We start from the raw sequence: 57,671 nt of genomic DNA on the forward strand, positions 1-57,671 counted from the left end.
GATGCGGCCGGGTTGCGGGCCCGCGCCGAGGCCGGGGACCTGCCGCCGATGCTGCGCGGCCTCGTCCGCACCCCCCGCCGCACCGCGGGAACCGGCACGGTCACCCCGGCCGGACCCGGCGCGCTCGCCGGACGCCTGGCCGCGCTGCCCCGGCAGGACGCGCTCCGCCTCCTCGTCGACACCGTCCGCGCCCAGGTCGCCTCCGTCCTCGCGCACGGCGGCCCCGACAGCGTCGAGCTCGAACGCCCCTTCAACCAGCTCGGCTTCGACTCCCTGACCGCCGTCGAACTGCGCAACCGCCTCAACACCGACACCGGGCTCCGCCTGCCGCCCACCCTCGTCTTCGACCACCCCACCGTCAACGCCCTGGCCTCCTACCTGGCCGAGGTCCTCACCCCCGCGCCCCCCTCGGCCGAGGACACCCTGCGCGGCGCGCTGGAACAGATCGACGACCTGCTCCTGGCCGCCAACGGCGAGGGGGACGCCGTCCGCGCCCGGCTGGTGCCGATCCTGCAGGGCGCCCTCACCAGGCTCGGAGCCGCCCCCGCGGACACCGGCGGGGTGATGGCCACGATCGACTCCGCCTCCGACGAGGAGATCTTCGCCCTCATCGACAACGAACTGTGACGACATGACCGCGACAGGAAAGGCTCCGCCGATGGGGACCGAGGACAAGCTCCGCGCCTACCTCAAGCGCGTGACCGTCGAACTGGCCCAGACCCGCCGCAACCTCGCCGAGGTGGAGGAGCGACGCGACGAGCCCATCGCCGTCATCGGCATGGCCTGCCGCTACCCCGGCGGCGCGGACACCACCGAGGACTTCTGGGAACTGCTCAGGGAGGGCCGGAACGCGGCCCGCGAGATACCGGCCACCCGCTGGGACATCGACGACTACTACGACCCCGACCCGCGCGTCCCCGGCGGCATCTACACCCGCTACGGCACCTTTCTGGAGGACGTCGCCGGCTGGGACGCCGAGTTCTTCGGCCTCTCCCCCCGCGAGGCCCTGCGCATGGACCCCCAGCAGCGCATGCTCCTGGAGCTTGCCTGGGAGGGCCTGGAGAGCGCCGGCCTGTCACCGTCACGCCTGCGGGGCAGCCGCACCGGCGTCATGGTCGGCTACATGGATACCCTCCAGTACGGCAGGCTCCAGATGGAGTGGCAGGGCCGCGACGCCCTGTCCGACCCCTACCTCGGCCAGGGCGCCATCGCCAGCGTCGCGGCCGGGCGCATCGCCTACCAGCTCGACCTGATCGGCCCCACCCTCACCGTCGACACCGCCTGCTCCTCCTCGCTCATCGCCGTCCACCTGGCCGCCGAGAGCCTGCGCAGGGGAGAGTGCGACCTCGCGCTGGCGGCCGGGGCCTCCCTGTCGCTGCACCCCACGCTCTACATCCAGGCGTGCGCCGGGCTCATGATGTGCTCCGACGGCCGGTGCAAGACCTTCGACGAGAACGCCGACGGCTACGTCATGGGCGAGGGCGGCGGCCTGGTCGTGCTCGAACCGCTGTCGAAGGCCCTGGCCAACGGCCGCCGCATCCGCGCCGTGATACGCGGCTCGGCCGTCAACCAGGACGGCCGCAGCAACGGGCTCACCGCTCCCAGCCGCAAGGCCCAGGTCGACGTGATCACCCGCGCGCTCGCCGCCGCCCGCGTCACGCCCGACGAGATCGACTACGTCGAGGCGCACGGCTCCGGCACCCACCTCGGCGACGCCATCGAGCTGTCGGCGCTGCACGACGTCTTCGGCGGACGCCCCGCGGACCACCCGCTCCGCGTCGGAGCCGTCAAGACCAACATCGGCCACACCCAGGCCGCCGCCGGGGTCGCCGGGCTGATCAAGACGGTGCTCATCCTGGAGAACGAGCTGATCCCGCCCAACCTCAACCTCACCGTCCCGGCCGCAGCCATCCCCGGCGACGGCACCGTGCGGCCCGTCACCGACCCGCTGCCCCTGCCCCACCGGGACACCCCCCGGCTCGCCGGCGTCAGCTCCTTCGGGCTGTCGGGCACCAACGCCCACCTCGTCGTCCAGGCGCCCCCGTCCCCGGAGAGCCCGGCCCGCCCGGCGGGCACGACCCCGGCCGCGCCGTACGTGCTGCCGCTGTCGGCGGGCGACGAGGCGGCGCTGCGCGAGCAGGCGGACCGCCTCGCCGGCTGGCTCCAGGAGCGGCCCGGCACCGACCTGGCCGACGTCGCCCACACGCTCCAGACCGGCCGCGCCGAGCTCGACCACCGCCGCGCCGTCGTTTGCGCCGACACGGCGGAGGCCCTGCGGCGGTTGCGCTCCACCGCCGCGGACGGCCACCGCGTCAGGCGCCGCCCCCGCGTCGCGTTCCTGCTGCCCGGCGTCGGCGACCAGTACGCCGGCCTCGGCAGGGAACTGTACGCCGCCGAACCCGTCTACGCCGAGGCCGTCGACCGGTGCGTCGAGCTCGTCCACCGGCGCTCCGGCGTGGACCTGCGCCCCCTGTTCTTCCCCGGCGACGGCACCCCCGCCGCCCCCGCCGTCACCGACCTGGCCGCCCTCCTCGGCCGGACCCCCGAGAAGTCCCGCGACGACCGCGACGCCGGTGACGCCGGCGACACCGGCGACGCACACGACCCGCTCGACCGGGCCGCCACCGCCCACCCCTTCCTGTTCACCGTCGAGTACGCGCTCGCCCGCCTCCTCGCCCACTGGGGCGTCACCCCCGACCTGCTCGTCGGCTACAGCCTCGGCGAGTACGTCGCCGCCACCCTGGCCGGGGTGTTCACCCTGGAGGACGCCCTGCACGTGGTCGTCGAGCGGGCCCACCTGATCGGCACCGTGCCCGCAGGGCGCATGGTCGCGGTCGCCGCCGCGGAGGACCGCGTCCGCGCCGTCCTCACCGCGAGCGGAGCCGACGTGGACGTCGCCGCCCGCAACGGGCCCGCGATGACCGTGCTCAGCGGCCTGCCCGCCGAGATCGACGCCGCGACCGCCGCGCTCGCGGCCGACGGCCTGGCCTGCCGCCCCCTGCGCTCCGCCCACGCCTTCCACTCCACGCTGCTGCAGCCCGCCCGGGAGAAGCTCGCCGCCGTGCTGGAGGGCGTGACCATGCGTCCCCCCGCCGTCGCCATCGTGTCCAACCTCACCGGGAGCCGCCTCACCGCCGAACAGGCCACCAGCCCCTCCTACTGGGCCGACCAGCTCGTCGGCACCGTCCGCTTCGCCGACGGCGTACGGCACTGCCTGGAGCAGGAGGTGTCCGCGTTCGTCGAGCTCGGCCCCGGCCAGACGCTCGGCGGGCTGGTCCGCCAGAACCTCACCGGAGGCGGCGGCGGAGCCGCCGTCCTGGGCACGCTCGCCCCGCACTGGAACGCGGCGGGGAACCGGGACGCCCACGGCGACCTCCTGACCACCTGCGCCACGCTGTGGGAGCTCGGCGCCGACGTCACCTGGGACCTCGCCCGGCCGGGCGGCGGCCGGGTCGTCGACCTGCCCACCTACCCCTTCCAGCGCGTCCGCTTCTGGCCCGAGCCGACCCGGAACCTGCCGGAGCCCGCCCGGGCCGGGACGGCGGAACCCGCCGACCACGTCTTCGTCCCCACCTGGCGGCGCGACCCGGCCGCCCGCGCGACCCCGCCGCCCGCCCGCCCGCTGCCCGGCCCGCTCGTCGTCTTCACCGACCCCGGCGGCACCGGGACGGCACTCGCCGACCTGGCCGCCGCGTCCGGCACCCCCGTCGTCGAGGTCGTGCCCGGCACCGGGCCGCACCGCGACGGCCGCCGCCTCACCATCGACCCGGCCGACCCCGGCCAGTACGCCGAGGCGTTCGCCGGGCTCGGTGACGGGCCCGTGCACGTGGCCCACCTGTGGAGCCTGGCCGTCCCGGGCCCCGCGGCGGGCACCCCGCCCGGGGACGACGACCTGCGCGCCGCCGTCGGGCACGGCTTCGACAGCCTCATGCTCGTCCTGCAGGCACTGGGGGAGCGGCCCGCCCGGCTGCTCACCGTGACGCGGGGGGCCGCCGACATCCTCGGCGGCGACGCCGTCGCACCCCACCAGGCACTGGCCCACGGGCTGGGCCGGGCGGCCAGGCACGAGTACCCGGGCCTGACCTGGTCCGGCGCCGACCTCGATCCCGGCGATCCCGGCGATCCCGGCGATCCCGGCGATCCCGGCGACTTCCGCGACCCCGGTGACCCCGGTGACCCCGGTGCCTCGGACGCCCCGCTCGACGGCGCGGCCCGGCAGCTCCTCACCGAACTGCTCACCGAACCCGGCGCGGGCGACACCCCCGAGTCGCCCGACCCGCTCACCGGCTGGCGGCGCGGCCGGCGCTGGGTACGCGGCTGGACCCCGGTCCCCGACACGCTCCCCGCCACCGCTCCCGCCACGACCCCCGTCACGACCCCCGGCACGGACACGGAGCGCGCCGGGCAGGACCGGCCCGTCTGGCGCCCCGACGGCGCCTACCTCATCACCGGCGGCACCCGCGGCCTCGGCATGGCCCTGGCCGCGCACCTCGTCCGCTCGGGCGTCCGCCGCCTCGCCCTCCTGGCCCGTACCGCCCCGCCCGAAGGCGACGAGGGGGTCGCGCGGCTGGAGGCCGCGGGCGCCGAGGTGCTGCTGCTGACCGCCGACGCCGGGGTGCCCGACCAGCTGCGCGCCGCCCTGAAACGGGCACGGGAGCACTTCGGCCGCCTGCACGGCGTGATCCACGCGGCCGGGCTGCCCGCCGGGGGACTGCTGCTGCGCCGCACGCCCGCCGAGGCCGCCCGGGTGCTCGCCCCCAAGGTGCACGCCATGGGCCCGCTCGCCGAGCTGGTCGGCCCCGGCACCCCCGAGAGCGAGCGGCCCGAGCTGCTCGTCCTGTACTCCTCGGCCGTCACCGCGTTCGGCGGCATCGGCGAGGGCGACTACTGCGCCGCCAACACCGTGCTCGACGCCTACGGCCAGGCCCTGGCGGGCACCGCGCCCTCCACCCGGGTCGTCACCGTCGCCTGGGGCCCCTGGCGGCACGACGTCTGGCAGTCGGAACGGCTGAAGACCGCCGGGAGCCTCGCCGACAGGGTCGCCGCCTACCGCGACCGCTACGGCTTCGCCGACGAGGCCGGATGCGCCCTCCTGGACCGGATCGTCGCCGGAGGACACGGCTGCGTCATGGCCGTCCGGCAGCCGCTCCGCGAGGTGCTCGACGCCTGGACGAACATGCTCGACCTGGACGGCCTCCTGCAGTCGGCCACGGCCGCGCCGCAGGGCGAGCGCTTCCCCAGGCCCGGCCTGCGCACCGACTACACCGCCCCCAGGACCGAGGCCGAGGCCAGGATGGCCGACCTCTGGGGCGCCTACCTCGGCATCGACCGGGTCGGCGTGCACGACCCCTTCTTCGACCTGGGAGGCAACTCCCTGACGGGCATGGCCATGGTGCTCGCCATCGAAAAGGACCTCGGCCGCCCCGTCGCGCCCGCCGTGCTGTTCGAGCACCCCACCGTGGCCGCGTTCGCAGCCGCCCTGGACGGCGACGACGACCCCGGCGCCCAGGAGGCGCTCGCCGGCAGTTCCGCACGGGGGCAGCGGCGCCGCCGCGCCCGTTCCAGCAACCGCACATGAGACCGGACACGAGGACGGTAGACGTGATGGACGACATCGAGGGCCCGGGCACCGACATCGCGATCGTCGGCATGTCCGGCCGCTTCCCGGGGGCGTCCGGCGTCGCCGAGCTCTGGTCCGCGATCCGAGCCGGAGCCTCCGGGATCACCCGCTTCACCGACGACGAGCTGCGCGCCGCGGGCGTCCCCGCCGACCTCGTCGACGACCCCGCGTACGTGAAGGCCGCACCGGTCATCGACGGCGTCGAGGAGTTCGACGCGGCCTTCTTCGGGTTCGGCCCCAAGGAGGCCCAGATCCTCGACCCGCAGCACCGGCTGTTCCTGGAGCACAGCTGGGCGGCGCTGGAGGACGCGGGCTGCGACCCCAAGCGGTTCGACGGCTCCATCGGCGTGTTCGGCGGCTGCGCCCACAGCTCCTACATGCAGAACAACCTGCTGCCCAGCGGCATCACCGCGATCATGGGGGACCTCGCCGTCGGCCTGGCCAACGACAAGGACTCCCTCACCACCCGGGTGGCGCACACGATCGGCCTGTCGGGCCCCAGCTACGGCGTGCAGAGCTACTGCTCGACCTCGCTCGTCGCGGTGTGCGCCGGCGCCTCCAGCCTGGCCGGCTACGAGTGCGACCTGGCCCTGGCCGGCGGCGTCGCGGTCAACGTGCCGCAACGGGTCGGCTACCTGTACCAGCAGGGCGGCATCGCGCCTCCCGACGGCCTGTGCCGCGCCTTCGACGCGCGCGGCCTCGGCAGCCCGCTCGGCAGCGGCGTCGGCGTCGTCGCCCTGCGGCGCCTGGAGGACGCCCTCGCCGACGGCGACCAGATCTACGCGGTCATCCGGGGCTGGGCGGTCAACAACGACGGCGGGCGCAAGGTGGGCTTCACCGCGCCCGGCGTGCAGGGCCAGGCCGCCGTCATGGCCGAGGCGCTGGCCAGCGCCGACCTCGCACCGGCCGACATCGACTACGTCGAGGCGCACGGCACCGGCACCGCGCTCGGCGACGCCGCCGAGCTGGCCGCGCTCCAGCAGGTCTACGGCGGCCAGTCGCTGCTGATCGGCTCCGTCAAGCCCAACGTCGGCCACCTGGACCGCGCCGCAGGCGTCACCAACCTGATCAAGGCCGCGCTCGCCCTGCGTCACGACGAGATCCCGCCCACGCTCAACCTGTCGGAGCCCAACCCGCAGCTCGGCACCGGGGAGGCCCGCCTCGACGTGGTCACCCGGCTGCGGAGCTGGCCGCGCGAGGCCGGCCGCATCCGCCGGGCCGGGGTGAGCGCGTTCGGCATCGGCGGCACCAACGCCCACGTGGTCCTGGAGGAGGCGCCGCTGGTGCCCAGGACCGAGGAGACGCCGCGCCCGGAACCGCTGATCTGGTCGGCGCGCACGGCCGCGGCGGCCGACGAGATGACCACCCGGCTCGCCGGCCACCTCGCCGGCGACGGGAGCGGGCACCGGCTCGCCGACGTGGCCCACACCCTTCAGGCCGGACGGCAGGGGTTCGGCCACCGCAGGCTGCTGGTCGCCTCCTCCGCCGCCGAGGCCGCCGAGGCGCTGGCCGGCGGGGACGTGCTCGGCCGCGCCGAGAGCCGCGCCGACCGGCCCGTCGCCTTCCTCATCGCGGGCACCGGCGAGCAGTACCCCGGCATGGCCGCCGAGCTGTACGGGAGCGAGCCGGTCTTCCGCGAGGCGCTCGACGACTGCCGCGCGCGGCTGCGCAGGCTCATGGGCGGCACCGACCCGCTCACCGAGATGCTCACCCCCCGGACGCCCCCCGCGGACGGCGGCCTCGGCGCGCTGCTCGGCCGCGCGCCCGGACCCGCCGCCGCGACCCCGACCGCCGTCCTGCAACCGGCCCTGTTCGCGGTCGAGTACGCGCTCGCCGTGCTCGTCCGGTCCTGGGGGATCCAGCCGTCGGTGCTGGCCGGATACAGCCTCGGCGAGTACGTGGCCGCCTGCCTGGCCGGCGTGCTCTCCCTGGAGTCGGCCCTCGCCCTGGTCGCCCACCGCGCCCGCCTCATCGGCGAGCTGCCCGCGGGCGCCATGGCCGCGGTGCCGCTGGCCGCCGAGGACGTGCTGGAGCGCATCGGACGCGCGGGCATCACCGGCGTCGGCGTCGGCGCGGTCAACGGGCCCGAGCTCACCGTGCTGTCCGGCGAGGTGCGGGGCATCGCCGCCGTCAGGGCCCTGCTGGAGGCCGACGCGGTGCCGTGCCGGCCGCTGGCCACCACCCACGCCTTCCACTCCGCCATGATGGAGCCGATCCGCGAGCGGCTGACCTCCTGGATCGCCGCCAACGTGACGCTGCACGCGCCGAGCGTCCCGTACGTGTCCAACGTCACGGGCGAGCGGGCCACCGCCGAGCAGGTCACCGACCCCGCCTACTGGGCCGAGCACATGTGCGCGCCCGTCCGGTTCCACGACGTGCTGCGCACCCTGCTGCGCCAGGAGGGCGAGCCCGCGCTCCTGGAGATCGGTCCCGGCCGGTCGCTGGGCGCGATGGCGCGCGGCCACGCCGACTGCCCGCCGGAGCGCTGGCCGCTCATCGTGCCGACCCTGCCCGGCGCGAGCGACCCCGGCCCGGCCCAGGCCGTGCTCGCCGAGGCGGCGGGACGGCTCTGGCTGACGGGCGTCCCGATCGACTGGGCCGGCTACCGCCAGGACCGCCCCGTCGCCAAGGTCGGCCTCCCGACGTACCCCTTCCAGCGCGAGCGCTTCTGGGTGAACCCGCCCGCGCCCGGTGTGCCCGCCCTCCCCGGCGAACCCGCGCTCTCCCCGAACGGACGGGACCACGGCGCGTCCTCCGGCGGGACGCTCCCGGACGGCGCGTCCTCCGGCGGCGCGTCCTCCGGCGGCGCGTCCCTGGGCGGCGCGTCCTCCCCGGGCGGGGCGGCCGACGGCGCCTCGCGCACCGCGCACGTGACGCTGATGACCCCCCGCTGGGTTCCCGGCGGGACCGGCGCCCCCGGCGGGACCGGCGCGGCCGGTGCGTCCGGTGCGGCCGGCGCGGTGGGGGAGCGGCCCGCGCGCTGCGTCGTCCTGCCCGACGCCGCCGGAGCCGGTGAGGCACTGGCCCGCGCGCTGCGCGCCGAGGGCACCGAGGTCGTCACCGTCACCGCCGGGGACGCCTTCGCCGAGACGCCGGACGGCTTCACCGTCGATCCCGCCTCGCCCGCCGACCACGCCGCCCTGGCGGGCCGGCTCGGTACCCCCGGCGGCGTCACCGTGGTCGACCTGCGCCTCCTCGACCGCCCCGGCGGCGGTGACGGTGACGGCCGGGACACCCTGCCCGCCGTGGCGCGGCTGCTCGCCGCCTGGGGCGAGGAGGCCGCCGACTCCGTCCGCGTCCTCCTCGTCACCCGGGGCGGCCAGGCCGTGACCGGCGACGACCGCCCCGACCCCGGTCAGGCCGCCGCCGCGACGCTCCCCATGGTCGCCAACCAGGAGTACCTGAACCTCGACTGCGCCACCGTCGACGTGGCGGCCGACGCTGGGGCCGCCGACGTGGCCGAAGCGCTCGCCACCGAGGTCCGCCGCCCGTCCGGCGACGTCTTCGTCGCCTACCGGGACGGCTCCCGCCTGGTCCGTACCTACACCCTCGCCGAGACCGAGACCGAGACCGAGACCGAGACCGAGACCGAGACCGAGACCGAGACCGAGACCGGAACCGGGACCGAGACCGGAACCGGGACCGGAACCGGGACCGAGACCGGGACCGGGACCGAGACCGAGACCACGGCCACGGCCACGGCCGGGACGGGGACCGCGGTCACGCCCGGGGCCGATCCCGAGGAGGGGACCGGAGCCGGGGCACAGATCCGGAAGGGCGGGACCTACCTCGTCACCGGCGGACTCGGGGACGTCGGCCTGCTGCTGGCCGCGCACCTGGCCGGCGAGGGCGCCGGAAGGCTGATCCTGCTGAGCCGGGGCGGCGTGCCCGACTCCGCCGACGGCGAGGCGCACCCGCGCCGCACGGCCGTGGACGCGCTGCGCGCGCGGGGCGTCGAGGTGAGCACCCCCAGGGTGGACGTCGCCGACGCCGGCGCCCTGCGCGCGCTGCTCGCGCGGGAGAGCCGCCTGGACGGCGTCGTGCACGCCGCCGCCGTCACCACCCCCGACACCTTCGGCCCGCTGCGGGACCTCGACGACGACGGCGTCGCCCGGCACTTCGACGCCAAGGTCACCGGCGCCCTGGCGCTGGAGCGTGCCCTCGCCGGGACGGGCCTCGCACCGGACTTCTGCGTGCTGTTCTCCTCCACCTCCGCGCTGCTCGGCGGCATCACGTTCGGCAGCTACGCCGCCGCCAACGCCGCGCTGACCGCCGTCGCCCACCGCCACCACGGCGGGCCCGTACGGTGGACGGCCGCGAGCTGGGACACCTGGTCGGTGACGCTGGAGCGCATCGAGGGCGGGCTGGGCGCGGCCATGGCCGCCCACTCCATGTCCGCGGACGAGGCCCTGGCCGCCTTCGACCGGGTGCGGGCCGGAAGCGGCCCGCACGTCGTCGTGGCCGCGGGCGGCCTGGACGACCGGCTCCCCACGGCGCAGCCCGCTCCGGCCGGCGCGAGCACCGGCCCCGGCGCCGGTTCCGCGGGGGGCGCCGACCGGTTCCCGCGGCCCGAGCTGCCCCAGCCGTACTCGGCGCCGGTCTCGCAGTCCGAGCGGGACCTCGCCGGGCTCTGGTCGGAGGTGCTCGGCGTCGAGCCGGTCGGCACCCGCGACAACTTCTTCGACCTGGGCGGCAACTCCCTGGTGGCGCTGCAGATGCTGGCGCTGGTCAGGAAGCGCCACGGCGTCGCGGTGCCGACCGTGACCCTGTTCGAGGCGCCGACCGTGCGGACGCTGGCCGTCTTCCTCGACGAGCGGCGCGCCACCGCCCAGGGCTCCCCGCCGCGGCACGCCCCCGCCCCGAGGCCCGTCCGGGAGGCGCCCGTACGCGTCACCCGGCGGGCGGACGACGACCGGCGGATCGCGATCGTCGGCATGGCCGGCCGTTTCCCCGGCGCCCCGGACGTGTCCGCGTTCTGGCGGAACCTCCGCGACGGCGTCGAGTCGATCACGTTCTTCTCCGAGGAGGAGCTGGTCGCCGCCGGGGCCGACCCCGAGCAGGTGCGCGACCCCGCGTACGTGCCCGCCAGGCCGGTCCTCGACGATGTCGGCGGCTTCGACGCGTCGTTCTTCGGCATGAGCCCGCGGATGGCCGCGATCACCGACCCGCAGCAGCGGGCCTTCCTGGAGGTCTGCTGGGAGGCCCTGGAGCAGGCCGGCTACGCCGCGCCCGGGAACCGGGGCCGGGTCGGCGTGTTCGGCGGCGCCAACATCAGCACCTACCTGCTCAGGATGACCGACCACCTGCTCGGCGGCGGCCAGAAGGACTTCAGCGACTTCGAAGTGATCATGGGCAACGACAAGGACGCCCTGCCCACCACCGTCTCCTACCTGCTCGACCTGCACGGGCCCAGCGTCGCGGTGCAGACGTTCTGCTCCACCTCGCTGGTCGCCGCCCACCTGGCGGTGCAGAGCCTGCGCAACGGGGAGTGCGAGCTCGCCCTGGCCGGCGGCGTCTCCATCCGCGTGCCGGACCGGGTGGGACACCTGTACGGGCCGGGCGGGCAGGAGTCGCCCGACGGGCACGTGCGCACCTTCGACGCCCTGGCCAAAGGCAGCATGTTCGGTGACGGCGCCGCCGCCGTCCTGCTCAAGCGGCTGCCCGACGCGGTGCGCGACGGAGACCACATCTGGGCGGTGATCCGCGGCACGGCCATGAACAACGACGGCGCCCTCAAGGTCGGCTACACCGCGCCGAGCGTCGTGGGCCAGTCCCGCGTGATCGCCGACGCGATGGCCGACGCCGGAGTCACCGGCGAGGACATCAGCTACGTCGAGGCGCACGGCACCGCCACCGAGCTGGGCGACCCGATCGAGGTGGCGGCCCTCGCCCGCGCCTTCGGGCCCACCCGCGACAGCCGGTACTGCGCGATCGGCTCGGTCAAGACCAACGTCGGCCACCTCGACCGCGCGGCAGGGGCGAGCGGCCTGATCAAGACCGCGTTCTCGCTGCGCGACGGGGTGATCCCGGCCAGCCTGCACTACACCAGCCCCAACCCGGAGATCGACTTCGAGTCCGGGCCCTTCTACGTCAACACCGAGCTGTCGCCGTGGCGGACCCGCGACGGCCGGCCGCGCATCGCGGGACTCAACTCGCTCGGCATGGGGGGCACCAACGTGCACATGGTGATCGAGGAGCCGCCCGCCCGCCCCGACGCCCCGCCATCCGCCCGGCGCCACCAGGTGCTGCCGGTCTCGGCCCGCGCCGCCGCCGCGGCCGACGAGTCCTGCCGCCGCCTCGGCCGTCACCTGGCCGCCGAGCCGGACACGCGTCTCGCGGACGTGGCCTACACCCTGCAGGCCGGGCGGAAGACGTTCGAGCACCGGCGCGTGCTGGTCGCCGCCGACACCGGCACCGCCGCCGCCGCGCTGGAGAGCGGCACGGGCCTGCTCGGCCGGGTGGAGACCGCCCAGGACCGCAAGGTCGCCTTCCTGCTCGCCGGGGTCGGCGAGCAGTACCCCGGACTCGCCGGGGACCTGTACCGGCACGAGCCCGTCTTCCGCCGGGCCCTCGACGAGTGCCTCCACCTGCTGAACGAGACCCTCGACGGCCTCGACGACGGCGACGGGGCCGGCGCGGACGGCGGTGCCCGGGTCGACATCGCCGCCCTGCTGACCGGCGCCCGCACCGCGGGCCCCGGCCTGGCGGCCCTGCTGGGCCGCGAAGGTTCCCCGAACGGCACCCGCGACGGCTCCCGGAACGGCACCCGCGACGGTTCCCAGAACGGCACCCGCGACGAGCGGGCCGCGGCGCTGGCGCGTACCGAGATCGCGCAGCCCGCCCTGTTCGCCGTGGAGTACGCCCTGGCGCGCACCCTCATGGCGTGGGGCCTGCGGCCGGAGATCATGCTCGGCTACAGCCTCGGCGAGTACGTCGCGGCCTGCCTGGCGGGCGTGCTCTCCCTCGGGGACGCCGTCGCCCTGGTCGCGTACCGGGCACGGCTCATCGCCGCCCTGCCCGCCGGGTCCATGCTCGCCGTCTCCATGCCCGCCGCCACGCTGGACCGCCGCTTCCGGCTGGAGGGGCGCGGACTCGACGTCGCCGCGGTCAACGGCCCCCAGGTCACCGTCGTCGCCGGCCCCGCCGAGCCCGTCGCCGCCCTGGCCGCCGAGCTGCGCGCGGACGGGATCCCCTGCCGCCCCCTGGAGACCACCCACGCCTTCCACTCCCGCATGCTGGAACCGGCGGCCCACGACCTCACCCAGTGGATCAAGGCCAACGTCACGCTCAACCCGCCCGCCGTCCCGTACGTCTCGAACGTGACCGGTGACGTCGCGGACGCCGAGCTGGTGTGCGACCCCGGCTACTGGGCCCGGCACATGTGCGCGACCGTGCGGTTCGCCGACGGCGCCGACCGGCTGCTGGCCGACCCCGGGTCGGCCGTCGTGGAGATCGGGCCCGGCCAGTCGCTCGGCGCGCTGGTGCGCGGCGGCGGCTGCCCGCCGGAGCGATGGCCGCTGATCACGCATACCATGCCCGCCGCGGGCGACTCCACGCCCGGCGACAAGGCGCTGGCCGACTGCCTGGGACGGCTCTGGCTGTCCGGCGTCACCCTCGACTGGGACGCCTACCACGGCCGCACCTCGGCCCCGGCCGCCGAAGCCCTCGCCACCGAAGCTCTCGCCACCGCGGAGCGCACCGGAGACCCCCTCGGAGACCCCGCCGCCGACCCCGCCGACCCCGCAGCCCCCGCAGCCCCCGCCGCGGACCCCGTCGCCGGGCCGCCCGGCCGCGTCCCGCTGCCCACCTACCCCTTCCAGCGGCAGCGCCACTGGATCGACCCGCCCGCCCGCCGCGCCACGGTCGCCGCCGAGCCCGAGGACCTGTTCGAGGCCGTCGCGAGCCTGGCCAGGCTGCCCGAGGACGAGTGGCTCTACCTGCCCGTGTGGCGGCAGACCGCGGCCCCCGCCCCCGCCGCCCACGGGCCCGGCTCCCGGCTGGTCCTCACCCGCGACGGCCTCGCCGACGACGTCGCGCGACGGCTGGCCGCCGACGATGCCGACGGGGGCGACGGGGGCGACGGGGGCGACGGGGGCGACGGGGGCACCGTCACCCTGGTACGCCCGGGTGAGGCCTACGCCGCCACCCCCGGCGGGTACACGATCCGGCCCGGCAGCGTCGCCGACGCCGCCGCCCTGCTGCGCGACCTGCGCGCCGCAGGCCGTCCCCTGGAGCGGGTCGTCCACCTGTGGACGCTGGAGCCCGGGCCGCACGACCTCACCGTCGCCCGCGGCCTGCACACGCTCGTCGCGCTGGCCCGCGCCGCCGGCGAGGCGGGCATCGGCGAATGGTCGCTCGACGTGGCCGTCTCGGGCACCCAGCAGGTGCTGGGCGAGGAGGTGACCGACCCCTCGGGCGCCACCCTGACCGGCCCCTGCCTGGTGATCCCGCTGGAGTACCCGGGCGTGACCACCCGCCTCGTCGACCTGCCCGCCGCTCCGGCCGCCGCCGACCTGGACGCGCTGGCCGCGGAGCTGGCCCGCCCGCACGGCGACCGCACGGTGGCGCTGCGCCGGGGCCGGCGCTGGCTGCCCGGCCACGACCGGATGCCCGTACCGGCCGTCCCGGAGACGCTGCGCGACGGCGGCGTCTACCTGATCACCGGCGGGCTCGGCGGCATCGCGCTGGGCCTGGCCGAGCAGCTGGCGCGCGAGCGCCGCGCCCGGCTCGTGCTGCTCGCCAGGAACGGCCTGCCGCCCCGCGCCGAGTGGGAGGCCGTCCTGGACGGCCGCCAGGCGGCCGGCGAGACCGTCCGGCGGCGCGTGGCCCAGGTCGCAGCGCTGGTCGACCTCGGCGCCGAGGTCGAGGTCGTCACCGGCGACACGGCACGGGCCGAGGACGTGCGGCGCGCCGTGGAGACGGCCCTGGACCGCTTCGGCGCCCTGCACGGCGTCCTGCACGCCGCCGGGGTGCCCGCCATGGGGCTCATGCAGTTCAAGCGCCCCGAGGAGCTCGACGCGGTGCTCGCCCCCAAGGTCGAGGGCACGCTCGCGATCGCCGAGGCGCTGCGCATCGGCCGGCCCGACGAGATCGAGCTCGACTTCCTCGTCCTGTTCTCCTCCATCACCTCCGCCACCGGCGGCGGACCCGGCCAGGTCGACTACTGCGCCGCCAACGCCTACCTGGACGCCTACGCCTGCGCGCTCTCGGCCACCGGCCGCCGCGTGGTCGCCGTCGGCTGGGGCGAGTGGACCTGGAACGCCTGGGAGGCCGGGCTCGAAGGGTACGAGGAGGCGCTGCGCGACTTCTTCCGCGACAACCGGGCCCGCATCGGCATCGGGTTCGCCGACGGCTGGCGCGCCCTGCTGCGCGCCCTGGCCACCGGGGAGCCGCGCGTCGTCGTCTCCACCCAGGACTTCCCCACCCTGGTGGCCGGCAGCGCCCGGTTCACGCTGGAGGCGGTGACCTCGCCCGGGCTGGGCGGGACCGGCGGCGAGCGGCACCCCCGCCCCGAGCTGCTCACCCCCTACCAGGAACCGGCCGGCCCCACCGAGGAGACCATCGCCGCGATCTGGCAGGAGTCGCTGCGCCTGGAACGCGTCGGCGCGTCCGACAACTTCTTCGAGCTCGGCGGCAACTCCCTGCTCGGCGTCTCCATCGTGGCCGCGGTACGCCGCGCGTTCGCGCTGGACGAGCTGCCGCCGCACATCCTCTACGAGTCCCCGACCGTGGCCGCGCTCGCCCGTACCGCCGAGGCCCTCGCCTCCGGTACGGCGCCCGAGGCCGCCGACACCGGGGGCAGCCAGGTCCGCGCCCAGCTGCGCAGATCCGGCCTCGAAGCCTCGGCCGCCCGCAGACGCGGCCGCTGACCACACCCACGATAAGGAACCCACGATGATCGGAACGGAGCGCACATGAGCGTGATCGGTGTGATCGGCGCCGGTGTGATGGGCGTCGGCGTCGCGCAGAACCTCGCCCAGACGGGCCACGACGTGGTCCTGGTCGACAAGGACGAGCGCGTCCTGCAGGAGGCGCTGGCCACGATCGGCCGCAACACCCGGTTGAGCCGCCTCATGGGCGGCCCCGCCCTGGACGTCGAGGAGGTGCTGTCCCGGATCACCACCGCGGTCGGCGTCGCCAACGCGGCCAAGGCCGACCTCGTCATCGAGAACGTGACGGAGAACTGGGACGTCAAGCGGGAGGTGTACGAGACGCTGGACGCCGAGTGCGGTCCCGACACCGTCTTCGTCGTCAACACCTCCGCCATCCCCATCACCAAGGTCGCGGCCGTCACCGGGCGGCCCGACAAGGTGGTCGGCGTGCACTTCATGAACCCGGTGCCCGCCAAGCCCGCCGTGGAACTGATCCCCGGCTTCCACACCTCGCCCGACACGGTCCGGCGCACCCGGGACCTGCTGACCGCCATGGGCAAGAAGGCCATCGACGTCAAGGACTCGTGCGGGTTCGTCTCCAACCGGGTGCTGATGCTGACCGTCAACGAGGCCGCCTACCTGGTGCACGAGGGCGTGGCCGACGCCGCGTCGGTGGACGAGGTCTTCCGCAGCTGCTTCGGCCACCCGATGGGCCCGCTGGAGACGGCCGACCTCATCGGCGTCGACACCATCCTCTACAGCGTGGAGGTGCTCCACGAGCACTACGCCGACAGCAAGTACCGCCCCTGCCCCCTGCTGAAGCAGATGACCGACGCCGGGCTGCACGGACGCAAGTCCGGCCGCGGCTTCTACACCTACGAAACGCAGAACTGAAGGAGTCATCGCATGTCCATCACGGTCAAGGGCCAGATCCTCGAGTTCATCCGCGGCAGGTACCCGCAGGCGGAGATCGACGAGTCGCAGGACATCTTCGCGCTCGGGTTCGTCAACTCGCTGTTCGCCATGGAGCTGGTGATGTTCGTCGAGAAGACGTTCGACGTCGTCATCCCCAACGAGGAGCTGCGCATCGACAACTTCCGCACCGCGGACGCCATGTCGAGGCTGGTGTCCCGCCTCTCGCCCGACCTGGTCGTCGCGTGACCCTCACCAGCACGGCGCCCGCCACCGCGGCGGGCGCCGTACCCGCCACCGGCCCGGACGCCGTGGACGCCGCGACCGTCATGCCCGTCGCGCCCGTCACCGACCGGAGCTCGGCCCGCGCGTTCGTCGACACCCACGTCGTGCCGCACGCGGACGCCTACGACAGGAGCGGCCGCGTCCCCGAGGACCTGCTGCGGCGGGTCGCCGAGGCCGGCCTGTGGGCCCCGTTCCTGCCGCCGGAGTCGGGCGGCATCGGGATGGACATGGTCACCCTCGGCGAGGTCCACGAGGAGGTCGGCCGGGGCTGCTCGTCGCTGCGCAGCCTGCTCACCGTGCACACCATGCTGTCGTGGACCGTGCAGCGCTGGGGCACTCCCGAGCAGCGCGAGCGGTGGTCGCCCGCGCTCGGGCGGGGGGACGCGCTCGGCGCGTTCTGCCTATCGGAGCCCGGCGCCGGAAGCGACGCCGCGGGCATCGTCACCACCGCCGTCCAGGCGGGCGGCGGCTGGGTGGTCAACGGGGTGAAGACGTGGACGACCGGCGGCCAGCGGGCCGACGTGTTCCTCGTCTTCGCCCGCACCGCCACCAGCATCGGCGCGTTCCTCGTGCCGAGGGACACCCCCGGGGTGGAGGTGCGGCCGATCGACGACATGCTCGGCACCCGCGCCTCCATGCTGGCGGAGATCTCCTTCACCGACGTGGTCCTCGGCCCCGACGCGCTGCTCGGGCCGAGCGGCTTCACCGCCGGCATGGTGCTGACCGGCACCCTCGACCTCGGCCGCTACAGCGTGGCGGCCGGGTCGCTGGGCATCGTCCAGGCGTGCCTGGAGGCCTCCTCCGCCTACGCCGCCAAACGCGAGGTGGGCGGCAGGCCGCTGGCGGAGCTGCCGCTGATCCAGGCCAAGCTCTCCGACATGGTGACCGACGCGCGGGCGGCCCGGCTGCTGATCGAGCAGGCCGGACGGCTCAAGGACGCCGGGGAGTCCGCCACGCTCATGGCCACCTGGGTGGCGAAGTACTTCGCCTCCACCGCCGCGGCCCGGCACGCCTCCGAGGCCGTCCAGATCCACGGCGCGAACGGCTGCGCGCCCGGCTCCGCGGTGGCGCGCTTCTACCGCGACGCCAAGGTGATGGAGATCATCGAAGGCAGCAACGAGGTCCAGCGGATCACCATCGCGGGCCAGGCAGAACGGGAGACGACCAGATGACCGTGATCACCGAGCGGGCCGGCGCGGTCCCCGCCAAGCCCGTCCAGGGCCGCATCAAGTGCATCGTGTGGGACCTGGACAACACGCTCTGGGACGGGACGCTGCTGGAGGACGGCGAGGTCACCGTGCGGCCCGTCGTCGTCAGGCTCATCCACGAGCTCGACCGCAAGGGCGTGCTGCACTCCGTCGCCAGCAAGAACGACCGCGACGCGGCCATGGAGAAGCTGCGCGAGTTCGGCCTGGAGGAGATGTTCCTGCACCCGCAGATCAGCTGGAACGCCAAGTCCGACTCGATCAGAAACCTCGCCAAGGCGCTCAACCTCGGCCTGGACGCCTTCGCCTTCGTCGACGACCAGGAGTTCGAGCGCGCCGAGGTGGCCCACCAGGTCCCCGAGGTGACCTGCGTCGACGTCCTGGAGCTGGAGGAGGCCCTCGCCAGGCCCGAGTTCCATCCCCGGTTCGTCACCGACGAGTCGGCGCAGCGGCGCGCCATGTACCGCGGCCAGCTCGCCAGGGAGGAGCTGGAGCAGGAGTTCGTCGGCACCAACGAGGAGTTCCTCGCCGGCCTGGACATGACCTTCACCATCGCGCCCGCCCGCAGGGAGGACCTGCAGCGGGCCGAGGAGCTCACCGTCCGCACCAACCAGCTCAACTCCACCGGCCGCACCTACTCCTACGACGAGCTCGACGCGCTGCGCGAGTCGCCCGACCACCTGCTCCTGGTCGCCTCCCTCACCGACGTGTTCGGCAGCTACGGCAAGATCGGGCTGGCGCTGGTGGAGAAGGGCGAGGACGCCTGGCGGCTGTGCATGATGCTGATGTCGTGCCGGGTGATGTCGCGCGGCGTGGGGATGGTGCTGCTCAACCACATCATGCGGCTGGCCGCCGAGGCGGGCGTCGCCGTGCGGGCCGACTTCGTGGAGACGGGCCGCAACCGCATGATGCAGATCACCTACGCGTTCGCCGGGTTCAGGGAGGTGAGCAGGGACGGCGCCCACGTGGTGCTGGAAGCGGACCTGGGCGCCGTGCAGCCGCCACCGGCGTACGTGAAACTCGAGATCGCCGAGTGAGGGACCGACCATGACCGTCCACGACCTGATCGGCGACGACGTCCTCGTTCGCTGGCTGCCGTTCCGGACCCTGACCGGCGCCGAGCCGGGGGCGCTGCCGCTGTACTGCCTGCCGCACGCCGGCGGCGCGGCCTCGGCGTTCCGCATGTGGCAGCGCAAGCTGCCGGGCGTCGCCGTCCAGCCGGTGCAGCCGCCCGGCAGGGAGGGCCGGCACGCGGAACCGCCCTACCTGCACATGTCCGAGCTGATCCCGGACCTGGCCGACGTGGTGCTCGCCGACGTCGAGCTGTCCGCGGCCGGCCGCCGCTACGCCCTGTACGGGCACAGCCTGGGCGCGCTGGTGGCGTTCGAGCTGGTCCGGGAGATCCGGCGGCGCGGAGGGCCGGAGCCGGTGCACCTGTTCGTCTCCGGCGCCGACGCCCCGCACGTCACCCACGAACCCGGACCGCCGGTGTCGGGGATGACGCGGGCGGAGGTGGCCGCGCTGCTGCGGCGGCTCGGCGGCACCCCCGAGTGGCTGCTGGCCGACCCGGAGGCGCTGCAGATGATCCTGCCCGCCGTGCAGGCCGACTTCACCGTCAAGGAGACCTACCGCTACCTGCAGGAGGCACCGCTGGACGTGCCGATCTCCGCGCTCCCGAGCGCCTCGGACCCGCGGGTCGCGCCGGCGAAGGTGGCGCGCTGGCGCGACCAGACCGCGACCGTGTTCGCGCTGCACCCGTTCGACGGCGGGCACTTCGCGGTGTTCGAGCAGGCGGAGCGGACGCACCGGCTCGTCGCCCGGGCGCTCGCGCCGTGGGTGTGAGGAGTCGGCGGACCCCGTACGGGGGACGGGTGACGCCCCTGGGGCCGCATCCGGCGGACGCGCACGGTGTGCGGGTGTGGCGGGTGCGGCTCGACCGGGCGGGCGCCCCCCGCGGGTGGCGCCTGCTGTCCGTCGCCGAGCGCGAGCGGGCGCTGGCCTTCGCCGACCCGGCGGAACGACGCCGGTACGTGGTGGCGCACGCCGCCCTGCGCACGGTGCTGGCCGGGGTGTGCGGCGTGCCCGCCGGGCGGCTCGGCTTCGGCCGCGACGACTCGGGCCGCCCGTGCCTGCTGTCCCCGGGCGGGCGGCCCGTGCCCGACTTCAACCTGTCGCACTCCGACGCGTGGGCGCTGGTGGCGGTCGCGCCACCGGGCGCCCGCGTGGGCGTGGACGTCGAGCGGGTCCGCGACGGCTTCGACCACCTGGAGATGGCCCGGCGCTTCTACCAGCCGGAGGAGGTCGCCCGGCTGCCGTCCGCCGGTCCGGAGGGGTTCTTCCGGCTGTGGACCGCCAAGGAGGCCTACGTCAAGGTCTCCGGCGCGGGCCTGGCCGGCATGAGCGACGTCCTGGTACGCGAGAGGAGCGCGACGCACGCCACCGTGCTGTCGCGCTCCGCGCGTTCACCCGAGTGCCGGGTCCGCTGGCTGGACGTCGCCCCCGGCTACACCGCCGCCCTGGTCACCCCCCTGGGGTGACCGGGATCCGGCCGCGCCTCGGCGGGCGGATCATCACCGAGCCGCACGGCGGTTCCGTGGTCAGTCGGTGATGACGTCGTCACGCGGGCCGCCGTAGACGCGGTTCCTGTCGTAGCGCTTGTCGGTGACGAGCAGCCGGACCGTGTCCGAGGCGGCTTCTTCCGCCTCCCAGACGATCCAGTCCTTGCCGACGGGGGCGCTCTGCCTGTTCGGGTCGATGCCGAAGCCGCCCGGGTTCCCGGGACCGACGGTCATGATCAGATAGGTGACCTTCAGGCCGCGCTTCTCGATCTCCGGCACGACCTCGCCCACGGTCTTCTCGTCCACCCGGTACCCGGCGAGCGAGCCACCCTCGGTGGTGGCGGTCATCTCCCCGTCCTCGTCGTAGACCTCTCCGGGGCCGGCCTGGCGCCCCAGCCTGAGGTAGGCCTTTCCTGTGAGGTCGGCCGGGATGCGTAGCACCAGGTAGCAGCCCTTCTGCTGCGCCGTGCACGGTTTCCCGTCGCGGCCCTCCATGCCGGAGGGGGAGGTCCGCTCCCCGGATTCGCGCACGCCGCCCTGCAACCCCGTCACTTCCTGGCCCACCTTGCGCGGCGCCACGGGGACGATGCGCACCTCGACGTCCAGGCCGAGCGCCTTGAACGCCTCGCGGTACTTCTGGTGGTCGGCGTAGGGGTCCTTGATGAGGGCGACGTACTCGTCGCCCTCGCGCCGGATCTCGATCTCCGAGCTGGCGTAGGAGGTGGCCACGCCACGGCCGTTCTCCAGCAGGCTCGGGCCGACCACGATGCCCGTGGCGAGCACGGCCGCGGCCGCCAGACCCAGGACGAGGCGCCGGGGACCGTGGTGGCGGGCGCGGTGGTGGCGGGCACGGTACGGCTCGCCGACGGCCGTGGCGGGCTCCTCGGCCGTGATCAAGGCCAGAAGTGTCCGTGCCTCCGGGTCGGACGGGTCGCCTACCGGCTGTCCGGGCCGGACCCGGGCCAGTGCCCTCGTCATCGCGTCGATCTCGTCGGTGTTCTTCACAGCGACCTCTCCGCCGGTACCGGCCGGCTTTTCGGCGTCGAACGGATGCCCGCCTCGGTGAGCGCGCGGGAGAAGCGCCTGCGGGCGCGGTGGAGCCTGACGCGTACGGCGTTGCGCGACAGGCCCATCGCCGTGGCGATCTCCCGGCGGTCCAGGCACTCCCAGGCGACCAGCGACAGCAGTTCACGGTCGTCATCGGGCAGGGCCCGGAAGATCTGGGCGATCGCTTTCAGTTCGCCTCCGCGGTCGGGGGAATCCGCGTAGAGGTCGGCCATCCCGGCGTCGAGTTCGACGCTGCGGGCCTGGCGGCGGGCCTCGCTACGGTGATGGTTGGCCAGCACGTTGCGTGCCACGCCGTACAGCCACAGCGTGGCCTCTTCCCCCGGTGGCAGCTCGTCCATCCGCCGCCAGGCGACGGTGAAGGTCTCCGCGACCACGTCCGCGGCATCCTGCGGCGAGTCGCAGCGACGCGCGGCATAAGCCCTGATCTGACCGTACGTCTCCCGGTAGACGGCCTCGAACCTGGCCGGCCGTGCGTTATCCACGGGCGGTTCCCATGAGTGGTTTCCTTTGTCAGTGCGAAATGCGGACATCCTCCCTATGTGCGAAGCACGCCCATCATTACCTGCCACCCAAAAGATCTCAGCGCGCCGGAAGCACACTCGAAGCGTGCGCACCTTACGTTCCCGGAAACGACTTTTCCGGGAGGAAGGTCAACGGCAGGCGCCGGGGGAAGGCCGGACCACCCGATCCGTTCTCAGAAACCTCGCGGATCTCCGCGACGCTGACACCGCGGTCACGGCCCGCCCCGTCACGGCCCCGGCTCACGAAGGCGGCCGCCCCGGTCACGATCACCGGGGCGGCCGCCTCGTCACGCTCCCGTCACGACCGCTTCGAGACCGGCACCACGTACCGGCTGAACACCAGCTCGCGCAGCACGTCGTCACCGCCCTCCACGATCGAGACGTAGCGCATGTCGCGCAGCAGCTTGCCGATGACGGACTCGTGCGTGTACCCGAGCCCGCCGAACATCTCCGAGGCCGCCGAGGCGATCCGCCACCCCGTCTGGCCGCAGAACATCTTGGCCGTCAGCGCCTGCTTGAGCGTGCCGACGCGCAGGAACTCCTCGCCCGCGTCCGGCCGGGCCGCGATCGCGTCGTAGGCGCGCGCCGCGGCCAGGCACTGGCCGGCCATGACCTCGATCTCCATCTCGAACTGGCCGAGCCGGCCGGCGAACACCGCGTTGCCGGTCAGCGGGACACCCTTCACGATCTTGGACGCGCCGTACTCCATGCACACGTCCCGCACGCGGCGGGCGATGCCGAGCGCCGTGGCGGCGATCAGGATGCGGCTGGCGTTCAGCCCCACCTCCAGCAGGCGGAGCCCGTTGCCGCGCAGCACGTTGCCCGCGGGGACGCGCACGCCCGACAGCGACACCTGGTAGGTCGCCGACGAGCGCAGCCCGATCACGTCCCACCGCTTGTCCACGGTGACGCCCGGCGTGTCGCGCGGCACCAGCACGGCCAGGTACCCGGACGGGTCGTCCTGGGCGCGCGCCACCACCACGAGGAACCGGGCGAAGTCGGTGTTGGTGGAGAACGCCTTGCGCCCGTCGAGGACGATCGTGCCGCCCTCGGCGCGCGCGGTGGTCGTGATCCTGGCCAGCTCGCTGCCGGCCTCGTGCTCGCTGCCCAGCGTGGCGCAGAAGCCGTTGCCGGTCACGAGGTCGCCCAGGTGGCGCTCCTTCAGCTCCTCGCTGCCGTACCACGTCACCATGCTCGTGGTCAGCACCGGGACGAACAGGGTGAACGCCACCCCGGCGTCGGCGTAGGCGAGCTCGGCGGCGATGCGCACGCTCTCCTCCAGCCCGAGGCCGAGGCCGCCGATCTCCTTGGGCAGCCACCAGTTGGCCAGGCCGGTGGTGGCGAAACGCTCGTACAGGGGGAGCGGCGCGTCCGCGAGCGAGTCCAGGTAGGCGTCCTTGCCCGCCAGCTCGCGGCGGACGAACCCCTGCACGGACCGCAGGTACGCGGGTTGCTTCATCGGCCCCTCACCCCTCCTCGTCGTCGCGGACGTCGAGCAGCTCGGCGAGCTGGCGGACCGTCGGGCACTCCAGCAGGCCGGTCACCGGCACCGACGCGTTCAGCGACCTCCGGATCCGGGTGGTGAGCTCGATGGCGAGCAGCGAGTGGCCGCCGAGCTCGAAGAAGTTGTCCAGGGCCCCGATCGGCTCGATGCCGAGCACCCGGGACCAGATCGCGGCCAGGGTCGCCTCGGTGCCCTCGGACGGCTCCACGTAGGCGTTGTTCAGCTCGGGACGGGGGTGCCGCTCCCGGTCGTCGTCATCGTCGCCGGCCTCGTGGATGTCGCCGGTGACCCACTGCGCGATCCGGGCGTCCAGCGAGCCCGTCGAGATGACGAGGTGACCGGCGCGGTCGGCGGCCGACAGCGCCCGCTCGAACACGTCCACGCCCTCGGCCGGGGTCATCGCGAAGTCGACGACGGCGCCGCTGTGGCCCGCGACCCGGTCCGGGTCGATGTTCCAGGTGTCCCAGTCCACCGTGACCCACCGCCCGGCGCCCCGGGTGCGGGCGACGCGGACGTAGGCGTCCAGGGCGGCGTTGGCGGCCGCGTACGGCCCCAGCGTCATGCCGCCGAGCACTGCCGCGACGGACGACAGCGTGATGCGCCGGTCCGGGCAGTGGTCACCCAGGACCTTCTGCAGGACGTGGAAGCCGCCCACCTTGGCGGCCAGGTGGGCGTCGCACTGCTGCCGGTCCATCAGGTGCGCGAAGTTGAAGTAGGCGCCGTCCTGCACGCCCGCCCCGTGCACCACCACGTCGATGCCGCCGAAGCGGGCGACCGCCTCCGCCACCACGGCGCCCATCCGCTCCTCGTCGGCCACGTCGGCCGACAGGGCGAGCACGGTGGCGCCGCGCTCCTCCAGGTCGCGGACGTTGCGGATGTGGCGGGCGGTCCGCTCGCCACCGGGCGGTACGGCCGCCAGGTAGGCGTCCCACTCCTGCCGGGGCGGCAATGCCGAGCGGCCGGTCAGCACCAGGCGGCAGCCGTAGGCGCCGGCCAGGTGGCGCGCCAGGACCAGGCCGACGTCACCGAGCCCGCCGGTGATGAGGACGGTGTCGCCGTCGCGGAACGGCCGCTCCTCCGGTTCGAGGTCGGCGATCGGGTAGGGCTCGTAGTGGCGCAGCCAGGTCTCGCCCGCGCGGACGGCCATCGGGCCCTCGTGCGCGCAGACCGACGCGGCCAGCGCCGCCTCCGCCAGCGCCTCCAGGTCACCGGAACCGGCGGTCCTGGCGCCGACGGCGCCGACGGCGTCGAGGTCGACGTGGCGGCAGCGCAGCCGCGGGTTCTCCTGCTGGAGGCTGGGCGCGAGCGCCGCCAGCGTGGCGTGCTCGGGGTGGCGCAGCTCGGCCCCGGCGACGTTCACCGCGAGGGAGGTGAGCAGGACCAGCTCGGCCCTGGGTGCCGAGCCGGTGTTGTCGACCAGCTCGCGGGCCAGCTCCAGCGCCGAGTGGAAGCCGCGGTTCTGTTCCGCGGAGAAGTGCGCCGCCGGGTCGCCGCCGGGTTCGGCCTCGGCGGACGCGAGGCTGAAACCGTGCACGATCGCGCGCGGGCTCACCACCAGCGAGTAGAACAGCTCGGACATGTCGCCCGGCCTGCCCGAGCGGATCGTGAAGGAGCCGTCGTCGTGCTGGGCGAACCGGTCGCCGTCGCGTACCGCGGTCACCTCCGCGCCGGCCCGCTCCAGCCGCCGGATGAGCGCCTCGCCGCGCTCGTCGGCGGTGAACACCAGCCAGGGGCCGGCCTCGCGCAGCCGCTCGTCCAGGCCGGCGACGGGCACCGGGCGCTGCCTCCAGGACGGCAGGTGCGTCCACTGCGACCGGTCGAAGTTCTTGCCCTCGACGGCCTGCGGACGCGCGCTGCCGGCCGGGGGATCGACCCAGAACCTGCGCCGCTGGAACGGGTAGGTCGGCAGCTCGACGCGGAGCCCGGCGCCGCCGTGCAGCTTCGCCCAGTCCAGGACGCTGCCCGCCAGCCAGAGCCGCGCCAGCGTGGACAGCAGCCACGTGGCGGCGTCGGCGCCCTCCTCGGGCGCGACCGGCACCTCCTCGGCCTGCGCGTCCTCACCGTCGCCCACCAGGTGGACGCCGAGCCCGGTCAGGCCGTCGGCCAGCGCGGCCAGCGCCTCGGCACGGCCCACCGTCCCGGACGTCCTCGCGGACACCGTCCCGGCCGGCGCCGCGCCGGGGCGCAGCACCGTGTGGACGGCCGCGTGCAGCTCCGCCCACCAGGACTCCGGCACCGCATCGGCGTCCGTCCCGCCGGTCTCCGTCCCGCCCGCGATCGCGGCGTCAGAGGGTACGGCCAGCCGCAGCCGGGGGTTGCGCCGCTGGGTCCTGCCGTCGATCCAGCGCGACGGGTCGGCCAGCGCGGCCACCGCGTCGTCACGGTCGGCGCAGACGACCGCGCGGCGCAGCGCGAAGGCGCCCCGCGACATCTGCAGGGTGAACGCCACGTCCGCCAGGTCGGCGGAGCGCTCCTCGCCCAGGTGCCGGCGGAGCCGCTCGGCCAGGTCGGACAGCGCCTGCTCGTCGGCCGCCGAGAACACCAGCAGGTGCGGGCCCGGCCGGGCGGGCCGCGCCGGCCGGACGGGCGCCTGCTCCATCACCACGTGCGCGTTGGTGCCGCCGAGCCCGAAGGAACTCACCCCGGCCCGCCGGGGGTGCGGGCCCGCGGCCCACGGCCGGTGCTCGTTCAGCACGGTGAACCGGTCGCGCGCCGTCGCCAGCGCCGGGTTGGGCGTCTCGTAGCCGGGCGTGCCCGGCAGCAGCTCGTGCTTGAGGACGAGCGCGGCGCGCATCAGCCCGGTGACGCCGGAGGCGCGGTCGAGGTGGCCCAGGCTCGGCTTGACCGACCCCAGGACGCACGGCGTCTCGGTGGCCTGGGTGAACACCCGGCTCATGGCCGCCAGCTCGATCGAGTCGCCCAGCATGGTGCCGGTCGCGTGGCACTCGACGTAGCCGACGGTCTCGGGCTTGACCCCGGCCACGCCCAGCGCCGACTCGATCACCTCGGCCTGGCCGTCCACACCGGGCGCCGTGTAGCCGGCCCGCAGGCGGCCGTCGTTGTTGGACGCCGACCCCAGGATGACCGCGTGGATGACGTCCCCGTCGGCGATCGCGTCGGACATGCGCTTGAGCGCCACCACGCCGGCCCCGCTGCCCATCACCGTGCCGCCCGCCTCGGCGTCGAAGCTGCGCACCCGGCCGTCGGGCGCCATGATGCCGCCCTGCTCGTACAGGTAGCCCGACCGCTGGGGGAGCGGGGTGAAGGCGCCACCGGCCACGGCCACGTCGCACTCGTAGGTGAGCAGGCTCTGGCAGGCCAGGTGGACCGAGACCAGCGAGGTCGAGCAGAACGTCTGCACCGACACCGACGGCCCGCGCAGCCCGAGCTTGTAGGAGACCAGCGAGGCCAGGGAGTCGCGCTCGTTGCCGATGGCCATCAGCATGGCGCCTCCCGGCTGGGAGGTGAGGTGCTGGATGTTCTGCACGATGTAGTCGGGGAAACCGCAGCCGCCGAACACGGCGACCTGGCCGGGCACGTCCGTGGGGCAGTAGCCGGCGCTCTCCAGCGCCTCCCACGAGCACTCCAGGAACAACCGGTGCTGAGGGTCCATCATCTCGGCCTCGCGCGGGTTGATGCCGAACACGCCGGCGTCGAACCGGTCGATGTCCTCCAGCGGGCCGCCGACGCGGACGTAGCGCGGGTCGGCCAGCGTGCCGGGGTCCACCCCGGCCTCGCGCAGCTCGTCCTCGGTGATCGTGCGCAGGCCCTTGACGCCCGCCAGCAGGTTGTCCCACAGTTCGGCGACGCCGCCGGCGCCCGGGAAGCGCCCGGACATGCCGATCAGCGCGACCGCGGACTCGTAGTCGGTTCCGGTCATGACGTCCTTCCGCTCCTGAGCATGTTGCGCCGCTGCGCGATCCTGGACCGCTGCTGCTCGCGGGCCTCGGCGGGCTGCCCGCCGGACTCCTGGTCGGCCGTGGCGGCCTCGGCCAGGGAGGCGATCGTCGGGGCCTGGTAGAGGATGTGCGGTGGCAGGTAGGAGAGCTCCAGCGCCTTCCTGACCTCGGCGATGATCTCCATGCCGAGCAGCGAGTTGCCGCCGAGCTCGAAGAAGTTGTCGTGCACGCCGACCTGCTCCAGGCCGAGCGCCTCGGTCCACACCCCGGCGATGGTCTCCTCGGTGGGGGACTGCGGCTCGACGTAGGCGGTCGACAGGTCGGGCCTGGGGTGCCGGCCGAAGGCGTCGCGGATCTTCTTCACCACCGCCTGGTGGCTCTCGATGGACGAGCGCCGGCTCATCGCCACCATCGGCGCGAAGTCCTGGGTGGAGGCCACCACGTGCGGCTCACCGCTGGCCAGCACCCGCAGCAGCGTCTCCCAGCCCTGGTCGAAGGTGAGGCCGAAGTTCTCCCGGTACCACTCGAAGTACTGCCGGGAGCCCTCGTCGTAGTTGTCGAGCCCGTCGGTCCAGCCGTTCCACGTCCACTCGCACCAGTCGATCGAGGTGACGGTCACGCCGGGCAGCGGGTCGCTGAGCGCGAACGAGTCCAGGAACGCGTTGGCCGCGCAGTAGTCCACCTGGCCCGCGCCGCCGCCCGTCGCCGACGTCGTGGACGAGAACAGGGCCAGGAAGTCGACCGGCACCTCGCGCAGCACCTCGGCCAGTGCCAGCGTGCCGGCCACCTTCGGCGCGAGCACGCGGTCCATGTCGGCGACGGTCTTGAACTGCATCAGGCCCACCGCGGGCACGCCCGCGCAGTGCAGCACGCCGTCGAGCTCGCCGAAGTTCTCGATCGCGGCGTCCACGGCCCGCCGTACGTCCTCGACGCGGGAGACGTCCCCGGCGACGGTGACCACGCCGGAGCCGGCCGCCTCCAGGCGGCGCAGTCCCTCCAGCCGCCGCAGGACCTCGCCCGCGGCGTTCCCGCCGGCCAGGATCGACGCCCACTCCTCGCGGGGCGGCACCGGCGTGCGGCCCAGCAGCACCAGCCGTGCCCGGTACCGCTCGGCCAGCCGCTCGGCCATGGCCAGCCCGATGCCGCCGAGCCCGCCGGTCACCAGGTAGACGCCGCCCTGGCGGACCTGCGCCGCCGGCGGGGCCTGCTCGATGACGCCGGCGTCGAGCGTCTCGTAGTCGGGGATCCAGCGCCGGCCGGCGCGCAGGGCCACGACCTGGTCGGCGGGCTCGGCGCGCAGCTCGGCGAGCAGCGCCCGCGCCCCGGTCCCTGCCTCGGTCCCGGTCTCGGCCCGCGGGCCGAGGTCGATCAGCCGGGTGCGCGTCCTGGGATACTCGACGGGGATGAGCCGGGTGGGGCCGAGCAGCGTGCCCGCGGCGGCGTGCACGCGGTCGCCCGGGTGCACGCGGTGGGCGCCACCGGCGACGATGTCGAGGGTCCAGCCGTGCAGTCCCAGGTCGCCGCAGGCGCGGGCGAACGCGACCAGCGTGTGCAGGCCGCGCCGCAGGCACTCGTCCATGCTCCCGTCGCCGCCGGCGTTCCACAGGTGCACGATCCGCTCGGGCACCCAGTCGCGGCCGGTCAGCTCGCGCAGCACCGCGCCCGCGTCCTCGGGCGAGCCTGGCCGTACCCGCAGGCCGTCGGGGCCGCTGGAGAACTCCTCGCCCGGCCGTACCAGCACCGCCTGGCGGCCGGTGGCCTCCAGGTGCGCCAGCAGCGGCGCGGCCAGCTCGTCGGCGAGCCCGGCGTCGGTGTAGACCAGCCAGCGGTCCGCCTCCTGCGGCATCGGCGGGCGCGGGGTGGTCTCGCGCCAGGTCGGCGCGTGGATCCAGCGGGTGTCGGGCAGCCGGGGGTAGGCCTTGGCGATGCTCTTGGGATCGCTCTCGTCGAACGCGGGAGTGCCGCCGCCGCCCAGCGCGGACTCGTCGATCTCCAGCCAGTACTCCTGGTGCTCGAACGGGTAGGACGGCAGCGGGACGCGGCCGGGCCGCCAGCCGTCGCCGTCGTCGTGCAGCGCGTCCCAGTCCACCGGCACGCCGGTCAGCCAGAGCTTGGCCACGGCCGTCGCCAGCGCGGCACCCGCGTCCAGCGGGTCGCCGGCGGCGGGCAGCGTCGTCACGATGAGCGGCCAGCGCCCGCGCTCGCAGGCCGGGTGGCCGCGGGTCAGCGCGCCCAGCGACTGGCCGGGGCCGATCTCGGCGAGGGCCAGCTCGGGGACGCCGAGCACGTGGTCGAGCCCGGCGCCGAACTCGACGGTCTCGCACATGTGCCGCGCCCAGTACCCGGGATCGGTGACGAGCTCGGCGGTGGCGGGCGCGCCCGTCACGTTGCTCAGGTACGGCAGGGACGGCGGGTTCAGGGTGATGTTGTCGGTGATCCACGCGGTCAGCTCGCCGGCGACCGGCGCGAGCATCCGCGAGTGGAAGGCGTGCGTGGTCTCCAGCCGCCGGTGGCCGATCCTGGCCTCCAGCAGCCGGGCCGCCGCCGCCTCGACGGCGGCCTCCGGTCCGGCGAGCACCACCTGGGAGCCCGTCCGGACGGCCACGTCCAGGTCACGGACGCCCTCCTCGCCGAGCACCGCGGTCAGCCGCCGCTCGTTGGCCGAGACGGCGAGCATGGCGCCCTCGGGCTGGGAGGTGATGAGCTTGGCCCGGTAGGCCACCAGCCGCAGCGCGTCGGGCAGCGACAGCACGCCCGCCAGGCAGGCCGCGACGTACTCGCCCAGGCTGTAGCCGATCATGACCTCGGGGCGCAGGCCCCACCGCATGAGCCGGCGCGCCAGCGCGTACTCGGCGACGAAGACCGCAGGCTGCACCAGGTGGGCGTCGGTCGTGGAGCGCGGCGCCTGCCCGGCGCCTGCCCGGCCCAGCAACCTGGCCAGGTCGTCCGCGCCACCGGCGCCGTTCGCCCCGTTCGTACCGTTCGCGCCGCTGCCGGCGGCGCGCTCGACGGGCGTGAACACGTCGGAGAGCTGGCCGGGCTCGGTGAGCCCGAGGACGGCCAGGCACTCGTCGACGTCCGCCCGGAAGCCCGGGTCCTCGGCGTAGAGCCCGGCCACCATGCCCGGGTACTGCTCGCCGACCCCGGCGAGCAGGAAGCCGACCTGGCGTCCCACGGTGGCGTCGTTGCGGCCCAGCGGCCCCGCGGGGTCGGCGAGCAGGGCGGCGGCCCGGCCCGTGGAGTCGGCGACGACGACCTTGCGGTGGTTGAACACCTTGCGCCCGGCCTGCAGCGTGTAGGCGACGTCCCCGAGGTCGCTCGGGCCCACGGGGGAGCCGGGGGAGCCGGCGGGGCCGTTCAGGTGCTCGGCGAGCCGCGCGCAGGAGCGCTCGGCCGCCGCCGCCGAGCGCGCCGACACGGGCAGGATCTGCCAGCGGCGCGAGCGGGCCGGGCGCTCGGCGGGCAGCGGCGCCTCGGTGACGATCGCGTGCGCGTTCGTGCCGCCCATGCCCAGGGAGCTGATGCCCGCGATGCGGGGCCGGTCGCCGGTACGCGGCCACGGCGTCGGCTCGGCCGAGACGCGGAACGGGCTCGCCTCGAAGTCGATCTCCGGGTTGGGGGAGGTGTAGTGCAGCGTGCCCGGGATCAGCTCGTTGTGCAGCGACTGCACCACCTTGATCAGCCCGGTCACGCCGGAGGCCCTGTCGAGGTGTCCGACGTTCGGCTTGATCGAGCCGAGCACGCAGTACTGCCCGCGCCCGGTCGCCCCGAAGGCGCGGGTCAGCGCGGCCACCTCCATCGGGTCGCCGACCTCGGTGGCGGTGCCGTGCGCCTCGACGTAGGAGACGTCGGCCGGGTCGACGCCCGCGCGGGCGAGGGCCGCCGACACGCAGCGGCGCTGGCCGTCGATGCTGGGCGCCAGGTAGCTGAACTTCATCGCGCCGTCGTTGTTGATCGCCGAGCCGCGGATGACCGCGAACACGGTGTCGCGGTCGGCGACCGCGTCCGTCAGGCGCTTGAGCGTCACCACGGCGGCACCGTCGCCGAACATGCTGCCCCGGCCCTCGGCGTCGAAGGTGCGCACGTGCCCGTCGGGCGACTCCTGGCCGCCCTCCTCCCACAGGTAGCCGATCCGGTCCGGGATGCGCACCGACACGCCCCCGGCCAGGGCCATGTCGCACTCGCCCCGGCGCAGGCTCTCGCTCGCCAGGTGCACCGCGACCAGCGAGGTGGAGCAGAACGTCTGCACCGACAGGCTGGGCCCGTTCAGGTCGAGCCGGAAGGAGACGTTCGTGGCCAGCGAGTCCTTGTCGTTGCCGATCATCAGGGCGGAGGTGTCGACGCCCATCTGGAAGGCCATCAGCCGGGTCAGCAGGTAACCGCTGATGTTCATCCCGGCGAACACCCCGACGCTGCCCCGGCCCTGGGGCGCCGCGTAGCCGGCGCACTCCAGGGCCTCCCACACGCACTCCAGGAAGATGCGCTGCTGCGGGTCGGCGAGGGTGGCCTCGCGCGGGTTGTAGCCGAAGAACCCCGCGTCGAACCCGCGGATGTCCTCCAGGATCGGCCGCGACCGGACGTAGTTCGGCTGCTGGAACGTGGCCGGGTCGACGCCCGCGGCGATCAGGTCCTCGTCGGAGAAGCGCGTGAACGACTCGACACCGGTGCTGATGTTGCGCCAGAACGTCCCGATGTCGGTCGCGCCGGGGAACCGGCCGGCCATGCCGACGATCGCGATGTCGGTGCCGCCCGGTGGATGTCCGTGTTCCATCAACCTGCCTCAATTCACTGGAGTTGGCTTGCGGTGCTCATGTCAGGTGCTCACATCAGCCCGCCGCGGCCCCAGCCGCGCGCGAGCCTGCGGGCGGCGAACGCGCCGGCCAGGACACCGATCGCCAGCAGCACGGCCGCGGGACGCAGCGTGCCCGCCACGTTCCCGGCGACCGCGGACTGCATCATGGTCAGGGCCCAGTAGCCGGGGGACGCGGGCGCGACCGCCTGCGCCCACGCGGGCATGAGGCTCAGCGGCACCAGTGCCCCGCCCAGCGAGCTGAGCGTGAGCGCGCCCACGTCGGAGATGACGCTGAGCTCGCCGTGGCTGCGCACGATCGTGGCGAGCGCCGCCCCGATCGCCAGCAGCGCGAAGGCCCAGATCACGATCGACATGAACACGACGAGCGGATTGGGCGGGACGGGCAGCCCGATCGCCAGGCAGCCGTACACGAGCAGGATCGACTGCTGGGTGACCATCACCACGAACAGCGGCAGGGTCTTGCCGATGAGCAGCTCGGCCGCGGGGGCGCGGCTCACCCGCAGCCGGTCCCAGGTGCGCCAGGTGCGTTCGGACAGGATCGCGTTGCCCGCCAGGGAGATCGCGAAGACGGAGAACATGACCATCAGGCCCGTGGCCACCTGGGTGGCGCCGGTGTCGAGCGCCCTGACGTACAGGGGCCGCAGGACCAGCATGAGCACCATCGGCATGGCCACGTAACTGATCATCTGGCCGGGGTCGCGCAGCCGCAGGGTCAGGTTGTGCCGGGCCAGGGCGGCGATCCGGTGCGCGGAGCCGAGCAGGTCGACGCCGGGCCGCGGGGCGTCAAGGAGCATCGTGGACCGCCAGGGATCGGTAGAGGTCGTCCAGGGACGGGTTGCGCACGTCCACCGAGCTGATCGGGCGCTTGGTGCGGTGCAGGAGGTCGATGAGCGTCGCCGCCGGGTCCGAGGTGGAGATCGTGAGCTCCTCCTCGCCCTCCAGCGTCACCCGCACCTCGCCCGGCAGGTCCCTGGCCAGCTCCTCGTAGGCGCCCCGGGCGATGACCCGGCCGTCGCGCGCCACCGCGATCGTGGCCTGCAGCTCGGTGAGCTCGGGCAGGTAGTGGGTGGTGTAGACGACGGCGGCACCCTCGCCGGCGCGCTGCTTGACGACGTCGAGCATCGCCTGCCGGGTCTCCAGGTCCGCGCCCGCGGTGGGCTCGTCGAGGAGCAGCAGGCCCGGCCGGTGCACGAGCGCGGTCGCGGCCTGGGCACGGCGCTGCTGGCCGCCCGAGAGCTTGCCGGCCCGCCTGTCCATGATCTCGGTGAGCCGCAGCACGACTGACAGGTCCTCGATCGCCGAGCGCAGCGCGGCCCCGCGCAGCCCCGAGAGCCTGCCGTACAGCTCCAGGTGCTCGCGGACGGTCGCCGACGGGTACAGGGCGATGTGCTGGGGAGCCACGCCGACCTGGCCGCGTACGGCGGAGGGCGGTCTGCCGTCGATCGTCACCCTGCCGCCGTCCGGGCGGACCAGGTTCGACACGATCTCGACGAAGGTCGTCTTGCCCGCGCCGTTGTGTCCGAGGAGCCCGACGATCTCTCCGGCCGCCACGCTCAGAGTGAATCCGTCGAGTGCCTGGATGTCGCCATAACGCTTGACGAGGTCGGTTGCTACCAGCAACGTGTCACCTCCCCATAATTAATGGAATAAGCAGGTGAGTAAGAATGAATCCATGTTCGCTTCACGTTAGCGATAAGTACCGCCTCTCTCGCTGACAGGTAGTTACCGTAAAAAACGGTCACCGCCTCGGCGTATCGACGTACCGGCTTTACCGCCTAACCTGACAGGCATGCAGGTTGGATCGTTGATCGTCGCCGGCTACGACTGTGAGATCTTCGAGGCGGGGCCCGGCCGGGTCGTCCGCCGCTCGCGTGACGGCCGCAGCCTCGAACGCGAGGCCGCGGTGATGCGGCACGTGCGGCGGCACGGCTTCCCCGCCCCGGAGATCTTCGACGCCGACGGGCCCGACATCCTCATGGAGCACGTGGACGGGCCGAGCCTGCTCCAGGAGGCGGCCCGCACCCCCGGGCGGGCCGCCGAGCACGGCGCGCTCCTGGCCGGCCTGCTGCGGGCGCTGTCCGCCGTGCGGTCGCCCGGCTGGCTGCAGGCCGCCGTCGGCCGCCCCGGCAACCGGCTGCTCCACCTGGACCTGCATCCCGGCAACGTGCTCGTCACCGCCGACGGCCCGAAGGTCGTCGACTGGGCCAACGCCGCCAGGGGCGCGCCCGCGGTGGACGCCGCGTGCACCTGGCTCATCCTGGCCACCGCCACCGTCACGGAACCGTCCCTGCGGGCCGGGCGGGCCGACCTGCTCGCCGCCTTCCTCGACGGCGTCGACCCGGCGGCGGCCCGCCCCCACCTGAGGGCGGTGGCGGAGCGGCGGTGCGCGGAACGCGACCTCCCGGCCGCGGAGAGAGCCGAGATCGACCGTTTCCTGGCCCGCGAGGCCGGAGAGACGGCTTCGTAGCCCCCACAGGAGGTAGAGATGGCCGAGCACGGCGACGTGCGGGCGTCGGACGACGATCGCGAGGCCGCCACCCGGCGGCTGCGGCTGGCCGTCGAGGAGGGCTGTCTCGACATGCCGGAGTTCGACGACCGGGTGGGCCGGGCGCTGTCCGCCACCACCCGCGGCGAGCTGACCGTGCTGCTCGCCGACCTGCCCGCCGAACGACGGCAGAGCCCGCCACCGGTCCGCCGGGACGTGACCCGGTGGCTGAGGATCCTGTGGCTCGTCTGGGGCGCGATCCTGGCGGTCAACGTCGTGGCCTGGGGCGTGGCGAGCGTGGTGGAGGCGTGCCCGCTGGAGTTCTGGCCCAAGGACATGCTCGGCCCCGCCGCCGTGCTGGCCGTGGTCACGGTGGTCCACACGGCCCGCAGGCGCTCCCTCCCGCCGGAGGGCCGGGCATGACCCTTCCCCCGACGCCCCCGACGCCCCCGACGCCCCCGGCCTCCCCGGCCGGGCCCGGATCCGCGACCGGGTCCGCGACCGGCCCTTCGGCTGCGACAGGACCCGCGACCGGGGGTGAACCCGCGACCGGGCCTGCGACCGGGCCTGCGACCGGGCCCGTGACCGGCACCGGCGCCGTGACCGGGCGGCGGACGGAGGTGGACCTCCTGCGCGTCGTGGTGGTGGCCGGGCTGGTGCTCTTCCACTCGGCGCTGGTGTTCGACGCCCGCGACGACTTCTACGTCAAGAACGCCGAGACCACCGGCCTCACCATGGTCGTCAGCGTCCTGGGCGTGCTGTGGGCGATGCCGCTGCTCTTCTACCTCGCCGGCCTGGCCGCGCGCCACTCGCTGGGCCGCCGCGGCCCGGCCGGCTACGCCGTGGAGCGCCTGCGCAGGATCGCCGTGCCGCTGGTGTTCGCCACGGTGGCCGTCGTCCCGGTGCCGCAGTGGCTGCGACTGCGTGCCGACCCCGCCAACCGGGAGTCGTACCTGGAGTTCCTGCCCCGGTTCTTCCGGGTCGAGCTCGACCTCGCCCAGTTCCCCTTCGTCCTGCAGGGCGAGTACTTCGAGACGGGGCACCTGTGGTTCCTCGTCCTGCTGCTGACGTTCTCGCTGCTGCTCTCGCTCGCGGTGCGGTGGCTGCCGTCATCGGGCCTCGGCGAGCGGGTCGCCGGGCTCACCCGTGTGCGCGGCGCGGTGCTGCTGCCCGCCCTGCCGCTGGTCCTGATCAGCATGGTCCTCGGCCTGGAGGAGGAGTACGCCGGGTGGAGCCGGTGGGCGTACCTGGCCTTCTTCTGCTACGGGTTCGCGTTCGCGGCCGACGAGCGCTTCCGCGGGGCGGTGCGCCGCGACCTGCGCTTGGTCGCCGCGTGCGGGCTGGCGCTGTTCGCGGCCGGGGTGCCGGTGCTGCTGTCCGCGGGCGACGACGCCTTCACGGCCTCGGCGCCGCTCGCCGTCCTCGGCCGGGCGCTGTACGGCGCCGCCGGATGGTGCTGGATGCTGACGATCGTCGGCGTCCTCGACCGGGGTTCCGCCGGTTCCGGCACCCGGCCCGAGGCGGGTCCCTCCGGCGTCCCCTCTCGCGCGGGTCCCTCCGGCGCCCTTCCTCGGGCAGGCTCCGGCGTCCGCCCGGCCACCCGGCCCCGGAGCGGGAGCGGGAGCGGGAGCGGAGGCGGCCTGCGCGGTTACCTGGCCGAGGCCGTCCTGCCGCTGTACGTGCTGCACCAGCCCATCGTGGTCGCGGTCGCCTACCAGGTGGTGCGCTGGCAGGCACCGATCGCGGTCAAGTACGTCGTCATCGTGGCCTGCTCGCTCGCCCTGACGATCCTGGCCTACGACCTGCTGGTGCGGCGGACCCGGCCGACCCGCTTCCTGTTCGGGATGCGGCCCCGGAAGCCGGACGCGGCGGATCGCCCACCGCCCGCGGAGACATCCCGTTCGCGGGGTACGGAGTATTCACCGTGACCGGCGGGTCGTCCTCACCCGGTGGAAATCGAACGACCGGGAATGACCACCAATGACCGTTCATAAGCTTTAATGCCGACATAATAGTGAATAGTCGTGAATTGCCGAGTGAGGCGCGTCCTCTCCGCGGCACGCCCGTTCTTTTCCGCGGTGCTCATGCCCGGAGAGACGGCGGGACGTGAGGATAAGCCCGGCGGGAAGGGGTAGCTTCGGCCCGTGCCGCCTCACCAGACCCCCGCCCCCTCTCCCGAGAACCCCGGCTCCTCACGCAGGGGCCCCGGCTCGCTCCACGAGAACCCGCCTCGCGAGAACCCGCCTCGCGAGAACCCGCCTCGCGAGGGCCCGCCCGATCGGCGCCCGCCCGGCGGGGGCACGGGGTCGCCGGTCCGGCGGCCGAGCCGGGCCGAGCTGGAGGCCTCCACGGACCGGACGATCGAGGACGTGCTGGGCCCCGACCTGGACGTGCTGTTCTGCGGCATCAACCCCGGCCTGTACTCCGCGGCCACCGGCCACCACTTCGCCCGTCCGGGCAACCGCTTCTGGCCCGCGCTGTACCGCTCCGGGTTCACGCCCCGGCTGCTGTCCCCGTCCGAGCAGGACCTGCTCCCCTCCTACGGGCTGGGCATCACCAACGTGGTGCAGCGCCCCACGGCGCAGGCGGCGGAGCTGTCGGCCGAGGAGTTCCGCGAGGGCGGCAAGAGGCTGGCGAGGCTCGTCGCCGAGGTCCGGCCCAAGGTGCTGGCGGTGGCCGGGGTGACGGCCTACCGGCAGGCGTTCGCCGCGCCCAAGGCGGCGATCGGCCCGCAGCGGTCCCGGATCGGGGGCGTCGCGGTCTGGGTGCTGCCCAACCCGAGCGGCCTGAACGCGCACTGGACGCTGGACGGCATCGCGGGGGAGATGCAGAGGATCCGGGAGTTCCTCTCCGGTGGACCGGGACCCGGTGACGGTACGGACGCGGAGCCCGAGACGCTCTGGTGACGCGCCCCCGGCCCGAAGGCCGGGGAACCGGGGACCCGGAGTCGCTCAGGCCGTGCCCGGAGGGCCGATCCGGGAGTGGCCGCCGGTGCGCGCCCGCCCCCGGCGGAGGGCACCCGCCACGGTCAGCACCAGGGCGATCGCCAGGAGGACCTTCAGCACCCCGAGACCGGTGAAGGCCACCCCGGCCACCAGCAGCAGGATCAGCGGCACGGGGAACCCGGGCCCGCCCCGGCGCTCCCGGCGCCGGTACTCACGGGCGGCGCGGTGGCGCATCCACGCGTCGGGGTGGTGGTGTGCCCAGGACCGTCCCGGCCCGTCCGCCCACGGCCGGGCGCCGTGACCGCCCGGGCGCCGGCCGTGCCCCCACGGCCCACCGGCGTGCGCCCACGACCTCATGGCGCGCTCCCACGGATCCGCGTGCCCCCACGGCCCCGTGGGATCCGGTGCCCCCGGGACGTCTGCGACGCCCTCGCCGTCCCGGCCGGGCAGGTCGGCGCTCACCCTGGCCAGGTCACCGCCCGTGCGCGCGGACAGCGCCAGCTCCAGCCGCTCGTCGAGCTCCTCGTGGGTCAGGCGGCCCTGGGCGTAGTTCTCGCGCAGGAACTCCATCGCCGCGTCGCGCTCGGCGTCTCCGATGCGAAGTCCCTCTCGGGGCGTCATGGTCTGCTCACTCCTCGCCGGTGTCGCCGTCGGCCAGGATCTGGTAGAGCTTGCGGCGCGTCTCGACCAGCGCCTGCTTCGCCTCCCGGATCTGGGCCTCGCTGCCGGTCTGCAGGATCTGGAGCATCGCGAACCCCGACTGGCGGGTGATGTCCATCAGCTCCCAGGTGCTGTCGTCCACGTCGGGGGTCATCTCCTCCCACGGGGCGCGCACCTCCTCGGGGTGCTCGGCCACGTAGGCGCGCCCGGCCTCGGTGAGACTGAACGTCTTGCGCCCCTCGTTCTCCTCCGACAGGACCAGGCCCTCGTCGGTGAGCTGCTGCAGTGCGGGGTAGACCGCGCCCGGACTGGGCTTCCAGCCCCCCTCGCTGCGCCGCTCGATCTCCTGGATGATCTGGTAGCCGTTGCAGGAGGTCTCGGTCAGCAGGGCGAGGATCGCCGCGCGGACGTCGCCGCGCTTCGCCTTGCGCCCGCGGCCGAACGGCGGCCCGCCCCCGCCGAACGGGCCCCTGCGCCCCCAGCCGCCCCGGGCGAACTCCCAGGGGAACCCGCCGCCGGGGAAGGGTCCGCCGGGGAAGGGGCCGCGGTGGCCGCGGTGGCGGTGCTCGTGCGGCCCGCCCTCGGCGTGCCCGTGCGAACGGTGCTCGTGGGAGTGGTGGTGCGCGTCGTGCCGCCCCCCGCCCCGCTGCCAGCCGGCGGCCGCCTGCCGCCACGCCTCCTTGGCCGCGCGCTTCATCTCACGCCTGATCTCATCCGGGCCGATGCCCGCCCACGGGCCGCCCGACGCTGCGGATGTCATGTCCGACCTCCATATCGCGATCGTCCTTCGATCGCTCTCGATGCTTCAAAGATATATCGAGAACATTCTGATGGCAACCATATGTCGCGAAAGTAGGGGTGGGGGCATCCGGAGGCACGACCATGTCACCGGGCCGGCCGGGGGCCGTCCCGGCCACGGCCAGGGACGATCAGGACCAGGCGATCTCCCCGAACCGGTCGACGAAGCGGCCCGAGCCCGCGCCGGGCCCCTCGGTCGCCAGGGCGACGATCGCGTCCGTGCCCTCGGTGACGGTCTGGGTGCCGTTGTTGCCGTTCAGATCGGTCGCGGTGTAGCCGGGGTCGGCGGCGTTGACGCGGACGTCCGGCAGCGCCCTGGCGTACTGGGTGGTCAGCATCGTCAGCGCCGCCTTGGAGGCGGCGTAGAGCGGCGCGACCACCGAGGACTCGATCCGCGACGGGTCGTGGGTGAAGGCGAGCGATCCCAGCCCGCTGCTGACGTTGACGATGACCGGATCCGGTGACCGGCGCAGCAGCGGCAGGAAGGCGGTGGTCGTGCGGACCACGCCGACGAGGTTGACGTCGAGGACGCCGAGGGCGTCGGCGCCGGTCAGGGTGGTGGGATCGGCCCGAGGGCCGGCGATGCCCGCGTTGTTGACCAGGACGTCGATCGAGCCCTCGTGTTCGGCGACGTCCGCGGCCGCGGCGGCGACGGACGCGTCGTCGGTCACGTCGACGGGGACGAACCTGGCGCCGAGTTCGGCGGCGGTCCGCTCGCCCTGCTCGGAGTCGCGCGCGCCGACGAGCACGATGTGACCGAGTTCGGTGAGACGGCGGGCGGTCTCGCGGCCGAGACCCTTGTTCGCTCCGGTGATGAAGGTGATCGTCATGTCTTCATTGTCCGCCTCACCTGCGGAAACGGGTCAGGGGCCCCACGGTGGGCGGGAGTGGCGGTACCACCGGCGCCGCCGGGCGATCTGTCGTCGTCGCCGTCCCGGCCGCGCGTCTTCGCCCGCGACGGGTTACCCCGGTCGGCCGTCCGCGCGCCGGTGCCCGCCGGGATCCCGCCCCGGGACGGTCGACGGGCGATCTCCGCATGCGTAGGATGCAACCACCAAAAGCCTTTAGGTGGTGTTGAATGCGGCGTAACGAGTTCGTGCTCGTGGGATTCACAGTGGCCACCAACCTCGCCGACGGCGTGGCGAAGATCACCCTGCCCCTGCTGGCGGTCGGCCTGACCGCCTCGCCCGGCCTGGTGGCCGGGGTGGGCCTCACCCTGACGCTGCCCTGGTTGCTGGCCTCGCTCCACGTCGGGGTGCTCGTCGACCGGGGAGATCGCAGGAGGCTTGCCGCATGGGCCAACCTGGTCAGGCTCGCCGCCGCGCTCGTCCTGGTGGTGGCCCACGCCGCGGGCGTGCTGTCGCTGCCCCTGCTCTACCTCGCGGGCCTGGCCATCGGGATCGCCGAGGTGGTGGCCAACTCCTCGGTCGGCGCGCTGATCCCCGCCGCCGTGTCACGGGACCGGCTGCGGCCGGTCAACGCGTGGATCGCCGGGAGCGAGACCGTCGCCAACGAGTTCGCCGGCCCGGCCGTCGGGGGCCTGCTCGCCGGGGTCGGGACGGCCCTGGCGCTGGGCTCGTCGGCCGCGGCCTTCGCCTTCGGGGCGGTGCTGCTGGCCCTGCTGACCGGCCGCTTCCGGGCGACCGGCCTGCGGAACGGCGGAGACGCCGGGAACCGGGAGGACCGGGTGCCCGTGCGGGAGCCGGGGCGGGTCCGGGCGGAGATGGTCGAGGGCCTGGCCTTCCTGTGGAACCACCGCCTGCTCCGCGCCATGACGCTGACCATCGCCGTGCTGTCGGCCTGCTGGAGCGCCTGGCTGGCGCTGCTGCCCTCCTACGCGACGCGGGTGCTCCAGCTCGACGCGTTCGGCTACGGCCTGCTGATCAGTTCGATCGGCCTGGGCGGTCTGCTGGGCGCGGTGGCGGTGGGGGCGGTCAACCGCCTGCTGGGGATCCGCTGGGCGCTGTTCACCGACATCGTCTTCACCGTCGTCATGATGATCGTTCCGGCCGTGTTCCCGCGGGCGTGGGCGGTCGGCGTGGCCGCGTTCCTCGGCGGCCTGGGCGGGACGCTGTGGACGGTCAACGCCCGGACCCTTGGGCAGATGCTCGTCCCGGACCGGCTGCTGGGCCGTTACGGAGCCGCGAGCCGCCTGCTGAGCTGGGGGACCCTGCCGCTGGGTGCGGCGCTGGCCGGGATACTCGCCGAGATCACGGGCCTGACCTGGGCCTTCGGGGTCTTCGCCGTCCTCGCCGCGCTGCCCCTGGTGCCGTTCCTGTGGATCGTCACCGAGAGTGAGATCGTCGATGCCCAGCGTAGAAGTGAGGCAGATCACGGAATTCTTGCCGGAATCAGGAACAAGTACTGAGACCGGCACGTTACAAAGGACGTAGACGGGATTCGTTCCGTGCCGGAAGGGCTGGGGGGTGCTTTCGGTGCGGAACGGTCCCGTCTGTCGTTTCCCCAGGTGCGGTCCGCGGGCGACACGCCGGTGATCTTCCCCGGCTCCCGCCGATCCCGCCCCGCGCGGCCCGCCTCCGGCCCGTCCGCAGACCGCTCGCCTTCCCGCCGGTCGAGCCGTCCGCGGTCGGACTCGTCGCGCCTTCTTCCGCGTCCCGTTCCGCCCCGACGGGCCTCCCGGGTGGGTGATCTCCCCGGACGGCCCGGTTCGCGGGTGGACCGTTCCCGCTCGTCGCGGCCGGAACGCCGCTCCGGCCGCGGTTCCCGGCACCAATCGTCCGTTCCATCCGTTCCCCGTTCATAGGAAGATGCCAGGGGCAGGCACACCTCGTGAAGGGACGGGAAGATCGAAGCGGACGATCGTCGCCCTCGGGCGGCAGGGGAATCGGACGGGAACGATCGGCACCCGCGTGTCCGGGCCATAGGGCCCGCGCGACACGCCGGTGATGCGGGACACCGTGGTGCGCCGTCCGGGGAAGGCGGCGGCGTACGGTCTCTCGGGATGATCTCCATGGTGGTGTCCGGGCGATGATGGGACACACGCACGCCCTGACCGGGGCGATCGTCTGGCTGGGCCTCGCGCCCCCGCTGGCCGCGTTCCCGCTGCTGACCGAGTCCCACCGGTTCATCGAGACCGGTGTCATGGTCAACGCGCTCGACCCGGCCGAGCTGGTCGCCGGGACCATCATCTGCGCCGGTGCCGCGATGCTGCCCGACCTCGACCACCCGAGCGCGACGATCGCGCAGACGTTCGGGCCGGTCACCTGGGCGCTGAGCAAGGCGGTGTCGTGGCTCGCCGGGGGGCACCGCAACATCACCCACTCGCTGGCGTTCGCGGTCGCCGCGGGCTTCGGCGCGCACTACCTGGCCAACACCTACCCGCTCGGCCGCGACATCATGGTGATCCTGCTCATCGGCCTGGCGCTGCGGGCCGTCGGGATCGCCATACCGGGCAAGAAGTTCGCCTCGGCGATGCTCAACGTCGGCATGACGGGCGGGCTGTTCATCGTCTTCCGCAGCGACAACGTGGGGTACGCCTGGCTGGGGCTGGCGGTGGCCATCGGCTGCCTGACCCATGTCGCGGGGGACTGCTGCACGGAACGGGGCTGCCCGGTGCTCTGGCCGATCCGGCGGAAATGGCTGCTGCCCTGGAAGATCGGGATCAAGACGGGCCGCGCCTTCGAGCAGAAGTTTCTCGGTCCGGTACTTTCCGTCGTCGTTCTCGGGCTGCTGTACCTCCGTCTCGCCCCGCTCTGACCATACTGGTGAGTAATTTGATGTCGAGATATCCAGGAGATATCTTGATATCGAGATATCCGCCGCGACCGGCCGATGACCAGGAAGTTAGGCGTACCTAACCGACATGGGCACTCGGGCGGTGCGGCAGGATTCAGTTGCGCCTTATGTGCCGGCGCGCCAGACATCAGGGTGATGAGGAGGCGAACCGTGTCCGCGAACAGCTTCGGCAGCCGTGACACGCTCCGCGTCGGTGACGCGGGATACGAGATCTACCGGCTGGACGCCGTGGAGGGGTCGGGCCGTCTCCCGTACAGTCTGAAGATCCTTCTGGAGAATCTGCTCCGCACCGAGGACGGCGCGAACATCACCGCCGACCACATCCGGGCGATCGCGGGGTGGGACCCGTCCGCCACGCCGAACGTGGAGATCCAGTTCACGCCGGCCCGCGTGATCATGCAGGACTTCACCGGCGTCCCGTGCGTCGTCGACCTGGCCACCATGCGCGAGGCCGTCCGCGACCTCGGCGGCGACCCGGCCAGGATCAACCCGCTCGCCCCGGCCGAGATGGTCATCGACCACTCGGTCATCGTCGACTTCTTCGGCGGGGCCGACTCCTTCCGCCGCAACGTCGAGCGGGAGTACGAGCGCAACCGCGAGCGCTACCAGTTCCTGCGCTGGGGCCAGACGGCCTTCGACGAGTTCAAGGTCGTCCCCCCGGGCACCGGCATCGTGCACCAGGTCAACATCGAGCACCTGGCCCGCGTGGTGATGACGCGCGACGTCGAGCGGGACGGCGAGACGGTCCTGACCGCCTACCCCGACACCTGCGTGGGCACCGACTCGCACACCACCATGGAGAACGGCATCGGCGTCCTGGGCTGGGGCGTCGGCGGCATCGAGGCCGAGGCCGCGATGCTCGGCCAGCCGATCTCCATGCTGATCCCGCGCGTGGTCGGCTTCAAGCTGACCGGCAAGCTCCCGGCCGGCGCCACCGCGACCGACCTGGTCCTCACGATCACCGAGATGCTGCGCCAGCACGGCGTCGTCGGCAAGTTCGTGGAGTTCTACGGCGAGGGCGTCTCCAGCGTGCCGCTGGCCAACCGGGCCACGATCGGCAACATGAGCCCCGAGTTCGGCTCGACCTGCGCGATCTTCCCGATCGACGGCCAGACGATCGACTACCTCACGCTGACCGGCCGTCCCGCCCAGCAGGTCGCCCTGGTCGAGGCCTACGCCAAGGCCCAGGGCATGTGGCTGGACCCCTCGGCCGAGGAGCCGGTCTTCTCCGAGTACATCGAGCTGGACCTGTCCACGGTCGTCCCCTCGATCGCCGGCCCCAAGCGCCCGCAGGACCGCATCGCGCTCGCCGAGGCCAAGCGCGCCTGGCGCGCGGCCGTCAAGGACTACGTCTCCAGCGTGCAGGGCCCGCTGGACGAGGCCTCCGCCGAGTCGTTCCCCGCCTCCGACCCCCCGGCCGTCTCCGGCCAGGACAACGGCGACAAGCCCAACGAGGCCGACCTCGACGGCGACCGCCCGCACAAGGTCGTGCCGGTCACGCTGGCCGACGGCACCACCTTCGAGATCGACCACGGCGTGGTGACCATCGCCGCGATCACGAGCTGCACCAACACCTCCAACCCGTACGTCATGATGGGCGCCGCGCTGCTGGCCAGGAACGCGGTCGAGAAGGGCCTGACCCGCAAGCCGTGGGTCAAGACCTCCCTGGCCCCGGGCTCGCAGGTGGTCACCGGCTACTTCGACCGCTCGGGCCTGCAGCCGTACCTGGACAAGATCGGTTTCAACCTGGTCGGCTACGGCTGCACCACCTGCATCGGCAACTCCGGCCCGCTGCAGGAGGAGATCTCCGCGGCCATCCAGGAGAACGACCTCGCGGTCACCGCGGTGCTGTCGGGCAACCGCAACTTCGAGGGCCGGATCAACCCCGACGTCAAGATGAACTACCTGGCCTCGCCGCCGCTGGTCGTCGCCTACGCCCTCGCGGGCACCATGGACATCGACCTGAACAACGAGCCGCTGGGCACCGGTTCGGACGGCGAGCCGGTCTTCCTGGCCGACATCTGGCCGGCCCCCGAGGAGATCGCGCAGGTCGTCGCCTCCTCGATCGACCAGCAGATGTTCCTGAACGACTACGCCGACGTGTTCAAGGGCGACGAGACCTGGCGCTCGCTGCCGATCCCGACCGGCAACACCTTCGAGTGGGACCCGGCCTCGACCTACGTCCGCAAGGCCCCCTACTTCGACGGCATGCCGCCGGAGCCGGAGCCGGTGACCGACATCTCCGGCGCCCGGGTGCTCGCCAAGCTGGGCGACTCGGTCACCACCGACCACATCTCCCCGGCGGGCGCCATCAAGGTCGGCACCCCGGCCGCCGACTACCTCAGGGAGAACGGCGTCGAGGTCAAGGACTTCAACTCCTACGGCTCGCGCCGGGGCAACCACGAGGTCATGATCCGCGGCACCTTCGCCAACATCCGGCTGAAGAACCTGCTGCTCGACGGCGTGGAGGGCGGCTACACCCGCGACTTCACGGTCGAGGGCGGGCCGCAGGCCTTCATCTACGAGGCCTCGGCCCACTACCAGGCCGCAGGGATCCCGCTCGTCGTCCTGGCGGGCAAGGAGTACGGTTCGGGCTCCTCGCGCGACTGGGCCGCCAAGGGCACCGCGCTGCTCGGCGTCCGCGCCGTCATCGCCGAGTCCTACGAGCGCATCCACCGCTCCAACCTGATCGGCATGGGCGTGCTGCCGCTGCAGTTCCCCGAGGGCGAGACCGCGGCCTCGCTGGGCCTGACCGGTGAGGAGACCTTCGACATCACCGGTGTCGAGGCGCTCAACACCGGCGGTGTCCCGTCCACGGTGACGGTCAGGGCCGGCGACAAGGAGTTCCAGGCCGTCGTGCGCATCGACACCCCCGGGGAGGCCGACTACTACCGGCACGGGGGCATCATGCAGTACGTGCTGCGGTCGCTGCTCGCCAAGCGCTGATCCGGGTAGCGCGTTCTCCTGACGAGAGCCGCCCGGCGGGACACCGTCCCGCCGGGCGGCTTCGTGCCGTCGGGGCCCGGCGTACCGGGTGCCGTCAGGGCTCCGCGTGCCGGCTCTGTGTGCCGTCGGGGCTCGGCGTTCCGCATGCCGTCAGGGCTCCGCGTGCCGTCGGGCCCGGCGTCCCGGGTGCCGTCACCCCCTGGGGCCGTAGAGGTTGCCGAGGACGTGCCCGGCGACGAGGACCACGGTCCACACCATGGCGCGCCTGCTCGGGGGAGGGCCGCTGCGCAGCAGGGAGACGCCCAGGGGGATGAGGGCGACGCACAGGCCGCCGACGGCGACGAAGGACTGCGGTTCGGTGCCCTTGAGCGTCCCGAGCGCGAGCGCCGACATCAGGCCGAGCGCGATCGAACGGCCCAGTCCCAGGGCGCCGGAGCGGTAGGCGCCGACGGCCAGCACGACCCAGCCCAGGAAGGCGGGCCCGGACAGCGCCCTGAACGGATGCCAGCGCGTGTCCCGCCACGCCACGTAGTAGTCGTCGACGGCGCCGAGCATCGTCTGCAGCCCGAGGCTGTCGGTCATGTGGAAGGCCAGGTGGTCGGTGCCGAACTGGAAGACGCGGGTGAACAGGCCCAGGATCACCAGGCAGCCGCCCCAGATCCCCCACAGCGGGCTGGTGGCGGCGATCCGCTGCGCCAGCGTCACGATGGCCGGGAGCAGCAGGATGAACCCGCAGGCGAAGCAGGCGTAGGCGGCGGTGACGAGGGCGGGATGGCGGTCGTAGGCGGCGAGCTGCTGGGGGACGAAGTAGTGGAACGGGGAGCGCAGGACGGTCGCGGTCATGATCAGCAGTGGGCCGCCGATCAGCCCGGCGGCGCTCACCCAGCGTCCCGGGAACGGGGGCTGCAGCTCCAGGTTGGCCGCGGCGTTGGCGGCCCGCCGGTCCGCGTCGGCCTGCCGCCACCGGGCGATCCGCCCGCGAGTCTCAACGTTCATGTGTCCCGTGCCCGTCTGTTCGGTTCCGGCGCGTCCCGGCTCGGCATCATGGTGGTGGGCGGCGCCGCACGGGCGCGTCCGGCCGGGGTCGGATCCCGGCCGGCGCGTACGGGCCGGCACTATGACCCTGGGCGGAGGCCGATGTCCGACCCCGGGCGGACGCCGGGGTTCCGGTGAGGCGATAGCTTCCCCTCATGGACGGGACATTGCGGCGGCTCGGCGGAAGGGACGTCGTCGACGGGGGAGCGGCGATCGTCGTGGCGCTGCTCGTCGGGTACGCCATCGTCGACCCGCCGGGGCCGTCGCCGTCGTGGCCCGCCTGGTCGGCCTGGCCGGTGGCGGCCGTGCTGAGCCTTCCGGTCGCGCTGCGGCGGCATCGGCCGCGGGCGATGCTCGTGTGGGCGTGCGCTGCGGCCGTGTCGGCCACCGTGGCCGGTGCCGTCGCGGCGGGCGCGATCTGGCTGACGTTCGTGCCGGCCGTGCTCGTGCTGTACCAGGTGGCCACCACGGTCTCGGCCGTACGGTCGGCGACGGCCGCCGCGGCGTGCGCGTCCGCCGCGACGGCCGCGATCCTGGTCTTCTACGACCGGGTCCTCCCCGGCCTCGCGCCCGCGGCCACGCCCAGCGAGATGCCGCCGTACTGGCCGGTCGAGATCGGCGTGACGTGCGTGCTGCTGGTCGTCGCATGGGCCGTCGGGGCGGTCGTGCGCTGGAAGCGGGACACCACCGCCCGTCTCGTGCACCACCTCGCCGAGGCCGCGGTGAGCGACGAGCGCAGGCGCATCGCCCGGGAGCTGCACGACGTCATCGGCCACAGCATGAGCCTGATCGCCGTCAAGGCCACCGTGGCCAACCACGTCGCCGACGCCCGCCCGCAGGAGGTGCGCGCCGCGCTGGCCGTCATCGAGCAGACCAGCCGGAGCACGCTCGCCGAGATCCACCGGGTGCTCGGCCTGCTGCGCTCCGACGGCGACCTGCGGGAGGCTCCCCTGCCCGTTCCCGGCATGACCGGCCTGCCCGAGCTGGCCGCCCATGCCCGCTCGGCCGGGGTCGAGGTGGAGCTGACCGTCCGCGAGGAGGGCGTGCCCCCCGCCGGGGTCGCGCTGTCGGTGTACCGGATCGTGCAGCAGGCCCTGACCAACGTCGTCACCCACACCGGGCCCACCCGCTGCGTGGTCACCGTGGACGTCGACGGGCGGGCCGCCTCGATCGAGGTCGTCGACGACGGCCCCCGCAACGGCCGGCCCCCGCGGGCGGACCACGGGGTAGACGCAGGACACGGGGGACACGGGGGACACGGTCTGATCGGCATGCGCGAGCGGGCCAGGATGTACGGGGGCACGTTCAGCGCGGGCCCCCGGCCCCAAGGAGGTTTCCGCGTGGCGGCCCGGCTGCCCTACGACCCGGAAGGCACCCCGGCATGACCACCGACGACACCCCGCAGGACCCGTTCCCGTCTTCGCACGAGTCGTCCCCGCACGAGTCGTCCCCCTGTGACCCGTCCCCCTGTGAGCCGTCCCCGCGCGAGCCGGAGCCCGTCCGGGTCCTGCTCGCCGAGGACGAGGTCCTGTTGCGCGACAGCCTCAAGGTCCTCATCGACACCGCGCCGGGCATGGTCGTCGTGGGCGAGGCGGGCACCGGCGCCGAGGCCGTGTTCCTGACCCGCCTGCGGCGGCCGCACGTCGTCCTCATGGACGTGCGGATGCCGGACATGGACGGCATCGAGGCGACCAGGCGCATCTGCGCCGACCCGGCCGGTGCCGGCGCCCGCGTGCTGATCCTCACCACGTTCGACCAGGACGAGTACGTGTACGCCTCGCTCAGGGCAGGGGCCAGCGGGTTCCTCGTCAAGAGCGCGACCGCGACCGAGCTCCTGGCCGCCGTCCGGGTCGTCGCCTCCGGCGAGGCGCTGCTCGCGCCCACCGTCACCCGGCGGCTCATCGCCGACTTCCTGCGAAGCCCCCGCCCCGCTCCGGCCCGGCGGCTCCTGGACGACATCACCCAGCGCGAGCAGGACGTCCTCACCCTCATCGGCACGGGGATGTCCAACTCCGAGATCGCGGAGCACCTCCACCTCACCGTCGGCACGGTCAAGACCCACATCGGCCGGCTGCTGGCCAAGCTGCACGCCCGCGACCGGGCCCAGCTCGTCATCGCGGCCTACGAGGGCGGGCTCGTCCCTGCCCCGCCCTCGTCATGATCCCCGAGCGGGCCGGTCCCCTCCGGGTGCCGTCACCGGTCCCGTGCGGGCGGTGTCACCGGTCCCGTGCGGGTGCCGTCACCGGTCCCGTGCGGGCGGTGTCACCGGTCCCGTGCGGGCGGCGCGCCCGCGACGGCGCCGCGGCCGCCGTCAGGTCTCGAACCCCGCGGGGACCGCGGTGCGCAGGGCGGCGGTGACGGTGGCGACGGCGGGGTGCGCGTCGGCTCCGGCCCGGTGGGCGGTCATGGTCCGCCTGCGGATCGGCAGCCGGGTCAGCACCACGCCGGGAGGCGGATCCACCGCGCCGAGCCGCGGGACCAGCGCGACCCCCTGCCCGGCGGCGACCAGGGCGAGCACGGTGGCGAACTCGTCGATGTGGTGCCGGACGCGCGGGGTGAAACCGGCGGCCTGACAGGCCCGGACGGTCATCGTGTGGCAGGCCGTGCCCGGGATCGCCGCGATCCAGGGCAGGTCCGCGCAGGCGGTGATCGCCTGGCCGCCGGAGGCCGTCACCGGAGCTGCCGACGCCAGGTAGACCGGTTCGCCGAACAGCGGGCGGGTGGCCAGGCCCGGTTCGGCCGGCCGGGGGACGAAGTCGTAGTCGTGGATCAGTGCGAGGTCCAGGTCACCGGCGCGCAGCGCGTCGGCGACGCCGGCCGGATCGATCTCCGAGACCATCGGCTCCAGGGCGGGGTGCTCGCGGGCCAGGACGGTCAGGGCGGCCGGGAGGATCGCCCGCGCCGCCGTCGGGAAGGTGCCGATGCGCAGCGGGCCGGCCAGGCCGTGGCGGGCGTCGACCAGCTCGCCCGCGGCCTGCTCCAGGTGCCGCAGGATCACCTCGGCGTGACGGGCCAGGTTCTGCCCGGCGGGGGTCAGGCACACCCGCCGCCCGGTCCGTTCCAGCAGCGGCACGCCCGCCTCGCGCTCCAGGACGGACAGCTGCTGGGAGACGGCCGAGGGGCTGAAGGACAGCGCCCGGGCGACGGCGGCGATGGTGCCGCGCAGGGCGAGTTCGCGCAGCAGGCGCAGGCGGCGCACATCGAGCATCGGCTCAGCTTACGCTGGAACCCGGAAAGGTGAACTGGACCCGCACAGTACGGCCGGGACACCCTGGTGGCCATGACCTCGAACACCGCCCTGCGCGGGATCCACGTACCGCTGATCACGCCGCTGACCGCCGACGGGCGGATCGCGACGGACGCCCTGGAACGGCTCGCCCGCGACGTCCTGGCCGCGGGCGCCACCGGGATCGTCGCGCTGGGGACGACCGCCGAGGCCGCCACCCTCGACGAGAGCGAGAAGCGCGCGGTCGTCGACGTGTGCGCCCGGGTCTGCGGTGAGCGCGCGGCACCCCTGATCGTCGGTACGGGCGGCAACGACACCCGGGCCACCGCGGCCTCTCTCGCGCGCCTGGCGGCATGGCCGGAGGTGACGGCCGCGCTGGTCCCGGTGCCGTCCTTCACCCGGCCGGGGCACCCCGGCGTGCTGGCGCACTTCGCCCTCCTTGCGGCCGCGGGCCCGGTGCCGCTGGTCGTCTACCATGTCCCGTACCGGACCGGGCAGGAACTCGACGCGGAGTGCCTGCGCGCGCTGGGCCGGCTGCCCGGGGTCGCGGGGGTGAAGTACGCGGCGGGCGGCGTCGACCGGCACGCGGTGGACCTGCTCGGTGACCTCCCGCCGGGCTTCGCGGTCCTGGCCGGTGACGACCCGTTCGTCTCGCCGCTCCTCGCGCTCGGCGCCACCGGCGCCGTCCTGGCCTCCGCCCACCTGGCCACGGAACGGTTCGCCGAGCTGGCCGGCGCCTGGCTCGGCGGGGACCTCCCGCGGGCCCGGGAACTCGGGCACCGCCTGTCGGCCCTGTCGGGGGCCCTGTTCGCCGAACCCAACCCCACCGTGATCAAGGGGGTCCTGCACGCCCAGGGCCGCATCCCCACGCCGGACGTCCGGTTGCCCCTGCTGCCCGCGGGGCGGGACGCGGTCGAGTGGGCGCTCGAGCGGCTCGACGGCCTGGCGGCGTAGCCCGGAGCCGCGACGGTGACCGGTCGCGGTCCCCAGGGGACCGGGAACGGGCGTGCCCGGCGCCGCCCGCGATGCGGCCCCGGCCGGGCAGGGGCTCCGGCCGTCCGGCACGACGTCGTTAAGCAGGCGTTTCTGGATTGTTACCGGCCACAACAAACTTTACCTCTGGAGGGTCTGGCGCTCTGGCCAACGGCGGAATACGTTGCCGCAAACAACATTCAACGGAACGGTGAGCCGAGATCCGGCGGAGCCGGGCCCGCGAATTCGGCATGCCGCACCTCCGTACCCCCCACTTTCGAAGAAAGGACCCGTGCACCATGCGCAAGGGGATCCTCAGCATGACCACCGCCGCCGCGGTGATGACCCTCGGTCTCGCCGCCTGCGGGAGCGAAGAGCCCACCACCGCCGCCCCGAGCGGCGCACCCTCCGCCGCCGCGAGCTCGGCCGCCGCCGGCAAGATCGGTGTCATCCTCCCCGACAGCAAGTCCTCCGCCCGCTGGGAGACCGCGGACCGCAAGTACCTGGAGGAGGCGTTCAAGGCCGCGGGTGTCGCCTACGACATCCAGAACGCCCAGGGTGACAAGACGCAGTTCCAGACCATCGCCGACCAGATGATCACCAACGGCGCCACGGTCCTGATGATCGTCAACCTGGACAGCGGAACCGGCAAGGCCGTCCTCGACAAGGCCAAGGCCCAGGGCGTGGCCACCATCGACTACGACCGCCTCACCCTCAACGGCGGCGCGTCCTACTACGTCAGCTTCGACAACACCAAGGTCGGCACCCTGCAGGGTGAGGGCCTGGTCAAGTGCCTGACCGACAAGAAGGCCGAGAAGCCGATCGTCGCCGAGCTCAACGGCTCGCCGACCGACAACAACGCCACGCTGTTCAAGAACGGCTACGACGGCGTGCTCAAGCCCAAGTACGACTCGGGCGAGTACGTCAAGGGCCCGGACCAGTCGGTTCCGGACTGGGACAACGCCCAGGCGGGCACCATCTTCGAGCAGATGCTCACCGAGCAGCCGAAGATCGCCGGTGTCCTGGCCGCCAACGACGGTCTCGGCAACGCCGCCATCACCGTGCTCAAGAAGAACAACCTGAACGGCAAGGTCCCGGTCACCGGCCAGGACGCCACCGTGCAGGGCCTGCAGAACATCCTCGCCGGCGACCAGTGCATGACGGTCTACAAGGCGATCAAGAAGGAGGCCGACGCGGCCGCCGAGCTCGCCATCGGCCTGGCCAAGGGCGAGAAGCCCGCGGCGTCCGGCACGGTCAAGGACAGCGAGAGCGGCGCCGACGTGCCCGCCGTCCTCCTCGACCCCCAGCCGATCTTCTTCGACAGCGTCAAGGACGTCGTCGCCGACGGCTTCGTGACCAAGGAGGAGCTGTGCACCGGTGACTTCGCCAAGAAGTGCACCGAGGCCGGAATCGAGTAACACGCGGGAGGGCGCGGCCGGCCCCGGCGGCCGGCCGCGCCCCCACGCCCGATCGTGGCGCATCCGCACTGTGACACCGGGGTACGCGGCAGATGAGCGTCTCCCGTACGGCAGGGCAGGACACCGCCTGCAGGCGCCCCAACCGCGCGAGCCCCACCGCGCGAAATGAACACAGGGAGCACAACCCCATGACCCCCGCACTGGAACTTCGCGGGATCGACAAGAGTTTCGGTCCCGTACAGGTCCTGCACGACGTCTCCCTCTCCGCCTATCCCGGAGAGGTGACCGCGCTGGTCGGCGACAACGGCGCGGGCAAGTCCACCCTCGTCAAGTGCGTCGGCGGCATCCACTCCATCGACTCCGGCGAGTACTTCTTCGACGGCAAGCCCGTCCAGATCGGCAGCCCGCGCGACGCGGCCGACCTGGGCATCGAGATCGTCTACCAGGACCTCGCGCTCTGCGACAACCTCGACATCGTCCAGAACATGTTCCTCGGCCGCGAGCACAAGCGCGGCATCGTCCTCGACGAGGACACCATGGAGGAGATGGCGGCCAGGACCCTGGAGAGCCTCTCGGTCAGGACCGTCAAGTCCATCCGCCAGCTCGTCGCCAGCCTGTCCGGCGGCCAGCGCCAGACCGTGGCCATCGCCAAGGCCGTGCTGTGGAACAGCAAGGTCGTCATCCTCGACGAGCCGACCGCGGCACTGGGCGTCGCCCAGACGGCGCAGGTGCTGGAACTGGTCCGCCGCCTCGCCGACCAGGGCCTGGCCGTCGTGCTGATCTCGCACAACATGAACGACGTGTTCGCCGTCTCGGACCGGATCGCGACCCTCTACCTCGGCCGGATGGCGGCCCAGGTCAAGACCTCGGACGTCACCCACGCACAGGTCGTCGAACTCATCACCTCCGGCCGCAGCGGGGACCTCGGCCTCACCAACGGAGTCACCGTATGACCGCCACGATCACCCCGAAGACCGTGCAGGAGTCACCCTCCATCACGGCGAACGCCCGCGGCTACGTCGAGCGGGTACGCGGCGGGGACATGGGCGCGCTGCCGGCGGTGTTCGGCCTCGTGGTGCTCTGCACGGTCTTCGCGATCCTGCGCCCCGCCTTCCTGTCCTCGGGCAACTTCGCCAACCTGCTCACCCAGGGCGCCGCGGTCACCGTGATCGCCATGGGCCTGGTCTTCGTCCTGCTCCTCGGCGAGATCGACCTGTCGGCGGGCTTCGCCAGCGGCGTCTGCGCCGCGATCCTCGCGATCATGCTCAGCAGCCAGGGCCTGCCCTGGTACGTCGCGGTCGGCGCGGCCATCCTCGCCGGCGTGGTGATCGGCACCACGATCGGGTCCATCGTCGCGAAACTCGGCATCCCGTCCTTCGTGGTGACGCTCGCGGCCTTCCTGGCCTTCCAGGGACTCGTCCTGCTGCTCGTCAAGGGCGGCACGATCATCGCCATCCGCGACGAGACGATCCTGTCGATCTCCAACAAGAACCTGCCGCCCACGCTGGGCTGGATCCTGCTGGCCGTCGGCGTCGTCGCCTACGCGGGTCTCCAGCTGACGCGCGCCCGCAAGCGCGCCTCCCGGGGCCTGACCTCCGACCCGATCTCGCTGATCGCGGTCAGGGTGGGCGCCCTCGCGCTGCTCGGCGGGCTCGCCGTGTACTTCCTCAACATCGAGCGCAGCCGCAACGCCGCGGTCGTCTCGCTGGCCGGTGTGCCGCTCGTGGTGCCCGTCATCGTGGTGCTGCTGCTGATCCTGACGTTCCTGCTCCGCCGCACGGCGTACGGACGTCACCTGTACGCGGTCGGCGGCAACGCCGAGGCCGCGCGCCGGGCGGGCATCAACGTCGACCGGATGAAGATCAGCGCGTTCGTCATCTGTTCCTCCATGGCCGCCATCGGCGGCATCATCGCCGCCTCTCGCGCCAGCTCCGTCGACCCCAACACCGGCGGCAGCAACGTGCTGCTCTACGCGGTCGGCGCCGCCGTCATCGGCGGCACCAGCCTGTTCGGCGGCAAGGGCCGGGTGCTGGACGCCATCCTCGGCGGCGCGGTGGTCGCGGTCATCGAGAACGGCATGGGCCTGATGGGCTACAGCTCCGGCGTGAAGTACATGGTGACCGGATCGGTCCTGCTGCTGGCCGCCATGGTGGACGCCCTCTCCCGCAAGCGAGCGGCCGCCACCGGGCTAAGGTGATCAGCGACTCCGATCCACCGAAGGAATCCAAGGCCATGCGGGCAGGTCCCTCCCAAGAGGAGATCAGGCGTCACAACCTCGGGGCCCTCCTGCGTCACGTGCATCTGGGCGGGCCCACCTCCCGCGCGGAACTCACCAACCGGATGGGGCTCAACCGCAGCACCATCATGGCCCTCACCGCCGACCTGACCGCCGCGGGCCTGGTCAGGGAGGAGCTCCCCCGGGAGACGGGACGCGCCGGGCGCCCGTCCCTGGTGGTCCGCCCGGAGTCGGCGCGGGTCTACGTGTTCGCCTTCGACGTGGGCGTCGACCGCATGGTCGCCGCCCGCGTCGGCCTGGGCGGCACCATCCTCGACCGGCGCGAGACGGTACGGCGGCGCGGTTCCTTCTCCCTGGAGGAGATCGTCGGCCCGCTCGCCGCCTTCGCCCGGCAGATGCACCGCAGGACCAGGCCGGACACGGTCTGCGTGGGGGTCGCCGCGGCGTTCCCCGGGGGAGTGGGCCGCGACGACGGGATCATCAGGTTCGGGCCCAACATGGTCACCGTGGAGGACGTGCCGTTCGCCGAGGAGATGACCCGGCGGCTGGCCTTCGGCCTGCCGGTCGCCGTCGGCAACGACGCCAACCTGGCCGCCCTGGCCGAGCAGACCCGGGGGGTCGGTGTCGGCTGCCGCGACCTGGTCTACCTGCACGGGGACGTCGGCATCGGCGGGGGCGTGATCGTCAACGGCCAGCTGCTCGGCGGCCACCTGGGCTTCGGCGGCGAGGTCGGTCACATGATCGTCAACCCGGGCCGGGGACGCCTGTGCTCGTGCGGGTCGCTGGGCTGTCTGGAGGCCGAGGTGGGGGAGCGCGCCCTGCTGGAGGCCGCCGGGCGTTTCGGCCCCCGGGTCGGGGTCGACGCCGTCCGCGCCGTGGTCGACGCCGCCGACCGGGGGGACGTGGTCGCGCAGGCCGCGCTGAGCCGGGTCGGTGACTGGCTCGGGCTGGGGGTCGCCAACCTCGTCAACCTCTTCAACCCGGAGATGATCGTGTTCGGGGGGATGCTCCGGGAGATCTACCTGGGATCGGCCGCCCAGGTCCGCAGCCGTCTCGCCGTCGACGCCCTGCCGCCGTCCCGCGAGCACCTGCGCCTGCGCACCTCGGCCCTCGGCGATGACGCCACCCTCGTGGGCGCCGCCGAGCTGGCCTTCTCCCAGGTCCTGGCCGACCCGCTGGAGGTCCTCGCCAGGGCCGGTTCCTGACCGCACGTCCCATGGGCGGTCCGGTGCAGCCGGTCCGCCACGGGTCTCCTCCGCCGCGCCGACCGCGTACCGCCATGCCTTTGAAGATCGTCTGTTCCGCGACGCCGGTGAGACGTCACGCTGCCGGCACCCGGGGCCGTGGGTGCCGACGGTGTCGCGGGGTGCTCGCTACCTGGCGAGACCGGAGACCAGGTTGCGCAGGTCGAGGTGGCCGGACCTCAGCTCGGCGACGTCACCCTCGAGACGCTTCATGGAGAGCTCGAGGTTGCCGACGGAGCGCTTGACCACGGACATCTCCTCGCGCAGCTCGGCGTGACCGGCCCGCATCTCGGATCGTAGGTCGTTCACTTCGGCTCGTAGCTCGTCTTGGTTGGCCCGTAGGCCGTTAACTTCGTCCCTTAGCTCGTTGACCTCCGTCCGGAGGGCGGCCACTTCGGTGCGGAGCTCGTTGACCTCGGTGCGGAGGGCGGTCACCTCGGTACGGAGTTCGGTCACTTCGGTGCGGAGTTCGTTGACCTCGGTGCGGAGTTCGTTGACCTCGGTCCGGAGTTCGTTGACCTCGGTTCGGAGGGCGGTCACCTCGGTGTTCAGTTTCGAAGTGACCGTGCTCAGATCGCGCAGGACCTCGAACATGCCCGAGATGAGCGCCCTGTTCTCGTCACTGTGTGCGCGGAGCGCCATGACGTCGGTCTCCAGCACCCGCAGGCGCATCTCTGTCGTGCTCACTCGTGCCCTTCTCCCTGTCTCGACCGGCGGGGGGCCGGTGCCGGCCGTTCCGTGATGCGAGGGACGCTCGCGTCCCAGGCGCTCGACCGGCGTTGCCACACTACTCACCGTCACGGATCGATCGCCATTCGTGGCAGGGGGTTGGAGGCCTCACCTCGCGTACGGGAGGAGGATCCTCATCCTGGAGCGGGAGCCGGTATGAGATTCCTCATACCGGGTGGACGAGAAAGACCACCCGTCGCGCGGCTGTGGGGCGGCGACGGGTGGCCGGGTGGAGCTGAGTGGATCAGGTAGGTCGAAGGTACCGGTGAGGGGTCCGCCCGGTGGAGGGCCCACCGTGCAGTGCCGAGGGACGGGGCGGGCGGCCGAGGGGCCGTCACCTGGCCGGTGACGGCCCCGGCCCGGCGACCGGCGGCGGCTCGTGAACACGGGCCGCCGCAGCATCAGGTGAGTGCCGGGTGACGCCTCAGGCGAGGCGGCCGGAGGGTGCCGTCCAGGTGTTGCAGGCGGACGGGGAGCCGGCGTTGAAGCCGCGCTCCAGCCAGTACGCCTGGCTGCGGCCCTTGCCGTGGTCGTTCTTGGGCCAGTTCTTGTGGCCGTTCTCGGCGATCCAGGAGACCATCGCGTCCCACTGCGCCTGCTCGACCGGCAGGGAGTGGGAGATCTGGCGCAGGAAGGCCGAGCCCAGGCAGTCCGCCTGCAGCTCGATCCGGCGCGAGAAGGCCAGCTTGGTGGCGGGCTTGGCGCGCCAGACGCTGTTGGCGTAGTAGTTCATGATCCCCGCGAGGTGCTGCACGTGGTGGCCGTACTCGTGGGCGATGAACTGGGCGTGGGTGGCGGGGTGGACGTTCTTCAGGACCGTCCGCGAGATGCCGATGTAGATGGTGCGGTTGCTGGAGCAGTACATGCCTCCGGCGCTGCTGGGCCACCGGCCGCAGGGGGTGTTCACCTTGACCGTGGAGAAGCGGAGCCGGGGCTGGGAGAAGGACAGCTTGGTCTTCCTGAA

Annotated in this window: 37 protein-coding genes (1 of these 37 running past the window's edge); 23 read left to right on the forward strand and 14 right to left on the reverse strand. The window is 73.6% G+C overall.

From position 1 onward, the window contains the following. From ACIBCT_RS32675 to ACIBCT_RS32715, 9 genes are all read left to right on the forward strand, one after another. A partial coding sequence (locus ACIBCT_RS32675; RefSeq protein WP_399195239.1) for an acyl carrier protein occupies positions 1-627 on the forward strand: 627 nt, incomplete at its 5' end. A 4-nt stretch (positions 628-631) separates the two neighbouring features. Beyond that, entirely contained in the window at positions 632-5,578 is a 4,947-nt protein-coding gene (locus ACIBCT_RS32680; RefSeq protein WP_399195241.1) for an SDR family NAD(P)-dependent oxidoreductase, read from the forward strand. Between the two features lie 26 nt (positions 5,579-5,604). Next, positions 5,605-15,489, forward strand: coding sequence for a beta-ketoacyl synthase N-terminal-like domain-containing protein (locus ACIBCT_RS32685; RefSeq protein WP_399195243.1), 9,885 nt, complete (start codon positions 5,605-5,607; stop codon positions 15,487-15,489). A gap of 45 nt (positions 15,490-15,534) precedes the next feature. Then, the gene (locus tag ACIBCT_RS32690) at positions 15,535-16,386 is read left to right on the forward strand and encodes a 3-hydroxyacyl-CoA dehydrogenase family protein (protein WP_399195245.1); all 852 of its coding nucleotides are present in this window, start codon (positions 15,535-15,537) and stop codon (positions 16,384-16,386) included. Between the two features lie 12 nt (positions 16,387-16,398). After that, on the forward strand, positions 16,399-16,653 hold the full coding sequence (locus ACIBCT_RS32695) for a phosphopantetheine-binding protein (RefSeq protein WP_344901094.1): 255 nt from the start codon (positions 16,399-16,401) through the stop codon (positions 16,651-16,653). Further along, positions 16,650-17,861, forward strand: coding sequence for an acyl-CoA dehydrogenase family protein (locus ACIBCT_RS32700; protein ID WP_399195247.1), 1,212 nt, complete (start codon positions 16,650-16,652; stop codon positions 17,859-17,861). Before ACIBCT_RS32695 ends, ACIBCT_RS32700 begins: the two co-directional genes overlap by 4 nt. Beyond that, positions 17,858-18,931 (forward strand): HAD-IIIC family phosphatase, encoded by a 1,074-nt coding sequence (locus ACIBCT_RS32705; protein WP_399195249.1) that lies wholly within the window; start codon positions 17,858-17,860, stop codon positions 18,929-18,931. The genes ACIBCT_RS32700 and ACIBCT_RS32705 overlap by 4 nt, the downstream gene beginning before the upstream one ends. A 10-nt stretch (positions 18,932-18,941) precedes the next feature. Further along, positions 18,942-19,736 (forward strand): thioesterase II family protein, encoded by a 795-nt coding sequence (locus ACIBCT_RS32710; protein WP_399195251.1) that lies wholly within the window; start codon positions 18,942-18,944, stop codon positions 19,734-19,736. Between the two features lie 29 nt (positions 19,737-19,765). Next, a complete protein-coding gene (locus ACIBCT_RS32715) occupies positions 19,766-20,431 on the forward strand; it encodes a 4'-phosphopantetheinyl transferase family protein (RefSeq protein WP_399195253.1) in 666 nt (221 codons plus the stop codon). A 60-nt stretch (positions 20,432-20,491) separates the two neighbouring features. Here the strand turns inward: ACIBCT_RS32715 and ACIBCT_RS32720 are convergent, their stop codons facing one another. The 7 genes from ACIBCT_RS32720 to ACIBCT_RS32750 form a co-directional block, all read right to left on the reverse strand. After that, complete coding sequence (locus ACIBCT_RS32720) at positions 20,492-21,457, reverse strand: hypothetical protein (protein WP_399195255.1); 966 nt, start codon at positions 21,455-21,457, stop codon at positions 20,492-20,494. Further along, the gene (locus ACIBCT_RS32725) at positions 21,454-22,002 is read right to left on the reverse strand and encodes an RNA polymerase sigma factor (protein WP_399195257.1); all 549 of its coding nucleotides are present in this window, start codon (positions 22,000-22,002) and stop codon (positions 21,454-21,456) included. Before ACIBCT_RS32725 ends, ACIBCT_RS32720 begins: the two co-directional genes overlap by 4 nt. Positions 22,003-22,339: 337 nt before the next feature. Then, positions 22,340-23,500 (reverse strand): acyl-CoA dehydrogenase family protein, encoded by a 1,161-nt coding sequence (locus tag ACIBCT_RS32730; RefSeq protein ID WP_399195259.1) that lies wholly within the window; start codon positions 23,498-23,500, stop codon positions 22,340-22,342. Positions 23,501-23,507: 7 nt separating this feature from the next. Then, positions 23,508-27,425 (reverse strand): SDR family NAD(P)-dependent oxidoreductase, encoded by a 3,918-nt coding sequence (locus ACIBCT_RS32735; protein ID WP_399195261.1) that lies wholly within the window; start codon positions 27,423-27,425, stop codon positions 23,508-23,510. Further along, complete coding sequence (locus ACIBCT_RS32740; protein WP_399195263.1) at positions 27,422-32,215, reverse strand: SDR family NAD(P)-dependent oxidoreductase; 4,794 nt, start codon at positions 32,213-32,215, stop codon at positions 27,422-27,424. The genes ACIBCT_RS32735 and ACIBCT_RS32740 overlap by 4 nt, the downstream gene beginning before the upstream one ends. A 50-nt stretch (positions 32,216-32,265) precedes the next feature. Continuing rightward, the gene (locus tag ACIBCT_RS32745) at positions 32,266-33,051 is read right to left on the reverse strand and encodes an ABC transporter permease (protein WP_399195265.1); all 786 of its coding nucleotides are present in this window, start codon (positions 33,049-33,051) and stop codon (positions 32,266-32,268) included. Next, positions 33,041-33,877, reverse strand: coding sequence for an ABC transporter ATP-binding protein (locus ACIBCT_RS32750; protein ID WP_399195267.1), 837 nt, complete (start codon positions 33,875-33,877; stop codon positions 33,041-33,043). Before ACIBCT_RS32750 ends, ACIBCT_RS32745 begins: the two co-directional genes overlap by 11 nt. 169 nt (positions 33,878-34,046) lie before the next feature. Here ACIBCT_RS32750 and ACIBCT_RS32755 point away from each other — a divergent pair, with 169 nt between their 5' ends. The 4 genes from ACIBCT_RS32755 to mug all read left to right on the forward strand — a co-directional run bounded on the left by ACIBCT_RS32755 (position 34,047) and on the right by mug (position 37,648). Next, positions 34,047-34,724 (forward strand): phosphotransferase, encoded by a 678-nt coding sequence (locus tag ACIBCT_RS32755; RefSeq protein WP_399195269.1) that lies wholly within the window; start codon positions 34,047-34,049, stop codon positions 34,722-34,724. An 18-nt stretch (positions 34,725-34,742) separates the two neighbouring features. Further along, on the forward strand, positions 34,743-35,165 hold the full coding sequence (locus ACIBCT_RS32760; protein WP_344901053.1) for a DUF1707 domain-containing protein: 423 nt from the start codon (positions 34,743-34,745) through the stop codon (positions 35,163-35,165). A 158-nt stretch (positions 35,166-35,323) separates the two neighbouring features. After that, positions 35,324-36,670 (forward strand): acyltransferase, encoded by a 1,347-nt coding sequence (locus ACIBCT_RS32765; protein ID WP_399195271.1) that lies wholly within the window; start codon positions 35,324-35,326, stop codon positions 36,668-36,670. Positions 36,671-37,078: 408 nt separating this feature from the next. Beyond that, positions 37,079-37,648 (forward strand): G/U mismatch-specific DNA glycosylase, encoded by a 570-nt coding sequence (gene mug / locus ACIBCT_RS32770; protein ID WP_399195468.1) that lies wholly within the window; start codon positions 37,079-37,081, stop codon positions 37,646-37,648. A 45-nt stretch (positions 37,649-37,693) separates the two neighbouring features. Here mug and ACIBCT_RS32775 read toward each other — a convergent pair whose 3' ends face one another. The 3 genes from ACIBCT_RS32775 to ACIBCT_RS32785 form a co-directional block, all read right to left on the reverse strand. Continuing rightward, positions 37,694-38,308, reverse strand: coding sequence for a DUF1707 domain-containing protein (locus ACIBCT_RS32775; protein ID WP_399195273.1), 615 nt, complete (start codon positions 38,306-38,308; stop codon positions 37,694-37,696). 7 nt (positions 38,309-38,315) lie between these two features. Further along, entirely contained in the window at positions 38,316-39,107 is a 792-nt protein-coding gene (locus tag ACIBCT_RS32780) for a PadR family transcriptional regulator (RefSeq protein ID WP_399195275.1), read from the reverse strand. Positions 39,108-39,276: 169 nt separating this feature from the next. Further along, entirely contained in the window at positions 39,277-39,975 is a 699-nt protein-coding gene (locus ACIBCT_RS32785; protein WP_399195277.1) for an SDR family NAD(P)-dependent oxidoreductase, read from the reverse strand. A 248-nt stretch (positions 39,976-40,223) separates the two neighbouring features. Between ACIBCT_RS32785 and ACIBCT_RS32790 the strand changes: the two genes are divergently transcribed. The 3 genes from ACIBCT_RS32790 to acnA all read left to right on the forward strand — a co-directional run bounded on the left by ACIBCT_RS32790 (position 40,224) and on the right by acnA (position 45,847). Then, positions 40,224-41,513 (forward strand): MFS transporter, encoded by a 1,290-nt coding sequence (locus ACIBCT_RS32790; RefSeq protein ID WP_399195279.1) that lies wholly within the window; start codon positions 40,224-40,226, stop codon positions 41,511-41,513. A 620-nt stretch (positions 41,514-42,133) separates the two neighbouring features. Beyond that, positions 42,134-42,862, forward strand: a complete 729-nt coding sequence (locus ACIBCT_RS32795; protein WP_399195281.1) for a metal-dependent hydrolase — start codon at positions 42,134-42,136, stop codon at positions 42,860-42,862. A 174-nt stretch (positions 42,863-43,036) separates the two neighbouring features. Then, positions 43,037-45,847, forward strand: coding sequence for an aconitate hydratase AcnA (gene acnA / locus ACIBCT_RS32800; RefSeq protein WP_399195283.1), 2,811 nt, complete (start codon positions 43,037-43,039; stop codon positions 45,845-45,847). 192 nt (positions 45,848-46,039) lie between these two features. On the opposite strand, the gene ACIBCT_RS32805 is transcribed toward acnA, so the two are convergent. Next, on the reverse strand, positions 46,040-46,843 hold the full coding sequence (locus ACIBCT_RS32805) for a hypothetical protein (protein WP_399195285.1): 804 nt from the start codon (positions 46,841-46,843) through the stop codon (positions 46,040-46,042). Between the two features lie 194 nt (positions 46,844-47,037). On the opposite strand from ACIBCT_RS32805, the gene ACIBCT_RS32810 reads away from it, so the two are divergent. After that, positions 47,038-48,267 (forward strand): sensor histidine kinase, encoded by a 1,230-nt coding sequence (locus tag ACIBCT_RS32810; protein WP_399195286.1) that lies wholly within the window; start codon positions 47,038-47,040, stop codon positions 48,265-48,267. Continuing rightward, positions 48,264-49,043 carry a response regulator gene (locus ACIBCT_RS32815; protein WP_399195287.1) on the forward strand — a complete coding sequence of 260 codons (780 nt, stop codon included), beginning with the start codon at positions 48,264-48,266 and terminating at the stop codon, positions 49,041-49,043. Before ACIBCT_RS32810 ends, ACIBCT_RS32815 begins: the two co-directional genes overlap by 4 nt. Before the next feature lie 150 nt (positions 49,044-49,193). On the opposite strand, the gene ACIBCT_RS32820 is transcribed toward ACIBCT_RS32815, so the two are convergent. Then, positions 49,194-50,090 (reverse strand): LysR substrate-binding domain-containing protein, encoded by an 897-nt coding sequence (locus tag ACIBCT_RS32820; protein ID WP_399195288.1) that lies wholly within the window; start codon positions 50,088-50,090, stop codon positions 49,194-49,196. Between the two features lie 72 nt (positions 50,091-50,162). On the opposite strand from ACIBCT_RS32820, the gene ACIBCT_RS32825 reads away from it, so the two are divergent. From ACIBCT_RS32825 to ACIBCT_RS32845, 5 genes are all read left to right on the forward strand, one after another. Next, entirely contained in the window at positions 50,163-51,062 is a 900-nt protein-coding gene (locus ACIBCT_RS32825) for a dihydrodipicolinate synthase family protein (RefSeq protein WP_399195290.1), read from the forward strand. A gap of 317 nt (positions 51,063-51,379) precedes the next feature. After that, positions 51,380-52,498: a sugar ABC transporter substrate-binding protein gene (locus tag ACIBCT_RS32830; protein ID WP_399195292.1), complete on the forward strand. Its 1,119-nt coding sequence runs from the start codon at positions 51,380-51,382 to the stop codon at positions 52,496-52,498. A 188-nt stretch (positions 52,499-52,686) separates the two neighbouring features. Beyond that, positions 52,687-53,451: an ATP-binding cassette domain-containing protein gene (locus ACIBCT_RS32835; RefSeq protein WP_399195294.1), complete on the forward strand. Its 765-nt coding sequence runs from the start codon at positions 52,687-52,689 to the stop codon at positions 53,449-53,451. Continuing rightward, positions 53,448-54,695, forward strand: coding sequence for a sugar ABC transporter permease (locus ACIBCT_RS32840; protein ID WP_399195296.1), 1,248 nt, complete (start codon positions 53,448-53,450; stop codon positions 54,693-54,695). Before ACIBCT_RS32835 ends, ACIBCT_RS32840 begins: the two co-directional genes overlap by 4 nt. 35 nt (positions 54,696-54,730) lie before the next feature. Next, positions 54,731-55,939, forward strand: coding sequence for an ROK family protein (locus ACIBCT_RS32845; protein WP_399195297.1), 1,209 nt, complete (start codon positions 54,731-54,733; stop codon positions 55,937-55,939). A 168-nt stretch (positions 55,940-56,107) separates the two neighbouring features. On the opposite strand, the gene ACIBCT_RS32850 is transcribed toward ACIBCT_RS32845, so the two are convergent. Continuing rightward, on the reverse strand, positions 56,108-56,665 hold the full coding sequence (locus ACIBCT_RS32850) for a hypothetical protein (RefSeq protein WP_399195299.1): 558 nt from the start codon (positions 56,663-56,665) through the stop codon (positions 56,108-56,110). A 466-nt stretch (positions 56,666-57,131) separates the two neighbouring features. Beyond that, positions 57,132-57,671 carry the 3' portion of a neutral zinc metallopeptidase gene (locus ACIBCT_RS32855; RefSeq protein ID WP_399195301.1) on the reverse strand. 348 nt of this gene lie beyond the right edge of the window, so 540 of the gene's 888 nt are visible here — the last part of the coding sequence; the start codon falls outside the window, past its right edge — the gene reads right to left on this strand; it ends in the stop codon at positions 57,132-57,134.

Source organism: Streptosporangium sp. NPDC050855 (genome assembly GCF_044456585.1).
In the GTDB taxonomy this organism is placed as follows: Bacteria; Actinomycetota; Actinomycetes; order Streptosporangiales; family Streptosporangiaceae; genus Streptosporangium; species Streptosporangium longisporum.

Bases quoted from the DNA above. Each gene is read 5' to 3' on its own strand.
- ACIBCT_RS32680 (WP_399195241.1), top strand. From the start codon at position 632: ATGACCGCGACAGGAAAGGCTCCGCCGATGGGGACCGAGGACAAGCTC.
- ACIBCT_RS32685 (WP_399195243.1), top strand. From the start codon at position 5,605: ATGGACGACATCGAGGGCCCGGGCACCGACATCGCGATCGTCGGCATG.
- ACIBCT_RS32690 (WP_399195245.1), top strand. From the start codon at position 15,535: ATGAGCGTGATCGGTGTGATCGGCGCCGGTGTGATGGGCGTCGGCGTC.
- ACIBCT_RS32695 (WP_344901094.1), top strand. From the start codon at position 16,399: ATGTCCATCACGGTCAAGGGCCAGATCCTCGAGTTCATCCGCGGCAGG.
- ACIBCT_RS32705 (WP_399195249.1), top strand. From the start codon at position 17,858: ATGACCGTGATCACCGAGCGGGCCGGCGCGGTCCCCGCCAAGCCCGTC.
- ACIBCT_RS32710 (WP_399195251.1), top strand. From the start codon at position 18,942: ATGACCGTCCACGACCTGATCGGCGACGACGTCCTCGTTCGCTGGCTG.
- ACIBCT_RS32730 (WP_399195259.1), bottom strand. From the start codon at position 23,500: ATGAAGCAACCCGCGTACCTGCGGTCCGTGCAGGGGTTCGTCCGCCGC.
- ACIBCT_RS32735 (WP_399195261.1), bottom strand. From the start codon at position 27,425: ATGACCGGAACCGACTACGAGTCCGCGGTCGCGCTGATCGGCATGTCC.
- ACIBCT_RS32740 (WP_399195263.1), bottom strand. From the start codon at position 32,215: ATGGAACACGGACATCCACCGGGCGGCACCGACATCGCGATCGTCGGC.
- ACIBCT_RS32745 (WP_399195265.1), bottom strand. From the start codon at position 33,051: ATGCTCCTTGACGCCCCGCGGCCCGGCGTCGACCTGCTCGGCTCCGCG.
- ACIBCT_RS32755 (WP_399195269.1), top strand. From the start codon at position 34,047: ATGCAGGTTGGATCGTTGATCGTCGCCGGCTACGACTGTGAGATCTTC.
- ACIBCT_RS32760 (WP_344901053.1), top strand. From the start codon at position 34,743: ATGGCCGAGCACGGCGACGTGCGGGCGTCGGACGACGATCGCGAGGCC.
- ACIBCT_RS32775 (WP_399195273.1), bottom strand. From the start codon at position 38,308: ATGACGCCCCGAGAGGGACTTCGCATCGGAGACGCCGAGCGCGACGCG.
- ACIBCT_RS32780 (WP_399195275.1), bottom strand. From the start codon at position 39,107: ATGACATCCGCAGCGTCGGGCGGCCCGTGGGCGGGCATCGGCCCGGAT.
- ACIBCT_RS32785 (WP_399195277.1), bottom strand. From the start codon at position 39,975: ATGACGATCACCTTCATCACCGGAGCGAACAAGGGTCTCGGCCGCGAG.
- ACIBCT_RS32790 (WP_399195279.1), top strand. From the start codon at position 40,224: ATGCGGCGTAACGAGTTCGTGCTCGTGGGATTCACAGTGGCCACCAAC.
- ACIBCT_RS32795 (WP_399195281.1), top strand. From the start codon at position 42,134: ATGATGGGACACACGCACGCCCTGACCGGGGCGATCGTCTGGCTGGGC.
- acnA (WP_399195283.1), top strand. From the start codon at position 43,037: ATGAGGAGGCGAACCGTGTCCGCGAACAGCTTCGGCAGCCGTGACACG.
- ACIBCT_RS32805 (WP_399195285.1), bottom strand. From the start codon at position 46,843: ATGAACGTTGAGACTCGCGGGCGGATCGCCCGGTGGCGGCAGGCCGAC.
- ACIBCT_RS32810 (WP_399195286.1), top strand. From the start codon at position 47,038: ATGGACGGGACATTGCGGCGGCTCGGCGGAAGGGACGTCGTCGACGGG.
- ACIBCT_RS32815 (WP_399195287.1), top strand. From the start codon at position 48,264: ATGACCACCGACGACACCCCGCAGGACCCGTTCCCGTCTTCGCACGAG.
- ACIBCT_RS32820 (WP_399195288.1), bottom strand. From the start codon at position 50,090: ATGCTCGATGTGCGCCGCCTGCGCCTGCTGCGCGAACTCGCCCTGCGC.
- ACIBCT_RS32825 (WP_399195290.1), top strand. From the start codon at position 50,163: ATGACCTCGAACACCGCCCTGCGCGGGATCCACGTACCGCTGATCACG.
- ACIBCT_RS32830 (WP_399195292.1), top strand. From the start codon at position 51,380: ATGCGCAAGGGGATCCTCAGCATGACCACCGCCGCCGCGGTGATGACC.
- ACIBCT_RS32835 (WP_399195294.1), top strand. From the start codon at position 52,687: ATGACCCCCGCACTGGAACTTCGCGGGATCGACAAGAGTTTCGGTCCC.
- ACIBCT_RS32840 (WP_399195296.1), top strand. From the start codon at position 53,448: ATGACCGCCACGATCACCCCGAAGACCGTGCAGGAGTCACCCTCCATC.
- ACIBCT_RS32845 (WP_399195297.1), top strand. From the start codon at position 54,731: ATGCGGGCAGGTCCCTCCCAAGAGGAGATCAGGCGTCACAACCTCGGG.